The organism is Staphylococcus marylandisciuri (assembly GCF_025519785.1).
Classification (GTDB): Bacteria; Bacillota; Bacilli; order Staphylococcales; family Staphylococcaceae; genus Staphylococcus; species Staphylococcus marylandisciuri.
Window position 1 is genome coordinate 57,672 of sequence record NZ_JAOPKZ010000005.1, and the last position, 57,671, is coordinate 115,342.

47 protein-coding genes and 3 pseudogenes (1 of these 50 only partly in view) are annotated in these 57,671 nt (G+C 37.1%); 34 read left to right on the plus strand and 16 right to left on the minus strand.

Annotation, left to right across the window (positions count from 1 at the left end; translation table 11 throughout):
* Positions 1 to 181 precede the first annotated feature (181 nt).
* From N9R04_RS03795 to N9R04_RS03815, 5 genes are all read left to right on the plus strand, one after another.
* Entirely contained in the window at positions 182 to 1,153 is a 972-nt protein-coding gene (locus tag N9R04_RS03795) for an ABC transporter ATP-binding protein (RefSeq protein ID WP_262855217.1), read from the plus strand.
* Positions 1,150 to 2,664, plus strand: a complete 1,515-nt coding sequence (locus N9R04_RS03800; RefSeq protein ID WP_262855218.1) for an ABC transporter permease/substrate-binding protein — start codon at positions 1,150 to 1,152, stop codon at positions 2,662 to 2,664. The genes N9R04_RS03795 and N9R04_RS03800 overlap by 4 nt, the downstream gene beginning before the upstream one ends.
* A gap of 1,183 nt (positions 2,665 to 3,847) precedes the next feature.
* Positions 3,848 to 4,048, plus strand: a complete 201-nt coding sequence (locus tag N9R04_RS03805; protein WP_262855219.1) for an LSM domain protein — start codon at positions 3,848 to 3,850, stop codon at positions 4,046 to 4,048.
* Between the two features lie 479 nt (positions 4,049 to 4,527).
* Positions 4,528 to 5,589, plus strand: a complete 1,062-nt coding sequence (hisC, locus tag N9R04_RS03810) for a histidinol-phosphate transaminase (RefSeq protein WP_262855220.1) — start codon at positions 4,528 to 4,530, stop codon at positions 5,587 to 5,589.
* Positions 5,590 to 6,587: 998 nt separating this feature from the next.
* Positions 6,588 to 7,142: a 5' nucleotidase, NT5C type gene (locus N9R04_RS03815; protein ID WP_262855221.1), complete on the plus strand. Its 555-nt coding sequence runs from the start codon at positions 6,588 to 6,590 to the stop codon at positions 7,140 to 7,142.
* A gap of 337 nt (positions 7,143 to 7,479) precedes the next feature.
* Here the strand turns inward: N9R04_RS03815 and N9R04_RS03820 are convergent, their stop codons facing one another.
* The 5 genes from N9R04_RS03820 to N9R04_RS03840 form a co-directional block, all read right to left on the minus strand.
* Positions 7,480 to 8,400, minus strand: coding sequence for a diacylglycerol/lipid kinase family protein (locus N9R04_RS03820; RefSeq protein ID WP_262855222.1), 921 nt, complete (start codon positions 8,398 to 8,400; stop codon positions 7,480 to 7,482).
* A gap of 96 nt (positions 8,401 to 8,496) precedes the next feature.
* On the minus strand, positions 8,497 to 10,005 hold the full coding sequence (locus N9R04_RS03825) for a peptide MFS transporter (RefSeq protein ID WP_262855223.1): 1,509 nt from the start codon (positions 10,003 to 10,005) through the stop codon (positions 8,497 to 8,499).
* Between the two features lie 248 nt (positions 10,006 to 10,253).
* On the minus strand, positions 10,254 to 10,472 hold the full coding sequence (locus N9R04_RS03830; protein ID WP_262855224.1) for a hypothetical protein: 219 nt from the start codon (positions 10,470 to 10,472) through the stop codon (positions 10,254 to 10,256).
* 404 nt (positions 10,473 to 10,876) lie between these two features.
* Positions 10,877 to 11,377, minus strand: a complete 501-nt coding sequence (queF, locus tag N9R04_RS03835; protein ID WP_262855225.1) for a preQ(1) synthase — start codon at positions 11,375 to 11,377, stop codon at positions 10,877 to 10,879.
* 35 nt (positions 11,378 to 11,412) lie between these two features.
* Positions 11,413 to 12,282 carry a DMT family transporter gene (locus tag N9R04_RS03840; protein ID WP_262855226.1) on the minus strand — a complete coding sequence of 290 codons (870 nt, stop codon included), beginning with the start codon at positions 12,280 to 12,282 and terminating at the stop codon, positions 11,413 to 11,415.
* Between the two features lie 689 nt (positions 12,283 to 12,971).
* Between N9R04_RS03840 and nrdI the strand changes: the two genes are divergently transcribed.
* The 3 genes from nrdI (at position 12,972) to nrdF (ending at position 16,550) form a co-directional block, all read left to right on the plus strand.
* On the plus strand, positions 12,972 to 13,370 hold the full coding sequence (nrdI, locus tag N9R04_RS03845) for a class Ib ribonucleoside-diphosphate reductase assembly flavoprotein NrdI (protein ID WP_262855227.1): 399 nt from the start codon (positions 12,972 to 12,974) through the stop codon (positions 13,368 to 13,370).
* Entirely contained in the window at positions 13,333 to 15,438 is a 2,106-nt protein-coding gene (nrdE, locus tag N9R04_RS03850; RefSeq protein WP_262855228.1) for a class 1b ribonucleoside-diphosphate reductase subunit alpha, read from the plus strand. Before nrdI ends, nrdE begins: the two co-directional genes overlap by 38 nt.
* A 143-nt stretch (positions 15,439 to 15,581) precedes the next feature.
* A complete protein-coding gene (gene nrdF, locus N9R04_RS03855) occupies positions 15,582 to 16,550 on the plus strand; it encodes a class 1b ribonucleoside-diphosphate reductase subunit beta (protein ID WP_262855229.1) in 969 nt (322 codons plus the stop codon).
* Positions 16,551 to 16,814: 264 nt separating this feature from the next.
* Here the strand turns inward: nrdF and N9R04_RS03860 are convergent, their stop codons facing one another.
* The 3 genes from N9R04_RS03860 to N9R04_RS03870 all read right to left on the minus strand — a co-directional run bounded on the left by N9R04_RS03860 (position 16,815) and on the right by N9R04_RS03870 (position 18,860).
* On the minus strand, positions 16,815 to 17,129 hold the full coding sequence (locus N9R04_RS03860) for a CHY zinc finger protein (RefSeq protein ID WP_262855230.1): 315 nt from the start codon (positions 17,127 to 17,129) through the stop codon (positions 16,815 to 16,817).
* 31 nt (positions 17,130 to 17,160) lie between these two features.
* Entirely contained in the window at positions 17,161 to 18,084 is a 924-nt protein-coding gene (gene murB, locus N9R04_RS03865) for a UDP-N-acetylmuramate dehydrogenase (RefSeq protein ID WP_306439805.1), read from the minus strand.
* Positions 18,085 to 18,323: 239 nt separating this feature from the next.
* The gene (locus tag N9R04_RS03870) at positions 18,324 to 18,860 is read right to left on the minus strand and encodes a GrpB family protein (protein WP_262855231.1); all 537 of its coding nucleotides are present in this window, start codon (positions 18,858 to 18,860) and stop codon (positions 18,324 to 18,326) included.
* Between the two features lie 107 nt (positions 18,861 to 18,967).
* Here N9R04_RS03870 and N9R04_RS03875 point away from each other — a divergent pair, with 107 nt between their 5' ends.
* Together N9R04_RS03875 and ytxJ are read left to right on the plus strand one after the other, a co-directional pair.
* Positions 18,968 to 19,852 carry an EMYY motif lipoprotein gene (locus tag N9R04_RS03875; RefSeq protein ID WP_262855232.1) on the plus strand — a complete coding sequence of 295 codons (885 nt, stop codon included), beginning with the start codon at positions 18,968 to 18,970 and terminating at the stop codon, positions 19,850 to 19,852.
* Between the two features lie 390 nt (positions 19,853 to 20,242).
* Positions 20,243 to 20,563, plus strand: a complete 321-nt coding sequence (gene ytxJ, locus N9R04_RS03880) for a bacillithiol system redox-active protein YtxJ (protein ID WP_262855233.1) — start codon at positions 20,243 to 20,245, stop codon at positions 20,561 to 20,563.
* Position 20,564: 1 nt separating this feature from the next.
* Here the strand turns inward: ytxJ and N9R04_RS03885 are convergent, their stop codons facing one another.
* Positions 20,565 to 20,744, minus strand: coding sequence for a hypothetical protein (locus N9R04_RS03885; RefSeq protein WP_262855234.1), 180 nt, complete (start codon positions 20,742 to 20,744; stop codon positions 20,565 to 20,567).
* Between the two features lie 384 nt (positions 20,745 to 21,128).
* Between N9R04_RS03885 and N9R04_RS03890 the strand changes: the two genes are divergently transcribed.
* The gene (locus N9R04_RS03890; protein ID WP_262855235.1) at positions 21,129 to 22,250 is read left to right on the plus strand and encodes a glycerate kinase; all 1,122 of its coding nucleotides are present in this window, start codon (positions 21,129 to 21,131) and stop codon (positions 22,248 to 22,250) included.
* A 535-nt stretch (positions 22,251 to 22,785) separates the two neighbouring features.
* On the opposite strand, the pseudogene pepT reads toward N9R04_RS03890, so the two are convergent.
* The 4 genes and pseudogenes from pepT to gdpS all read right to left on the minus strand — a co-directional run bounded on the left by pepT (position 22,786) and on the right by gdpS (position 27,338).
* A pseudogene (gene pepT / locus N9R04_RS03895) lies at positions 22,786 to 24,019 on the minus strand (peptidase T).
* A 44-nt stretch (positions 24,020 to 24,063) separates the two neighbouring features.
* Entirely contained in the window at positions 24,064 to 24,558 is a 495-nt protein-coding gene (locus N9R04_RS03900) for a threonine/serine exporter family protein (protein WP_262855328.1), read from the minus strand.
* Positions 24,559 to 24,579: 21 nt separating this feature from the next.
* Complete coding sequence (locus N9R04_RS03905) at positions 24,580 to 25,344, minus strand: threonine/serine exporter family protein (RefSeq protein WP_262855236.1); 765 nt, start codon at positions 25,342 to 25,344, stop codon at positions 24,580 to 24,582.
* Positions 25,345 to 26,267: 923 nt separating this feature from the next.
* On the minus strand, positions 26,268 to 27,338 hold the full coding sequence (gene gdpS, locus N9R04_RS03910; RefSeq protein WP_262855237.1) for a GGDEF domain-containing protein GdpS: 1,071 nt from the start codon (positions 27,336 to 27,338) through the stop codon (positions 26,268 to 26,270).
* A gap of 587 nt (positions 27,339 to 27,925) precedes the next feature.
* Between gdpS and N9R04_RS03915 the strand changes: the two genes are divergently transcribed.
* On the plus strand, positions 27,926 to 28,996 hold the full coding sequence (locus N9R04_RS03915) for a glycosyltransferase family 4 protein (RefSeq protein ID WP_262855238.1): 1,071 nt from the start codon (positions 27,926 to 27,928) through the stop codon (positions 28,994 to 28,996).
* 133 nt (positions 28,997 to 29,129) lie between these two features.
* Here N9R04_RS03915 and N9R04_RS11425 read toward each other — a convergent pair.
* A pseudogene (locus N9R04_RS11425) lies at positions 29,130 to 29,222 on the minus strand (helix-turn-helix domain-containing protein); the annotation flags it as partial.
* Between the two features lie 39 nt (positions 29,223 to 29,261).
* Positions 29,262 to 29,393: pseudogene (locus N9R04_RS03920) on the minus strand (transposase); the annotation flags it as partial.
* A 110-nt stretch (positions 29,394 to 29,503) separates the two neighbouring features.
* On the opposite strand from N9R04_RS03920, the gene N9R04_RS03925 reads away from it, so the two are divergent.
* Positions 29,504 to 30,094 (plus strand): baseplate wedge protein 53, encoded by a 591-nt coding sequence (locus N9R04_RS03925; protein WP_262855239.1) that lies wholly within the window; start codon positions 29,504 to 29,506, stop codon positions 30,092 to 30,094.
* Between the two features lie 336 nt (positions 30,095 to 30,430).
* Here the strand turns inward: N9R04_RS03925 and N9R04_RS03930 are convergent, their stop codons facing one another.
* Positions 30,431 to 31,069, minus strand: a complete 639-nt coding sequence (locus N9R04_RS03930; RefSeq protein WP_262855240.1) for a YigZ family protein — start codon at positions 31,067 to 31,069, stop codon at positions 30,431 to 30,433.
* Positions 31,070 to 31,224: 155 nt separating this feature from the next.
* Between N9R04_RS03930 and fakB1 the strand changes: the two genes are divergently transcribed.
* The 21 genes from fakB1 to N9R04_RS04035 all read left to right on the plus strand — a co-directional run.
* Positions 31,225 to 32,088, plus strand: coding sequence for a fatty acid kinase binding subunit FakB1 (gene fakB1 / locus N9R04_RS03935; RefSeq protein WP_262855241.1), 864 nt, complete (start codon positions 31,225 to 31,227; stop codon positions 32,086 to 32,088).
* Positions 32,089 to 32,253: 165 nt separating this feature from the next.
* Positions 32,254 to 33,522 carry a helicase-related protein gene (locus N9R04_RS03940; RefSeq protein ID WP_262855242.1) on the plus strand — a complete coding sequence of 423 codons (1,269 nt, stop codon included), beginning with the start codon at positions 32,254 to 32,256 and terminating at the stop codon, positions 33,520 to 33,522.
* A 214-nt stretch (positions 33,523 to 33,736) separates the two neighbouring features.
* Positions 33,737 to 34,192, plus strand: a complete 456-nt coding sequence (locus N9R04_RS03945) for a ComF family protein (protein ID WP_306439807.1) — start codon at positions 33,737 to 33,739, stop codon at positions 34,190 to 34,192.
* Between the two features lie 65 nt (positions 34,193 to 34,257).
* Positions 34,258 to 34,839, plus strand: a complete 582-nt coding sequence (gene hpf / locus N9R04_RS03950) for a ribosome hibernation-promoting factor, HPF/YfiA family (RefSeq protein ID WP_262855244.1) — start codon at positions 34,258 to 34,260, stop codon at positions 34,837 to 34,839.
* A gap of 414 nt (positions 34,840 to 35,253) precedes the next feature.
* Positions 35,254 to 35,433 carry a hypothetical protein gene (locus tag N9R04_RS03955; protein WP_262855245.1) on the plus strand — a complete coding sequence of 60 codons (180 nt, stop codon included), beginning with the start codon at positions 35,254 to 35,256 and terminating at the stop codon, positions 35,431 to 35,433.
* Between the two features lie 619 nt (positions 35,434 to 36,052).
* Positions 36,053 to 38,584: a preprotein translocase subunit SecA gene (gene secA / locus N9R04_RS03960; protein WP_262855246.1), complete on the plus strand. Its 2,532-nt coding sequence runs from the start codon at positions 36,053 to 36,055 to the stop codon at positions 38,582 to 38,584.
* A gap of 537 nt (positions 38,585 to 39,121) precedes the next feature.
* A protein-coding gene (prfB, locus tag N9R04_RS03965) for a peptide chain release factor 2 (RefSeq protein ID WP_262855247.1) occupies positions 39,122 to 40,235 on the plus strand; the annotation gives its coding sequence in 2 pieces (ribosomal slippage) (positions 39,122 to 39,193 and positions 39,195 to 40,235; 1,113 coding nt in all).
* Between the two features lie 495 nt (positions 40,236 to 40,730).
* Positions 40,731 to 41,741, plus strand: a complete 1,011-nt coding sequence (locus N9R04_RS03970; RefSeq protein ID WP_262855248.1) for a CHAP domain-containing protein — start codon at positions 40,731 to 40,733, stop codon at positions 41,739 to 41,741.
* 452 nt (positions 41,742 to 42,193) lie between these two features.
* On the plus strand, positions 42,194 to 42,427 hold the full coding sequence (locus N9R04_RS03975; protein WP_262855249.1) for a CsbA family protein: 234 nt from the start codon (positions 42,194 to 42,196) through the stop codon (positions 42,425 to 42,427).
* A gap of 285 nt (positions 42,428 to 42,712) precedes the next feature.
* Positions 42,713 to 44,695 (plus strand): excinuclease ABC subunit UvrB, encoded by a 1,983-nt coding sequence (gene uvrB, locus N9R04_RS03980; RefSeq protein WP_262855250.1) that lies wholly within the window; start codon positions 42,713 to 42,715, stop codon positions 44,693 to 44,695.
* A 5-nt stretch (positions 44,696 to 44,700) separates the two neighbouring features.
* Positions 44,701 to 47,538 (plus strand): excinuclease ABC subunit UvrA, encoded by a 2,838-nt coding sequence (gene uvrA / locus N9R04_RS03985; protein ID WP_262855251.1) that lies wholly within the window; start codon positions 44,701 to 44,703, stop codon positions 47,536 to 47,538.
* Between the two features lie 577 nt (positions 47,539 to 48,115).
* Positions 48,116 to 49,060, plus strand: coding sequence for an HPr(Ser) kinase/phosphatase (hprK, locus tag N9R04_RS03990; protein ID WP_262855252.1), 945 nt, complete (start codon positions 48,116 to 48,118; stop codon positions 49,058 to 49,060).
* A 2-nt stretch (positions 49,061 to 49,062) separates the two neighbouring features.
* The gene (gene lgt / locus N9R04_RS03995) at positions 49,063 to 49,908 is read left to right on the plus strand and encodes a prolipoprotein diacylglyceryl transferase (protein ID WP_262855253.1); all 846 of its coding nucleotides are present in this window, start codon (positions 49,063 to 49,065) and stop codon (positions 49,906 to 49,908) included.
* Positions 49,905 to 50,387 (plus strand): acyltransferase, encoded by a 483-nt coding sequence (locus N9R04_RS04000; RefSeq protein ID WP_262855254.1) that lies wholly within the window; start codon positions 49,905 to 49,907, stop codon positions 50,385 to 50,387. Before lgt ends, N9R04_RS04000 begins: the two co-directional genes overlap by 4 nt.
* An 18-nt stretch (positions 50,388 to 50,405) precedes the next feature.
* The gene (locus N9R04_RS04005) at positions 50,406 to 51,842 is read left to right on the plus strand and encodes a tetratricopeptide repeat protein (protein ID WP_262855255.1); all 1,437 of its coding nucleotides are present in this window, start codon (positions 50,406 to 50,408) and stop codon (positions 51,840 to 51,842) included.
* Positions 51,843 to 51,906: 64 nt separating this feature from the next.
* Positions 51,907 to 52,851, plus strand: a complete 945-nt coding sequence (trxB, locus tag N9R04_RS04010; RefSeq protein ID WP_262855256.1) for a thioredoxin-disulfide reductase — start codon at positions 51,907 to 51,909, stop codon at positions 52,849 to 52,851.
* Positions 52,852 to 53,160: 309 nt separating this feature from the next.
* Positions 53,161 to 54,072 carry an RNase adapter RapZ gene (gene rapZ, locus N9R04_RS04015; RefSeq protein WP_262855257.1) on the plus strand — a complete coding sequence of 304 codons (912 nt, stop codon included), beginning with the start codon at positions 53,161 to 53,163 and terminating at the stop codon, positions 54,070 to 54,072.
* Positions 54,069 to 55,061 carry a gluconeogenesis morphogenetic factor MgfK gene (gene mgfK, locus N9R04_RS04020; RefSeq protein WP_262855258.1) on the plus strand — a complete coding sequence of 331 codons (993 nt, stop codon included), beginning with the start codon at positions 54,069 to 54,071 and terminating at the stop codon, positions 55,059 to 55,061. The genes rapZ and mgfK overlap by 4 nt, the downstream gene beginning before the upstream one ends.
* 33 nt (positions 55,062 to 55,094) lie before the next feature.
* The gene (gene whiA, locus N9R04_RS04025; protein ID WP_262855259.1) at positions 55,095 to 56,039 is read left to right on the plus strand and encodes a DNA-binding protein WhiA; all 945 of its coding nucleotides are present in this window, start codon (positions 55,095 to 55,097) and stop codon (positions 56,037 to 56,039) included.
* Positions 56,040 to 56,104: 65 nt separating this feature from the next.
* Complete coding sequence (locus tag N9R04_RS04030) at positions 56,105 to 56,587, plus strand: MarR family winged helix-turn-helix transcriptional regulator (protein ID WP_262855260.1); 483 nt, start codon at positions 56,105 to 56,107, stop codon at positions 56,585 to 56,587.
* Positions 56,588 to 56,828: 241 nt separating this feature from the next.
* A protein-coding gene (locus tag N9R04_RS04035) for an alpha-keto acid decarboxylase family protein (RefSeq protein ID WP_262855261.1) crosses the window boundary here: on the plus strand, positions 56,829 to 57,671 show its 5' portion. 798 nt of this gene lie beyond the right edge of the window; the window shows 843 of its 1,641 coding nt (coding positions 1–843); the start codon lies at positions 56,829 to 56,831; its stop codon lies beyond the right edge, outside the window.

Genomic DNA, 57,671 nt, shown 5'->3' on the forward strand with positions numbered 1-57,671 from the left:
TGCATTGAAGAGATAATTTTTTAACCTATGTTATTGTTTGAGACTTTCTTTGCAACTATGAGGCTATTAATTAAAATAATTTTTGATATTAACTTTAAATCCTTTTAAAAAGGGAATGGATATACATGAAATTATCAAATTGATTGATCAAGGGTCAATATAGAGAAATAAGGGTGATAAATTGATTGAATTCAAGAATGTGACTAAACGATACGGCGATAAGGTAGCAGTGGATGATGTGAGCTTTAATATTAAAGAAGGGGAGTTCTTTGTATTAATAGGACCATCTGGCTGTGGAAAGACGACGACACTTAAAATGATGAATCGTCTTATTCCGTTGAGTGGAGGCTATATTTATTTTAATAATAAACCGATAAGTGACTATCCTATATACGAAATGCGGTGGGATATCGGTTACGTATTACAGCAAATTGCATTGTTTCCACATATGACTGTAAGGGATAATATAGCGCAAGTCCCGCAGATGAAGAAGTGGAATGAAAGTGATATTGATGAGCGCGTTGATGACTTACTCAGTATGATCAATATGGATCCTGAGCATTTTAAATATAGGAAACCAGATGAATTATCAGGAGGGCAGCGTCAACGTATTGGCGTCATACGTGCCTTAGCAGCAGATCCTCCAGTTATCTTAATGGATGAACCCTTTAGTGCACTCGATCCTATTAGTAGAGAAAAACTACAAGAGGATTTGATTGAATTACAAGCTAAGATTAAGAAAACGATCGTCTTTGTTACACATGATATAACTGAAGCGGTCAAATTAGGGGATCGAATTTGCTTGTTAAATGAAGGGCATATCGAACAAATTGGTCGGCCACAAGAACTGATTCAACATCCAAAAAATGATTTTGTGAAACAATTTATGGGGGACCAGATTGAACAGTATGAGACAGCTAAGTTAAATCATCTAAGTCAGTACGGCAAAGAGATATCGGCCGATGTTATCGAGCAAAGGGGCCTGTCAATATTTGATAGTGAGGACACGGTAGAGCAAGTGTACGCCGCATTAGCGGAAGACGATGCGGTTGCTGTGAAAGATGAGCGTTCACATCAATATTTAGAACTATCTCGCGCAGCTATATTTAATTATCTATCACAAACCCGTGAACGAGTAGGTGAAAAGGTATGAATGAATTGTTGCAGACATTATCAGAGCGTAAAAGTCAATTGCTATCAACCATACTTGAACATATCCAAATTTCATTTATTGCTTTACTCATCGCTGCTCTGATCGGTGTGCCGTTAGGGATATTATTAACGAAGACGAAACGCTTATCTGAGATAGTGATGAATATTGCGGCTGTGTTACAAACAATACCTTCTCTTGCTTTGTTAGGACTAATGATTCCGCTTTTCGGGATCGGTAAAGTACCAGCAATCATCGCGTTAGTGGTGTATGCATTATTGCCTATCTTACGCAATACATATACTGGTATTCAGGAAGTCGATCAATCATTAGTGGAAGCGGCTAAAGGTATCGGTATGAAACCGTGGCGACGTCTTCGCAAAGTTGAATTACCTATCGCTATGCCCGTAATTATGGCAGGGATACGTACAGCAATGGTTCTCATTATTGGAACAGCAACCTTAGCTGCTTTAATTGGTGCAGGCGGGTTAGGAGATATCATTCTCTTAGGTATTGACCGAAATGATTCAGCACTCATATTAATTGGTGCTATTCCTGCAGCGCTGTTAGCTATCATCTTTGATTTGATTTTAAGATTTATGGAGAAATTGTCTTATAAGAAATTAATTATTTCTCTTTCAGCGATTGTACTGGCGCTGCTTATCGCCATTCTCGCGCCGCAGTTTGCAAGTAAAGGAGAACATATTACGATAGCTGGGAAGCTCGGTTCAGAACCATCCATTATTAATAATATGTATAAAATACTGATCGAAGAGGAGACAGACGATACTGTGGAAGTTAAAGATGGCATGGGTAAAACCTCATTTCTATTTAACGCTTTAAAATCAGATAATATCGATGGCTACTTAGAATTTACTGGGACAGTATTAGGAGAGCTTACGAAAGAAGATTTAAAATCCAAGGAAGAACCTAAAGTTTATAATCAAGCGAAACAGAGTTTACAACGAAAATATAAAATGACTATGCTAGAGCCGATGAAATATAATAATACCTATGCTTTAGCAGTCAAAAAAGATTTTGCTAAGAAGTATAATATTCAAACTATAGGAGATTTAGAAAAAGTAAAAGATAAGATTAAACCTGGCTTCACACTTGAGTTTAACGATCGTAGCGATGGTTACCCAGCTGTTAAAAAAGCCTATGATTTACACCTTAATCAAGTGAAAACGATGGAACCTAAATTACGTTACCAAGCACTAGATAAAGGAGATATTAATTTAATTGATGCGTACTCTACCGATGCGGAATTAAAGCAATATCATATGGTAGTTCTAAAAGATGATAAACATGTCTTCCCACCTTATCAAGGTGCGCCGATGTTCAAAGAGAAGTTTATCAAAGAACATCCAGAAATTAAGAAACCTTTAAATAAACTTGGTGGCAAGATTTCGGACGAAGAAATGCAAGAAATGAATTATCAGGTGACAGCTAAGAAGAAAGATCCATATGATGTAGCTAAGCATTATTTAAAGACACATCATCTTATTGACTAAACGTATCTTAAGTTGAAGGTGCTTATCTTATTGTGGCAATGGTTTATAAATTTCAGTATATTTTGCTGTTAGTTAAGAGATTAGAAAAAACTTAAACCTGTTCAGACATCGACAACGATGTAACCTTACAGTATTTGTCTTAAATAGAACTGAGCTACTAAATTCGCTATTAAATTATTTTTTGGGGAACGAGAGGCTGGGACATAAAGGTCTTTGACTAGAGAGAAAGAGGCTGGGACATAATGTAATGTCTCAACCTCTTTCGGCATCTTTGCCGGGGCGGGACTACGAAATCTTTTTATTCCAATTAGATTTCTGTCCCGCTCCCTCTTCCACATCTCGGCAGTAGATGACTGATTTGAAAACGCGCTTGTATCAAGCTTTTTTCAATTCTAGTCATCCTTGCCGGGGCGGGACTACGAAATCTTTTTATTCCAATTAGATTTCTGTCGCGCTCCCATTGGCCTTGCTCTTTTTTTATGCTCATTACGTAGAGAAAGTAGGGGGCGAATGTAATTGATATGCTAGAACCAATCTTTAGTAGTATATTCAATAGGTATACCTCTTTAAACCACATAGACAATGGTATAGCCTTATCAAAGATAAAATTTATGAAACAAAACCAAGAAAATAGTTACTTGGTAAAGTCAATGGTGGTAAAATAAAAGTAAATTTAAACAACGAGAAGTAAAATAAACATTAAAAAGTTCTAATACTCTGTAATTTTAGGTATGAGGTATACGGTTAGCTACTGAATCGTCTAGTGCTTCTTGTTTTAGTACTCTGTAATTTTAGGTATGATGTATACTATGCGGACGATTGCTAGGCTATCTGTCTGTTTTAGTACTCTGTAATTTTAGGTATGAGGTATACCTAATAACATTTTACTTTGAGCGTCGGTTAGTTTTAGTACTCTGTAATTTTAGGTATAAGGTATACTCATTAGGTATTAAAGGTATTAGCGACAGAGTTTTAGTACTCTGTAATTTTAGGTATGAGTTATACAGCAATTCTGTAATCCAAAGATTAAGAAGTGTTTTAGTACTCTGTAATTTTAAGTATGAGGTATACCTTGCCGTGCGCCAGCATTACCGCCTGATTGTTTTAGTACTCTGTAATTTTAGGTATGAGGTATACCAATGGACATGCACTATACCATTGGTTAAGAAAGGGTGATTTAGATATGAGTTTTAAACTATGGGAATTTGAATACAAACAAGTGGAAATGCGTTTAGACAACGGTAAAATATTAAAAGGTACAGCTTTTGACTTTGATGACAAAGAAGATAATGATAGTGGTTATGACTCTATTTCAATTAAAACAGCTGGTGGTACATTTGATATAGATGAGAATAGAATAGTTAGTATTAAAGAAATTAAGTAGTTCACTCACTCAACTTAATGGCGTTAAAAAGATCTATTTTATGACAACATTCTTCGTCGAAAAGGGGCTAAAAAGTAACACCTCATTTTTACTGTATAAATCAGTTGAATGAGGTGCTTTTCATTTGAGTTAGGGATTATGTCCCAGCTCTTTTCAGCATCTTGGCAGTAGATGACTGATTTAAAAATGCGCTTGTATCGAGCTTTTTTCAATTCTAGTCATCCTTGCCGGGGCGGGACTACGAAATCTTTTTATTCCAATTAGATTTCTGTCCCGCTCCCGTTTTTATTTAATATACCAATGTATTAAGACAAGTTAACTTGGTAAGTGTTAAAAATGATGATGACGCTATCGTACTTTTTGATATTTCAGCATTCTAGTAGAGAATTTAAAGTTAGAGTGATTGATTTTAAAATTGGAGTAGGTATATAATGGTAAATGAGTTTTGAAATTTCTGAAATTTAAAGGGGGACCTTCCGATGAAAGAACAAATTAAACAACTTTCTGCTTACCAACCTGGTTTATCACCACAGGAGTTAAAAAAGAAATATGGTATCGAAGGAAAGTTGTATAAATTAGCTTCAAACGAAAATTTATATGGACCTTCACCTGCCGTGAAAGAGGCAATTGTGAATCACTTAGATGAACTTTATTATTATCCAGAGACGGGTTCTCCTACGCTAAGAGAAACGATTAGTGCGGATTTAAATATTGATCCATCGCGTATTTTATTTGGTGCTGGTTTAGATGAAGTCATATTGATGATTTCACGTGCAGTATTAACGCCTGGTGATAAAATTGTTACTAGTGAAATGACTTTTGGGCAGTACAATCACAATGCAATTGTAGAAAGTGCTGAAGTTGTTCAAGTACCTATGAACGAGGGTCACTTTGACTTAGATGGTTTGAAGAATGCTATCGATGAGAAGACTAAATTGATCTGGTTGTGTAATCCTAACAATCCAACTGGGACTTACTTTACTCACACTGAATTACGTGATTTCTTAAATAGTGTACCTACTCAAATTCCAGTCATTATAGATGAAGCTTATTATGAGTTTGTCACTGCATCTGATTTTCCAGATACGTTAACGCTTCAGAAGGAATTCCCTAATGCTTTCTTACTACGTACATTTTCGAAAGCTTACGGTCTAGCAGGTATGCGTGTAGGTTATATCATAGCTGCTGAGGAGGCGATAGAAGCATTCAATATCATAAGACCTCCTTTCAACGTAGGACGTTTATCTGAGTACGCAGCAGTAGCAGCTTATTCGGACAAAGAGTACATTAAACAAATTCGAGAACGAAATGCGATTGAAAGAGAAAAGTTCTATTCTATACCAGAGAAGAAGTATATTTATCCAAGTGAAACTAACTTTGTGTATGTCACTGCTTCACGTCCTCATGATTTATATCAAGAGTTGCTGAAAGTCGGATGTATTACACGTGAATTTCCTAATGGGGTGCGTATTACACTAGGATTCCCTGAACAGAATGATAAGATGATAGAAGTATTACAGCGCTTTAATTTTGAAGAATAATTCATCAAGTGAGTAGAGGGGGTAAAAGTGTTGAGTGTCTGAGCACGGGGCCCCAACAAAGAGAAACTGGTACATAATGTAATGTCTCAGCATCTTTCAGCATTTTGGCAGTAGATGACTGATTTGAAAATGCGCTTGTATCAAGCTTTTTTCAATTCTAGTCATCCTTGCCGGGGCGGGACAACGAAATCTTTTTATTCAAATTAGATTTCTGTCCCGCTCCCAACAAGCACAGCGCGTTGGGGAGGCCCTATAAAAGCGAAGCCGAAGAGGCTGGGACATAAAGGTCTTTGACTAGAGAGAAAAAGAGGCTGGGGCATAATGTAATGTCTCAGCATCTTTCAGCATTTTGGCAGTAGATGACTGATTTGAAAATGCGCTTGTATCAAGCTTTTTTCAATTCTAGTCATCCTTGCCGGGGCGGGACTACGAAATCTTTTTATTCAAATAGATTTCTGTCCCGCTCCCTTCAACATCTCGGCAGTAGATGACTGATTTGAAAACGCGCTTGTATCAAGCTTTTTTCAATTCTAGTCATCTTTGCCGGGGCGGGACTACGAAATCTTTTTTATTTAAATTAGATTTCTGTCCCGCTCCCTCTTTCAGCATCTTGGCAGTAGATGACTGATTTGAAAATGCGCTGTATCAAGCTTTTTTCAATTCTAGTCATCCTTGCCGGGGTGGGACTACGAAATCTTTTTTATTCAAATTTGATTTCTGCCCCGCTCCCTTTAGAGTCAAAATTTTCATCCTATTGATGGTGTTTTCTTTTAACTAGAGTACTTCTTTAAGTGTAAGTTCTCTAAGTGACTATAATATAAGTTGTAACGTTGAATTCTTTAAGTTGATCTAGGAAACATGTGTGTTTTCAAGTGTTTTTTGAAAAGTACTATTATAGGAGTGAGTGAATTCCTGTCTAATCCTTTCAGATTTACTGTTACCTTTTTTATAAGAGGTTTGATATACTGTAGGCAGATTGAGAAAGGAAGACGTGATTTATGACTAGACAATCTATTGCTATTGATATGGATGAAGTACTCGCTGATACACTGGGCGCTATGATGCGTGAGGTGAATGAACGCTATGATCTAGGAATTACATATGGTATGTTGGATGGTCAGAAATTAAAGCATGTCATACCAGAACATGATGGTTTGTTACCAGAAATTTTACGACAACCAGGTTTCTTTAAAAATTTAGATGTCATGCAAGATGCTATAGACGTAGTAGAAGCATTGAATCAACATTATGATATCTATATTGCTACGGCTGCAATGGATGTGCCTACATCGTTCAGTGAAAAATATGATTGGTTACGTACTTATTTTTCATTTTTAGATCCGCAACATTTTGTGTTTTGCGGTCGAAAAAATATCGTTAAGGCGGATTTTTTAATTGACGATAATCCACGTCAGCTCGAAATATTTGAAGGGAAACCAATTATGTTTAGCGCTCCGCATAATGTTCACGAGACGCGCTTTACACGTGTAAGTGGTTGGAAAGATGTAGCGAACTATTTTCTTAAAAGTGAACATAATGTAAGTGAAAGCTAGTAAGTAGAAGCAGGAATATTAGTACTCTCGCCGCTAGGTACTAGGATAAATAGATAAGAACGTATAACTTAATTTCATTTAAAATATTTCAGCCAGCACTTTGTAGTCATACACGCCTGAGTATTAACCTCTAGGCGTCAGACTAAGTGCTGGCTTTTATCAGTGGTCATCACTTCGTTATAGCTTGGTACTTGAATGAACGAGCTAACTAAGTAGTAACTTTCCATTATTTGAATTATGCTAGCTAGGTAAAGCTAAATACCGATATGATAGAATTTCAAATTAGGTCAACCATCTTTATAAAGTCAATGCTATGATGAATTTAGATTTTATCCTTTCACGCTTTATCTTTTAGTGTTAAGATACGTATCGCTTGAGGCAATACTTCAATTTCAAGCGGTGTAGTTAAGGCAATCTCTCCATCAATATCCACGCTTAACTCCTTGTTGGTTTCGATAGATATTTTTTTACCGTGCAGGTGAGTAATTCCATCAGTAACTTTATTCCAGTTCATACTATCACGTTTCTTAAAAATATCTTTAACTACACTCATTTTACTATGCTTAAATATGAACGTATCTAAATAACCATCATTTGGGGATAAGTCAGTAAGAGGAATACGACCGCCCCCAATATGAGGTCCATTAGCGATAATCAACATAGAGGTTTGTCCTGTCAATGTCTCACCGTCACTTGTTAACGTGTAATTAAATTCAATAGGATCAAGAAGTGTTTTCACAGTTGAACCGATATAGCTTAGTCGACCGAACAGATCCTTATTACCCTCTTGGACATTTTCAGCATTCTGAACAATTAACCCCATGCCTACGAAATTCAGTGCATATTCGTCGTTAACTTTGATCACGTCGTAAGGTTCTGGCTCAGCATTGAGTAGTTGTTTACACGCTTTCGTATAATCTCCATCTAAGTTCAATGTTTTAGTAAAGTCATTAAATGTACCGCCTGGAATTACAGCGATAGGGATGTTGAGTTCGTGCTGCATTACTCCGGTAACCAATTCATTAACTGTGCCATCTCCGCCGAGGATAAAAAGGATATCTATGTCATCACTGTACTGCTGATCTTTAATTTGTTCGCAGTATTTGATAATATCTCCCTCATTCTCGCTGAGTTGTATAGATAAGCGTTTACACAATTGTGTCAATTGGTGTGTGACGACGCCTAACCCTTCGTAGATGTCATCGATACCAGAATGTTCGTGATAAAAGAGAACTCCGTGTTGATAATTTTTTGACAATTTATTCACCGCATTTCTATTTTAATCATAATAAACAGTGTAAATCATATGATTATTTTTTGCAGTTAAGATCTATTTGGTTGATGTTCTCAACTTTTATCTTATTCCTCTCATACCTTGTACTATTTTACGAGAAAATAGTAGAGTGATAAGACTGACGAATATAGCTAAGCCCCCGATGAAGATAAAGTAATTGGCATAACCTAAAGGCTTAATTAAACGTACTAAAGAACCATTAAGTGCTTGACCTGTAGCGTTTGTAAGTAACCATAGGCTCATCATTTGAGCGTTGAATGCTTTAGGAGCCAATTTAACAGCTGCACTGTTACCTGTTGGAGATAAGCACAACTCCCCAATAACACAAATAATGTAGGAGAGTATGACCCAATTGACGCTAATGATAGCGTTACCGCCTGTTGCATGGTCTACCACTGCTATTAATATATATGAGAGACCTGCAAAGATTGATCCGATCGCAAATTTAACAGCCATACTCGGTTGCTTAGAGCCCATTTTCATCCATATAGCAGAGACTATACCAGCAAATAATACGATGAAAAGTGGATTTATAGATTGGAAATACGTCTTTCCAAATTCAGTAGTCCAACCAAAGAGATTCAAGTGCATATCTGTATATTTTAAAGCGTACAAGTTTAACACGTTCGAACCTTGTTCTTGGATAGCCCAGAAGATCACACCTAATATGAATAGGGGTATAAAAGCAATGACTCTTGAACGCTCTGTTTCAGTTACATCTTTACTGCGAATCATAGTGGTGAAATAAATGATAGGTAATGCTACACCTAATATGAGTACGAGAGTCGATACAAGTCCGAATGAGAGCGTATGTGTTAAAGCTGTAATAGCTAAGAGTACAATAATCGCTAATATAGCTATACTAAAGATAAGGCTAAATTTTTTACGCTCTTTAGCATTAAGTGGATTAGAAGGTTTTAAACCGATGACTCCTAAATTGTTGCGGTTAAATAATATGTACCATACAAGTGCTAAAGCCATACCAAACGCAGCAATTAAGAACCCGATATGGAAGCGACCGCCCTCGATAAATTGATTTAGAATGAGTGGAGCGATGAGTGCGCCACTATTGATTGACATGTAAAATATTACAAATCCAGAATCAATTCGCTTGTCGTCTTTTGGATAAAGGCGACCGACAATATTTGAAATATTCGGTTTCATGAGACCTGAGCCTATGATGATAAAGAACATAGATAAGAATAACCCATAAATATGTAACGGAAGGCCTAGACAAACATGTCCTATAATAATGAGTACTGCTCCGATTAAAGTAGCAGTACGAGTACCTGTAATCCTATCGGCAACCCAGCCACCAAGTATCGAAGTCATATAGATAAGTGCGCCATAAACGGACATAATAGATTGTGCCGTGCCTTCGTCTAGATTAAGACCGCCATCTTTTATTGAATAATACATATAGAAGATGAGCAGCGCGCGCATGCCATAATAACTGAAACGTTCCCAAAACTCTACAAAGAATAATACACCTAGCCCTTTCGGGTGGCCAAAGAATCCTCGCTGTGGAATAGATTGAATAGCTTGATCATGATTCTTTGTTTCTGTCATAACGTTCCCATCCTTTCTCCCTTTAAAAAAGTATTGTTCAAATTATACGCTCAATTATCAGAAATTTCAACAATATTCATACAATAATAATTCTAAAATAGTTGTAAAATTATAATTGTTTTATTTATTTTAATGATATAAAGATTTGAGAAGTATTAGCGAAGTTAATTAATATTAGGGGAGATTTGGGCAAAAAAGATTTAAATTTATAATCGATAAATTCCTTCGATTACTTTTTAAGTGGAGGTTTAGATATAAAGGAGAGTAGTAGCGAGGCACTGAGCCATAAACACCTCAATACGTCTCACTACGACGTAATGTATAAATAGGAGGGTTTGGGGTCTACCCCAACTTGCATTGCTTGGTGAAACTGATGAATCAGTTTCTCTTTGTTGGGGCCCCACCCCAACTCGCATTGCTGGTGGAAACTGATGAACCAGTTTCTTTGTGTTGGGGCCCCACCCCAACTTGCTGTGCTTGGTGAAACTGGGACTTAATGGTCTTTGACTAGAGAGAAAGAGGCTGGGAGATAAATCCCAGCCTCTTCAACATCTCGGCAGTAGATGACTGATTTGAAAACGCGCTTGTATCAAGCTTTTTTCAATTCTAGTCATCTTTGCCGGGGCGGGACTACGAAATCTTTTTTTTATTCAAATTAGATTTCTGTCCCGCTCCCTCTTTGTTGGGGCCCCACCCCAACTCGCATTGCTGGTGGAAACTGATGAACCAGTTTCTTTGTGTTGGGGCCCCCTGCTCAAATCCTAAATGCTTTTGTCCCGACCTCCTTTAAGGATTTATACCCTAGTATTGTCTCTTGATTTTGCAACACAAAGTTTTTTAGGCATCACATCACTTTAAACATACTAATCATCTACCGGTTATCTATTTGTTCAGGATATAAATCGTGGTTCATTAAGCGATGTTCTGCTATCTTTTCGTATTTAGTATTAGGGCGACCATAGTTCGTGTAAGGGTCAATTGAGATGCCACCTCGAGGTGTGAACTTGCCCCAGACTTCTATATAATGAGGATCCATAAGTTCAATTAAGTCGTTCATAATAATATTCATGCAATCCTCATGAAAGTCTCCATGATTACGAAAACTAAATAAGTAAAGCTTAAGTGATTTTGATTCTACCATTTTTATATTAGGTATATAAGAAATATATATAGTAGCGAAATCGGGTTGACCTGTAATAGGGCAGAGAGATGTGAATTCAGGACAGTTAAATTTCACAAAATAATCTCTACCTTGATGTTTATTATCAAATGTTTCTAATATATCTGGACGATAATCAAAGTCGTACTGATTGCCCTGGTTTCCGAGAAGCGTTATATCATCCAGCTCCTCTTTCTTTCTACCTTCAGTCATATGATAGCCTCCTTGTAATATAAGATGTACTTCGATCAATTTGAGTTCGATTGACGTTTCGAGCGACGGGCTTTTTCAAACATGTAATAGCTCATTCCGATGATTATAATGTAGCCAATCATAGAATAGAAATCTGGTGATTCTCCAAATAGTATAAAGCCGAATAGTGCTGTAAAGATGATAGATGCATAAGTGAAAATCGAGATATCTTTCGCAGGTGCAAAGCTATAAGCTAACGTAATTCCAATTTGTCCTACAGCTGCAGCTAGTCCAGCCCCCAGTAAATAAACTACTTGTAACCATGACATCGATTCAAAAGTGAATATGGTAAATGGTATTAACACGATAATTGAGAAGAAAGAGAAATAGAATACGATAGTATAAGGCGCTTCTTTCGTACTAAGCGCTCTAACACAAGTATAAGCACTTGCCGCAAAAATTCCAGATAACAATCCAACTAAGCTCGGAATCATTGCAGAGGAAAATTCTGGTTTAACTACAAACAACATACCAGCAATTGCGACAATCATTGCGATGAGTTGATATTTGAATATTTTCTCTCGTAAAAAGATTAAACTAAGAAGTATTGTCCAAAATGGGTTTAACTTCATTAAGGTATCTGCATCACTCAATATCATGTGGTCAATGGCGTAAATATTGAATAGCACACCCGTTAAGCCAAGTACTGAACGTAATATAAGTAAAGGTTGGCTGCTTAACTTACCAAATAATGGCTGTTTGTACTTATAAATGAAGAATAATGGTATGAACATAGCTACTAAGTTTCTAGCGAGAGATTTTTGAAAGACAGGCAAGTCTCCTGCTAATCTGAAGAAGACAGACATAAAACTAAATCCGACTGCTGAAATAAGAATCGCTATGATACCTTTAACTTTAGGATTCAAATTATCGCCTCATTCTTAAAAATTTAACGTATTTTATCTTAGCATATAATTTTTAAAATGTAATGAGGGTTGCAAAGATTGAGGAGGTAGTTTATTATAGTACTTACCGAACAAATGTTCTGTTCAAAAGAGTCGTTTTATTTCATTTCAAAGATATAAGTATTAAAAATAATTGTGCATCATTGAAAACGACGATAAAGCTATACTTCAATCAGTACCTAGAGTACAAAGTTTTTATGAAAAAGCAAGTGTTATTGCTCCAAAATTCGAATAAATTCTTTTCTAAAAAAGTTATTCTCTTTGGAAACGGGTGTTGGTGCACGATGTGACTTTCTAACAATGATTTGAGGGTAATTTATTACTTTAATTTGGAGAAACAGTTATGTATAATAAAACACATAATGTAGTACAGAAAATCAAAACCAAACACAACATGTTGTGTTTTGGTGAAAAATCATTGTTTTTAATAATATAACTAGAATAAAGTAATTTAACACAAATTTGATGTGTTAGTACCGATGAATAGGGTAACTTTATTGAGTATCTGTAAAATGAATTTAAAGCTAAATTAACAATTCACCACCATATGTTGTGGTGAATTGCTAACTATAAAACTAAATAGAGTATTTGTTGTTGATCTAATTTAAATTGACATCTACTTAGATACATAATAGAAAGAAGGTGATCCAATGAAAGTAGTATATTTCTCCTTTTCTGGAAATGTAAGGCGTTTCATCAGTCGCACTGGAATTGAAGATACGTTCGAGATTACTCAAGATAATTCCACGACTCATATAGATGAACCTTTTATTTTGGTCACTGGAACAATCGGTTTTGGCGAAGTGCCACAGCCGGTTCAATCTTTTTTAGATGTCAATGGTGAGCGTTTAGAAGCGGTTGCAGCAAGTGGCAATCGAAATTGGGGACAGAACTTTGCGAAAGCAGGTAGAACGATTTCTGAGGACTATCAAGTTCCATTGCTAATGAAATTCGAAGTACAAGGTTCTAATCGAGATGTTGAGGAATTTAAAGTTAAGGTGGGTCAGTACAATGAAGACTATAGACGAGAAAAGATACAATCACATTGAGTTGAACAATGAAGTTACAAAAAGAAAAGACGATGGTTTCTTTGATTTAGAAAAAGACCAAGAAGCGCTAGAAGTATATCTACAAGAAATCGAAGATAAAACAATTTATTTTGATAGCGAAATCGAACGTTTACATTATTTAGTAGACAACGATTTTTATTTTGACGTTTTCCAAAAATATTCTGAATCTCAATTAATTGAGATAACGGAATATGCCCGGCGCATCAACTTCAGATTTGCGAGCTATATGTCAGCGAGCAAATTCTATAAAGACTATGCGATGAAAACGAATGATAAAGAAAATATACTAGAAGATTACAATCAACATGTTACGATTGTAGCGCTATATTTAGCTGATGGGGATATCGCCTTAGCGAAGCGATTTATCTCAGCTATGGTAGAACAACGCTATCAACCTGCAACGCCTACTTTCTTAAATGCTGGACGTGCGCGTCGCGGTGAGCTTGTATCATGCTTCCTGTTAGAAGTTGATGATAGTTTAAATTCTATTAACTTTATTGATTCTACCGCTAAACAACTGAGTAAGATTGGTGGGGGAGTAGCCATCAATCTTTCTAAATTACGTGCGCGTGGTGAGGCTATCAAAGGGATTAAAGGTGTAGCCAAAGGTGTGCTTCCAGTAGCTAAATCTCTTGAGGGTGGCTTTAGTTATGCTGACCAATTAGGTCAACGTCCGGGTGCAGGTGCAGTTTACCTTAATATCTTCCACTACGACGTTGAAGAATTTTTAGATACGAAAAAGGTCAATGCTGATGAGGATTTACGTCTATCCACTATTTCTACAGGCTTAATCGTTCCATCTAAATTCTTTGAACTGGCTAAAGAAGGTAAAGAATTCTATATGTTCGCACCTCATACAGTTTATCAAGAATATGGCGTGACGTTGGACGACCTCAATCTTGATGAGTATTACGATGCCCTTGTGGACAACCCTAATGTGGATAAAAAGAAAAAAGATGCACGTGAGATGCTAAATACGATTGCACAAACGCAACTTCAATCAGGTTACCCATATTTAATGTTTAAGGATAATGCTAATAAAGTCCATCCTAACTCTAATATTGGTCAAATTAAGATGAGTAACCTTTGCACAGAAATCTTCCAACTACAAGAAACTTCAATTATTAATGACTACGGGACTGAAGATGAAATTAAACGTGATATATCTTGTAATCTAGGTTCACTTAACATCGTTAATGTGATGGAATCAGGTAAATTTAGAGACTCTGTTGCTACAGGCATGGATGCGTTAACATTTGTTAGTGATGAAGCGAATATTCAGAATGCACCTGGTGTGAAAAAAGCGAATAGTGAACTTCATTCAGTAGGTCTTGGTGTGATGAATTTACACGGATATCTTGCTAAGAACCAAATTGGTTATGAATCAGAAGAAGCTAAAGACTTTGCTAACACTTTCTTTATGATGCTTAACTATTACTCTATATTAAGATCAATGGAAATAGCTAAGGAACGCCAAACGATCTTTAAAGACTTTGATAAGTCTGATTACGCTAATGGCAAGTACTTCGAGTATTACACTACTCAATCGTTTGAACCGCAATATGAAAAGGTACGTCGTTTGTTTGAGGGGTTAGACATTCCTACTGCTGAAGATTGGAAAGAGCTACAAGCTCAAGTAGAGGAGCACGGTCTTTATCACGCTTATCGCTTAGCTATTGCGCCGACACAAAGTATTTCTTACGTGCAAAACGCTACGCCATCTGTCATGCCAATCGTTGATCAAATTGAGCGTCGTACGTATGGCAACTCTGAAACGTTCTATCCAATGCCATTCTTATCACCGCAAACTATGTGGTATTACAAGTCGGCATTTAATACAGATCAGATGAAATTAATCGACCTCATTTCTACTATTCAGACTCATGTGGATCAAGGCATCTCCACTATTCTGTATGTTAACTCTGAGGTTTCTACACGCGAGCTATCGAGACTATATGTCTATGCACATCATAAAGGCTTAAAATCACTTTACTATACACGTAACAAGTTACTTAGTGTAGACGAATGTACAAGTTGTTCAGTTTAATAATCAATTGAGCTTAAGCATGTCGTTAAGAATTATCTAAAGGGAGGGAAGGATATTGTTATCGATTCTCGCAATCGTAAGACTTTATTCCGCTCCCTCTTTTAATACATAAACTATAACTTAGATTGGAGTAGGTTTATCTAATGAAAGCAGTAAATTGGAATACGCAAGAGGATATGACAAACATGTTTTGGCGTCAAAATATTTCTCAAATGTGGGTTGAAACTGAATTTAAAGTTTCAAAAGATATTGCGAGTTGGAAGACATTAACTGACGAGGAAAAGAATGCCTTTAAGTATGCGCTAGCAGGTCTGACAGGGCTTGATACCCATCAAGCAGATGATGGTATGCCGCTTGTGATGATGCATACAACTGATTTACGTAAAAAAGCAGTCTACTCTTTCATGGCGATGATGGAACAAATCCATGCGAAGAGCTATTCTCACATATTCACAACGCTTCTCCCTTCAAGTGAAACGAATTATCTCTTAGATACATGGGTTATTGAAGAACCTCATCTAAAATACAAAGCAGACGTCATTGTAGGTAATTATCATAAATTATGGGGAAAAGATGCCTCTATTTATGATCAATACTTAGCGAGAGTTTCAAGTGTGTTCTTAGAGACGTTTCTATTCTATTCAGGGTTTTATTATCCGCTATATTTAGCTGGGCAAGGGAAGATGACCACTTCAGGTGAAATCATTCGTAAAATTCTTCTAGATGAATCTATTCATGGTGTATTTACAGGTTTAGATGCTCAAAGCCTACGCAATGAGCTTTCTGAAAGTGAAAAGCAAAAAGCTGACCAGGAAATGTATCGTTTACTTGAAGATTTATATAGAAATGAGGTTTCTTATACCCATAAGCTTTACGATGATATCGGTTTAACTGATGATGTGTTAAACTATGTTCGTTATAACGGTAATAAAGCTTTATCTAATTTAGGTTTCGAACCTTACTTTGAAGAGAAAGAATTCAATCCAATAATTGAAAATGCGTTAGATACCTCTACAAAAAATCACGACTTTTTCTCTGTAAAAGGTGATGGTTATACACTTGCATTGAACGTAGAAGCACTACAAGATGAAGATTTTATATTTGATGATTAATGTGAATTAAGACGACATCACAATAAAGCTAAGCCATGAAGTATGAAGAAAGATGGGAGCGGGGCAGAAATCTTTTTATTCAAATTAGATTTCTGTCCCGCTCCCTTTATTTCGCCACTTATGATCTCCTCTTAATGTTTAGAGTTGTTCAAATATATGATAAAAAATACCAGATGGGAGTTCTAAGGATTTAGAGTTAAGAATATGAGGAATGAAATCCCGATCTAACATCACATTAACTCCCTTTACACCCGTTCACTCGTTCTAAATCTCAAAATAGTGATGATAATGATACAGACAACGTGTATTAAAGTGAGACGCACAATTAGGGCACGCTTCACTCATCATGTACTCGCTGATTTTCATTTCGTACTGACATACGCCACATAGCACTACACGTTGATCAAATTCAGATTCCGACCATCTTTTAGTCATGTGTTTTTCATTCTCTTCATGGCATTTATAACACGGATAGTACTTATTGCAGCATTTAAACTTTATAGCTATGATATCCACCATAGAGTGATAGTGGGTACATCTCGCTTCATTATCTACTGTGTTTCCATAAATTTCTACCATAAATGACAACCTCAAACCTTTTAACTATAATTTATCTACTTTGTGGATGTTCCCCTATAATACGTACTTCAGGATTCAAGTCGACATCGAATTTTTCTTTTACTACTGTTTGAACGTGATGAATTAAGTCTTCATAGTCTGTGGCAGAACCACCATCAATGTTTACCATAAACCCGGCATGTTTTTTAGAAACCTCTACGCCACCAATACGGTAGCCTTGTAAATTTGAATCTTGAATAAGTTTTCCTGCAAAATGACCTGGTGGACGTTGGAAGACGCTTCCACAAGAAGGATATTCTAATGGTTGCTTAGATTCACGTCGTTCTGTAAGGTCGTCCATCTTAGCTTGAATATCGTCCAAATCACCAGGAGCAAGGGTGAAAGCCGCCTCAACCACAACAAGGTGATCTTGTTGGACGATACTATTGCGATAATCTAATTGCAATTCTTTATTCGTATAGGTTAGCAGCTCACCTTGTTCATTAATACATAGTGCGTAATCGATACAATCTTTTACTTCGCCTCCATAAGCCCCTGCATTCATAAATACTGCGCCGCCAATCGAACCAGGTATACCGCAAGCGAATTCTAATCCAGTTAGCACGTGGTCTCGAGCTGTTCTTGAGACATCAATTATAGCTGCACCGCTTCCCGCGATGATAGAAGAGTCTGAAACGTCAATGTAATCTAAAGATAGAAGGCTTAGCACGATGCCCCTAATTCCACCTTCACGTATAATAATGTTAGAACCGTTACCTAAGTATGTGATGGGAATATCATTTTGATAAGCAAAGCCCACAATTTTCTGTACTTCTTCTGAAGTTGTAGGCGAGAGATAGAAATCTGCTTCTCCACCAGTTTCAGTATATGTATAGCGCTTTAAAGGTTCGTCCACTTTAATAATGTCGTCAGGAACGAGCGATTTCAATTCTGCTAAGATGTCATTTTTATCCAATATAAAACATCCTTTCCTCTTCTCATTAACTAAATTTATTATATCAACTCTCTTGTGAATTTGCGATGAGAGGCGGTTTTAAGAGTGATATGGAGAAATGATTTTATTCAGTAAACATAAAGACTCAGTGCTGGATGGATAGCTCGTTGGAGTGAAAGTACGTTTCTCATTGACTTGTCACTGCTATTTAAGTTTAACCATAACTTATCATAAAACATAACCAAAGATAAGCCGTACGCTTATAGATGAGTTATATCTTCTGCGTATTGACGATACATTTTATTCAACGCTTGCTGTTTCGCTCTTTCATACTGGCTGATGTGTGTAACGTTGTGAAGAATTTTCTCTTTTTTATCGGCAAAAGCTTTCGCGATGGCTGGATTTGAACTTAACGCTTTATCCATTTGCTCATATTGCGAAAAAAGTGGTGTGTCTAATTGTATAATATGCAAGCGCGCGACCTGTTTTAAATCGATTAAATTGTTAAATTGAGCCATAACGACCTTTTTCTTATAAGGATGGTGTAAACGATAGAATCCTGCGTAATTAAGTCTCTTTTCATCTAGAGAGGTAATATCATGCAAGTTATCAACACCTACGAGTATATCTAAAATAGGTTCAGTGGGATAATTAAAGTGCTTTGTACCTCCGATATGCTGAGTCGTTTTGACTGGAGAATCTAATAAATTAAATAACAATTTCCGTAATTCTTCATATTGTTTAGCGAACTGGTGGTTTGTATCATGCGAGATAAAGTTTTGCACTTTTGAATACATCGTTTTAACCTCTTTAATCTTATAGTTAAATCAAGATTGAAATTACCACACTATGATTTTCTTTGCAATAAGGTTTATGTATAATACGGTATGTTAGGGGGATAATAATGAGAAGGTATACTATATTAATAACTTTAATAATCTTAGTATTAATCATAGCTGGATGTAAAAATAATGAACCTAAAGATCTCTCTAAATTTGAAAAACACCTAGATGATACACAACAAAAAGAAGAGAAGGTAAAAGATACATTAGATAAGCTAGATCTAGAACAAGTACATAAATTGAAAGGTCAAGAAATGACTGATGACAATAAAAAAGAATTTAATGAACTTCAAACTCAAATTAATAAAAAATTAGTACCTCAAATGGAAGCATATGAGAAATCAGCTAAGACATTGCCTGCTAAATCAAAAAAAGTAAAAAAGTTGAAGAAAACCTATTTAAAAGGGGTAAAAGAGAAGAAGAAGCGAGTTACTGATCTTCAAGAATTTGTGGATTTATGTAATCAATCTATTAAAGCTAATGAGGATATCTTAGATTATACTCGATTATTTGAGAAGAAACGTTCCTTGATGGAAGATGATGTAGAAAAGGCTAAGAAAAACGGCAGTAAAGAAGATGTAGAAAGTTTCACGAGAAAAGTTGAAAATAATAATAAAGAATTAAAAGATACAGCTCAAAAGCATGTGGAAAGTAAATCAGCAGAAGAAGGTCGTAAAGCAATAAAAACGCATATCATGCCACTTATTGATAAACAAATTAAAGATTTAAATCAGACTACGATTACAGCTTCAAGTGTTAATGAAGCGCGGAAAAATGCGATTGAAATGTATTATAGTTTGCAAAATTACTATGAAACGCGTCAAGAAACGATGAATATTAGTGACAAGCTTGCGGGCATTAATCATAAATCTCTACTTACAAAAGGTAAAGATCTTGAACGATATGATCGACATTTTGAAGCAGAGCTGAAAAAATTAAAGTCATAAGAGATGAATAGATAGAGAGCTAATTATGTTCATTCACGCGCATCCTTCACGCTGACTAGAATTTTAAAAAAGTTACTGACTAGTATGCTTAGAGTACAGACTACTTCTGTCTAATGACTGTATTAGAAACGTGATAGTAGATTGTTGTATCCATGTTTATGCCTCTTAGTTAAATTAGAATTAACGGTTAACATAGAAGGGGTAATTGTGTATAATTGGAAACATTGACATAGGAAAATATTGTAGATAACTAAGAGTGGACGAGTAGTGGGGGGCTACTAACAGCTATAGAAATACGATTCATGATATAATATCCATGGTCGTTAAGACAGATTACTTATACCTTCTAACGAAACTCTCGCTCGTTAAATCTTTTTAGAGGTGAATAGAATGGCTATAAAGCTGAGTTCGATTGACCAGTTTGAACAAGTGATAGGGGAAAATAAATATGTCTATGTGTTTAAGCACAGTGAGACATGTCCAATTTCAGTAAATGCTTATGATCAGTTCAACAAATTTTTATATGAAAGAGATATGGACGGTTATTATTTAATAGTTCAACAAGAAAGAAAACTATCTGACTACATTGAAGAACAAACTCAAGTTAAACACGAATCTCCACAAGCATTCTACTTTGTAGATGGAGAAGTAAAATGGCACGCGAGTCACGATGATATTAACGTGGCAACTTTAGCTAAAGCTGAAGAGTAAATTAAATATTAAAGTATAGCGCTTGTTGGCTTTTCATTTCGCAGTCAGCAAGCGCTTTTTTTGTGGTTCTATTTAAAGAAAAGGCACTAGTAGATTTAAGAGATTGAAACATAAAGTTTCGGTGCTCTTGGAAACCGATGAACGGCGTTCCACGAGCAATATTGTCGATAGAAACGCGCATGATTCGGGAGCGGGACAGAAATCTAATTTGAATAAAAAGATTTCGTAGTCCCGCTCCCATGTCCCGACCGTACTGGAGTGGTCGATGTGGTTATAGCGTGCTGATCAAAGACAGCAGCAATTAACAAATATCTCTTTAAGGTAAGCGGTTGGATGCGAGCAAACGCTTCTATAGCACTTCTTAGTACTAATGTAACAGTTAATGCTCGTTTGTTATTTATAGCGCTTGGAAGTACATCTAACTTATTTCATGAAATAAATTTCTTCTACATGTATAATAGAGTACTGAATTCGTTATAATTTTACTAACTATTAGACTTACAATGTGAAAAGGTAAGTATATCAATATAATGAGAGAAATGAGAATATTTAACGAGGTGACAGGATGAAAGTATTAGTAGCTATGGATGAGTTTAATGGAATTATCTCGAGCTACCAAGCAAATCGCTATGTCGAAGAAGCAGTAGCAAGTCAAATTGAGTCAGCAGATATAGTACAAGTACCTTTATTTAATGGCCGACACGAGCTCACAGACTCTGTCTTCCTCTGGCAATCAGGTACAAAGTATCGGATTAAGGTGCATGACGCTGATATGAAAGAGGATGAAGCTTTATATGGGATTACTGAACAGGGTATGGCTGTTATCGAAGGAAATTTATTTCTTAAAGGAAAGAACGCAATAGACTGTAGAACAAGTTATGGCATGGGTGAAATGGTAGAGGATGCTTTGAATCGCGATGCTAAGCATATAGTCATTTCTCTTGGTGGAATAGATAGTTTTGATGGCGGGGCAGGTATGTTACAAGCTTTAGGTGCTCGTTTCTATGACGATGAAGGTCAATTCGTCGATGCGAGTCAAGGCGCTCGCGTATTAAAGCATATACGTAAGGTTGATTTACATCAATTAAATCCTAAGCTTAAAGATGTGCGCTTACAGGTCATGTCTGACTTTGACAGCAAACTTTATGGTCGTCATAGTGAAATTATGCAAATATATCAAACACAAGGGCTAACACGTGAAAAAGCGGCAGAGATTGATAATTTAGTTTGGTACTTTAGTGAAATATTAAAAAATGAAGAAAAAATTCAGCTCGGACCCGTAGTACGTGGCGGTGCAGGGGGCGGTATAGCAGCGTTACTAAACGCGCTTTATGGCGCTGAAATTATGACAAGTCATGAATTAGTTGATCAATTAACTCATTTAGAGTCACTTATTAAAGAAGCTGATTTAATTATTTTTGGAGAGGGAGTAAATGAGGAAGACTATGTGCTTGAAACAACTACACAACGTATAGCTGAACTAGCAACTCATTACGATACGCCATCTATTGCCATCTGTGCGACGCCAGATAAATTTGAACGTTTCGAATCTTTAGGGGTAACAGCGATGTTTAATACCTTCATTGAAATGCCTCGTACGTATACTGATTTTAAAATGGGTATTCAAATTCGCCATTATACAGTTCAAGCGATAAAATTATTAAAGATGAGCTTGAATGATGAATAAAAAATGTCAGTAATATAGGGGGATAAGTTCGGCACAAGAACGGAGCTTTCCATTTTGGTAGTGATATTAAGTCTTATTATAGCATTTGTACGTAAGGCACCTCGGTATTTAGTTGTTGGAATTAATTAAATGATACGAGTTGATTTTAGTTTTTTAAAGTATTGTATTGTCAAATGTCATGTTAATGCAAAGTATGGAATAAGAAGAGGGAGCGGGACAGAAATCTAATTTGAATAAAAAGATTTCTGTCCCGCTCCCTCTTCCTTCTTTGGAATATATGTTCTAACTCTTAAAAGAGGTGGGACAAAAGCGTTTGTGTCGACAACCCAGTTGTTGGCACGCCCTTCATCGGTTTCCCAGAGCATAGAAACCTTATGTTCCCACTTCTTATAGATTAAACCCCTAGTCTTAAATTAAGAGGTTTTAACATTCAAAATAACTTCCGGTTCTTATTTAAGTCATTACCGACATAACGTTAAGTTTAGCACAGCTTAGTAGTTTCAAGTAGGCGGCTGAGTTTCATTCACATTGTAGTTTAATAATCTTCATATTGCGCTACTTCTTCTGCGATGCCGATGATAACTTTTACGGCTTGTTCCATTATATCAATAGACGCATATTCAAACGGACCATGGAAATTAGCACACCCTGTAAAAATGTTTGGAGTAGGTAAACCTTTAAAGGATAGTTGACTGCCGTCTGTACCGCCACGTATAGGGTCAGTATTAGGTTCAATGCCTAACTTACTAAACACACGTTTAGGGATGTCAACAACATAGGGCACAGCATTTATTCTCTCACCCATATTATAATATTGATCTTCTACGGTTACTTCTACAGGATTGTTATCATATCTTTGGTTTATATCTTCTCGTATACTCAGTAATTTATTTTTACGTGCTTCAAAAGCAGTTCGGTCGTGATCGCGAATGATGTATTCTAACGTTGCTTTTTCTACATCTCCTTGTAATTGCATTAAATGGTAAAATCCTTCGTAGTCTTCAGTATGCTGTGGCACTTCATCAGGAGGTAATTGGTTGTTAAATTCTTGTGCTAACAAGAGCGCATTGACCATAGTATTCTTAGCAGATCCAGGATGTACATTCACTCCATGTGTAACCACTGTAGCACTAGCTGCGTTGAAACTTTCGTATTGCAATTCGCCGTATTCGCTTCCATCTATAGTATATGCAAAGTCAGCATCAAAGCGCTGTACATCAAATTTATGAGGACCTCGTCCAATTTCTTCATCAGGTGTGAATCCTACGCGTATCTTTCCATGTTTGATCTCAGGATGGGTTTGCATGTAACTTAGAGCTTCGATAATTTCTACTACGCCTGCTTTATCGTCTGCGCCAAGAAGAGAAGTCCCATCAGTTACCATCAAGGTATGGCCCTCCAAGTTCTTTAAACCTGGAAATAGTTCTTGATTCAATTCGCGTTGTTGTCTGTCCTAACTGAATGGGTTGACCATCATAGGAGTCTATAATTCTCGGTTTAACATGAGTGGCGTTGAAGTCAGGTGAGGTATCTACATGTGCTAGGAAACCGACTGTAGGGACTTCATAGTCTATGTTACTTTCTAGGGTGGCAAAGAGATAACCGTTTTCATCCATATCGGTAGTTAAGCCTAATTCTTTTAGCGTTGATTCAAGTAAGTTAAGTAAATTCCATTGTTTAGCAGTAGAAGGTGTCTCTGTACTATAAGGGTTAGATTGCGTATCAATTTCGACATATTGTTTGAGTCTATTAATTAACTGTTGTTTCATCACTATCCCATCCTTTTATTTAACTTTATTTTTAATATTAATCTCTAAACTCGGTTATTCATATTATATGTCTTACGATAAGTCTTCCCTTTAATTCTACCAAAGTACTGTTTAATTCGAGTATAGAGATAATAGAAGATTTCTGCACATAAAATACCGAATGCAATGGCGCCAGAAATAAGCGTTACTTCCAAGAAAGTATTGACCGCATGAGTATATGAATTTGACACGAGATAACGTGTAGCTTCATAAGCTAAACCTCCAGGGACGAGGGGAATAATACCAGGAACGATAAATATAATAACTGGTCTCTTGTAATGACGACTCATGATATGACTCATCAAGGCTAAAATGAAACTGCCTAAGAAAGCGGCCATGACTTTCCCCAGATCCGCATCTAGCGTGAGTTTGTAGAGAATCCAGCCCATAGCTCCCACAAATCCACAAGCAGCCAGCAATCGACGTGGAGCGTTAAAGAGTATTGAAAAGAGCACAGTAGCTAAGAAACTAATTGTGAAATGAAATAAATATATTAAAATACTCATCGTAGCTCTCCTTTCTTAATAAAAAATAAGCAATACTATTGCTACCCCAGCACCGATTGCAAAAGAAGTGAGGGCGGCCTCCACACCGCGTGACATTCCAGCAATTAATTCTCCTGCCATTAAATCACGAATAGCATTAGTAATGAGAATACCTGGAACTAGTGGCATAACACCTGCGATGGTTATTGTGTTTTGATTATAAGCTAAACCTAAGTGAGTAGCGGTTGCAGCTATAAGTATAACTACGGCAGAGCTTATAAATTCTGAGAAGAATTTAATTTGTGTAAATCTTTGTATTAGATTAAATGTGAGAAATGCCCCTGCCCCAGCAATAACTGCATAGATAAAGTCATGGGCAACACCGCCGAACATGAATAAGAAGAAACCACAGGCGATAGCTACTGCAAAGAACTTTAAAATCGTAGTGAATTGCAAGGAAGTATGGTGTAAGTGAATGAGCTTTGTCTTAGCTTCATCAATAGTTAATTTGTGATCAGCGATTTGACGCGAAATATTATTGGTTAACGCAATCTTTTCTAAATCTGTGGTACGCTCGCGAATGCGAATTAAACGAGTGTTCGTCCGATTGTTAAGAGAAAAAATGATTGCTGTTGATGTTACAAAACTATATGTATCTTTTAGACCATAGCTTGCAGCCATCCTGTTCATCGTATCTTCAATTCGATAGGTTTCTGCTCCGCTTTCAAGCAGTATTCGACCGGCAATAAGCACTAAATCTATTACCTTATCCTCATCGATAATGGTGATAGGTTCAGACATGAAGACACCCCCTGTATACCTAATATAGATATAGAAAGTTTACAGTTTCAACAGTCTACTTTCAATACTTTCATTAAAGTTGTTACAATAATTTCTTAATTTAAGTTCAAAACGTTTTAAATTGTAAGTGTAATAGACATTTTAGACACTAACTGACGTATTTATTTCTAAAATTTAGTAACGCTATTTCAAAAATGATAAATTTTGTATGCGGAAAGCTAGAGCAAATACATTTTAAATAAACTACGAGAAGAATAGGGCTGAGGCTTGATATCTTACTTTTTCAATACGACGGTTATAAAAGATAAAATCTTAAATATTTAAACTAGCACGTCAATTCATACTTATCCTAGAGGGTTTTCTAAAAAAGTTGAGAGAAAAACAGACCTCTCTATAGTAAGATAGGGTTCATAATATTATTCTGACAAACGTAGAAAGACAGGGGGCTGGGACATAATGGTCTTTGACTAGAGAGAAAGAGACTGGGAGATAAATCCACGCCTCTTCAACATCTCGGCAGTAGATGACTGATTTGAAAACGCGCTTGTATCAAGCTTTTTTCAATTCTAGTCATCCTTGCCGGGGCGGGACGACGAAATCTTTTTATTCTAATTAGATTTCTGTCCCGCTCCCCTTTGTATAGGGTGATAGATGAAAGATGTTAAATCGCTCGTCGTTCTAAATACTTTAGACGTAGTCAAACGATTGACCTGTATTTCCAAATGAATTGCGATATGTTGATTATTAAAACCGTGTAAGAAAAAGTCTGAGCGAATTTACAGTGAAAATTCCTTTGCTTTAAGTAGAATGAAGTAGCTATATTTCTAATGCGACATTTTACATCGCTTGTGCTTCTATGATTGAACATAGAATGAAATTGCTATTACATTTTTATAATTTTTAACGTAGAGAAATTGAATAGGCTAGACTTTAACTATAGGATTAAACATAACTTGGTTACGACCTTCACGTTTAGCCACGTGTAACATATCATCAGCATCTTTGAAGACTTTCCTTTGAGATTTATAGTCTTCAGAAGTTAAATAACCTACTCCGATTGAAACGGATAATTTAATAACTTCTTTGTTTGGTAAATGGAATGAGGATTGTTCTACCCCTTTGCGAATGCTTTCGCCTAGTTTCACACAGTGATCTAGTGAGTAATTTCGTAGCACAATAGAGAACTCTTCGCCGCCATTTCTAAAGATGCTGACTTGATCTGGTACATAATTAACAAGTAACTGTGCCATTTGTCTTAGCACCGCATCTCCAGCTTGATGGGTGTAAGTATCATTCACATCTTTGAACCCATCTATATCAATGAGAAGCAATCCTAATCCTTCTCTATTACTTTCAGCTAACTTAGAAGTTTCATTAAGATGTCGATCAAACTCTTTAACATTACCTAAACCTGTTAAATAATCAAATTTGTCTTCATTTTCATAACGATTTACTAGTGAAAAGAAATGCCATATATCTAAAAATGTTAATGAAGCAGTAATCGTTAAGACGAATGAGATAGGCGTTAAGAATGCCAGTTGAGTTAATTCGTAATATGAGCTTATCAACGATAGTATAAACAGTACGATAAGACTGACTAAATTGAGTAGTTGAATAGATGCGAAGTCACTTTGTTTTAAGAAAGGTCCTATAGCACTTACTATGCCTGCAATCACTATTAACGTAACGCTTCCGACGTAATCATAATGGAAGACGAGTAAACTTACTATTGAAACGATTACAGCTGACGAAATAGTGAAAATGAAATTTGTATAACGACCTAAAAAAAGTAACGGGACAAACGTTAAGTAGAGTTCATACCGATCCATTAGTGGTATGGGATTGACTGCGAGTAAAAGGGCTATAATGGTCATTAGTATAGTAAAGTAAATTTGAGAAAAGACCATATTTTTATTCTCCGAGTATTGTAAACGATGGAATAAATATATACCAGCTACTGTCACAGCCACATTATAAATTATAGCTTCAAACATAAGTATTTCGCTCCTTTTGAACTTCCTTTGTTATTGTAAGTGAAAATAGTTCATTTGTCATTTCTGTCTCTACTTATTTGCGACTATCAAATAGATATGGATTGTATTAATTAAAGTATTTACGTTATTATATCTTCAAGTGACTTATTGTAGGGTGGTAAAGTACAATAAGATTAAACGTAGGAGAAGTTGAGACATAACGTTTTTTGCTCTGGGAAACCGGTGAACGGCGTCCCAACAGCAGGGTTGTAGACAGAAACGCTCACGAGTAGGGAGTGGGACAGAAATCTAATTTGAACAAAAAGATTTCGTAGTCCCGGCCCGGCAAGGATGACTAGAATTGAAAAAAGCTTGATACAAGCGCATTTTCAAATCAGTCATCTACTGCCAAGATGCTGAAAGAGGTTGAGACATTACATTATCTCCCAGGCTCTTTCTCTCTAGTTAAAGACCATTATGTCCCGGTTCTGTTTAAATCCTATACGCTTTGGTCCCGACCTCGAGCAGATATCATTATTAGTTTTAGTAACTATGTGTTCTAAAACGTTAACTTCAGTGAAGTTTATCAAAATTTTGAAGGTGAACTGATGTATACATTATTACTTGTTATTTTTACCATGATAGTCAGTTTAATAATTACTCCTATAATCATAAAGATTTCTTATAAATTAGGTATAGTAGACAGACCTAACTATAGAAAGATCCATAAGAAACCTATCTCAGTGTTAGGCGGTACAGTTATCTTATTCTCATTCCTAATAGGTATATGGTTAGGCCATCCTATTGAAACTGAAGTCAAACCACTCATCATAGGGGCTATCGTTATCTATCTCGTCGGTTTAATAGATGATATCTACGATTTGAAACCTATCATTAAGTTGTGTGGGCAAATCGCCGCAGCGTTAATAGTGGTGTGTTACGGTGTAACTATAGACTTTATTTCTTTACCGATTGGTCCGACGATTCATTTTGGTATTTTTAGTGTACCTATTACAGTGATTTGGATTATAGCGATAACGAATGCCATTAATTTAATAGATGGATTAGATGGGCTGGCTTCAGGAGTTTCAGCTATCGCGTTACTAACGATTGGATTTATAGCTATTTTGCAAGGGAATATCTTCATCATTATGATTTGCAGTGTGTTGTTTGGCACGCTGTTAGGCTTTTTAGTATTTAATTTCCACCCAGCTAAGATATTTCTTGGCGATAGTGGTGCGTTACTTATAGGATTTATCATAGGGTTCTTGTCTTTACTAGGCTTTAAGAATATTACGTTTGTATCGTTGTTCTTCCCGATTGTTATTCTTGCAGTGCCTTTCATAGATACATTGTTTGCCATGATTCGTAGGGTTAAGAAAGGACAACATATCATGCAAGCAGACAAGTCACATTTGCATCATAAGCTCTTACAATTAGGTTATTCGCATAGACAAACTGTCATGTTAATTTATTCAATAGCATTGATGTTTAGCTTATCGAGTATCATCTTGTACTTATCCCAACCTTGGGGCGTGCTTATGATGTTTATTCTCATCGTAGTTACTATTGAACTCATCGTAGAGTTTACAGGGCTGATTGATGATGACTATCGTCCATTATTAAAATTGATTGAACATCGAGAGAGAAAAAATAAAAGCAAAGATGTAGGGGAGTGAACTACTCACCACTTAGCACAACCTAACGATTCTTACCGCTTAAAGTGGGAGCTTCTTGAGGATAGTGCGTACTTATAAGTGATTTCTTTCTTCACAGCGGTTGCTCTCATTGACCAAGCTATTCCCATAGTTTCTATGGTTCTTGATTCTCTTTATGTTGAGTACGGGCACAACCAGAAGACTTAGCGAAGAACGTTTCTTGTTCTTTAGTTGGATGGATTCTAAATTGATATGCTTAGCGTTGTTCCGTAAGCTAGTCACTTTATTATTTATGATTATGACCTTGATTCTGAATATATTTTTTTAACGTCAATGGGGCACCACCTGTTGTTAAAAGACAGAAACTGTTAGACCAAAATATTTCTTTACATAGGAACTGCTTTACTCTAGGCCAGTTGAGGTCGGGACATAAGGCTGAGACATTACATTATGTTCCAGCCTCATAGATGTATCTGAAATGGTGGATTTATTAAAAGAAAACCCCGAAATAATTGTGAGAATTAATAAATGAGGAGAATAACGAGTAAATATATGACAAATAATGATAGCATGCAACTTATAACAGATTTATCAGATTTAGAAGAACGTATTCCGAAAAATGATGTAGTACGTATAGTGAAACTTATTGTTGATAGTGTACCAGAAACAAAGTTTGATGTTTGTGAAGAACGATTTGGTATGAGTGTCTACTACTCTAAAATAATGCTCAAAATTATTTTGTATGCCTATACACAATCTAAATACTCGGGTGAAGAAATTGAGTTAGCACTAAGGGACAGCACTAGAATGATGTGGTTAGCTCAAATGCATGTACCAACATTTGATTTTATCAATCACTTTCGTAGTATCGATAAGATAAATAATTTAGTGCAAACTTTATATATTAATTTGAGGTCGAATTTAATTAAACAACAATTAATTGACACCAAAAGTGAATACGTGGATATCGTGAAAGAAAATGCCTTAATTGATAAACAATTATTTGTTTGGAATGAAAAATTTGAAGAAAACAATAATTACAATCAAGAATCAAAAGAAGTATATCAAGAATTGTTGAATACTAAAATTTTGCCATCAATCAAATACGAAACAGAATAGTAATAAGAAAACCAGTAGTATCTAAACACAAATAATGAAAACTTAATAAACAATATTTTCTGAGGCTGGGACATAAATCCCAGCCTCTTCAACATCTTGGCAGTAAATGACTGATTTGAAAATGCGCTTGTATCAAGCTTTTTCAATTCTAGTCATCCTTGCCGGAGCGGGACTACGAAATCTTTTTATTCAAATTAGATTTCTGTCCCGCTCCCAATTTATTATGAAGAAAGACTGACGATCAGTTTGTGTGTGCTCAGTTTGACCTAGTGATTGAGAGCCAACAATTTGAAGTGAAAGCAGGTAAGAATGAAATTTAAGACTATGAGTAATCGATTATTTAGTGTCGATATCAAAAGGCAAACGCATCGGTTCGTCCTTAGTCAGCTCATAATTACCAGATGTAATACGATTGAGGAAGTCGATGAATTGATCGTAATCTTCTTCCACCACATCGATATGGTAGCTCACCCTGTCAGTATAAGAGGTGTCACGGTGTATAAAAGGGGTAGAATCTAACTCATATTCGAGCTTTCCGGTTAAATCGTAGCCAATAGTGACCGTTGTGGGTATCGCGCTACGCAATTCAACACGTCCGACATCATAGATGACATCTCTAACTGCTCCACTATAGGCGCGAATCAAACCGCCACCACCAAGCTTAATACCACCAAAATAACGCGTTACTACCACGCAGGCGTTATGTATGTTGAGTTTCTTCAAGATTTCTAACATAGGAACGCCGGCAGTTCCACTCGGTTCTCCATCGTCATTTGCTTTTTGAATATTCATTTGGTCGCCTATGGTATAGGCAGAACAGTTATGTGTTGCTTCATGATGCGCCTTTTTAACTTCGGCTATAAAGGCTTTAGCTTCTTCTTCGGACTCTGTAGGTTTAATATGAGCAATAAAACGTGATTTATTGATGACGTTCTCTATCTTATGCGCCTCTTTAATTGTGATGATTGGTTCCACTCTATTCTCTCCCTTTAAGCATCTGAAGACAGATTTAAATTGTTAGTATCCCTATTATACACTGAAGTAATACGAGGTTGAAATGTAAAAAAAGCAATTTTATTTTACCTTAAAATACGGTATGATTATGCTAAGTATAATTTAGGAGGATTATGATGAAGATTGCTGTACTGTCAGACTCAACCAGCTATCTCCCACAAGAAATAATTAATAAATATCAGATAGAAATCGCACCGTTAAGCGTGACATTCGAAAACGGAGAAAATTATATAGAAAATGAGACATTGTTCGCTCCAGAATTCTATCAAAGAATGCATGCGGAGAAAACGATTCCAACAACGAGTCAGCCAGCAATTGGAGAGTTTATTAAACGCTATGAGAAGTTAAGAGAAGAGGGTTATACAGATGTCATTGCTATCTTCATCTCATCAGGTATAAGCGGTTGTTATCAAACAGCTACTCAAGCGGCAGAAATGGTTGATGGTATTAATGTATATGCCTTTGATACGAAACTCGCCGCTATGGTGGAAGGCGGTTATATTCTGAGAGCCATAGAAATGATTGAAGGTGGGTACCGACCAGCTGAAATCATAGATGAACTTTGTGCTATGCGTGAGGATACAGGGGCTTTTCTAATGGTTGATGATTTGAAGAATTTACAAAAAAGCGGACGAATTACTGGTGCCCAGGCATGGCTAGGTACGTTATTGAGAATGAAGCCTGTGCTCAAATTCGAAGATGGTTTAATAGTGCCGGAGGAGAAAGTTAGGACTAAGAAGCGCGCTTTAAAAACTGTAGTGAAAAAGGTCTTAGATCGAGTAAAAGACTACGAAGAATTGACGTTATTTGTGATTAGTGGAGATGTAGAAGAAGATGGTAAATGGATTTATAAACAAGCTAAAAAAGAGCGTCCAGATGCGCATATCATCTATTCTAATTTCGGGCCTGTCATTGCCGCACACCTCGGTTCTGGTGGTATAGGTTTCGGTTACACTGCACGTAAGATTAAAGACAATTAAATAGAGACTAAAAGGTTGAAACGGAAGTGTTATTAAGAGTAGTACCCGCTTTAAAGTAGAGAGTGTTAATTATTGGTACTAAAAGGCGAATTACTACTTAATTAAACAGTCGTTTCAATCTTTTTTGTTAAGGAGGAATTATTCATTAAATATTATGGTAGATTAATGACCGACAAAACCCTGTTGACTACGGAGGCGATTGCACGTGAATCTACAGGAGTAGTTGTAGAAGGACACAGGCATAAGTGCATCCAATGTGGTAACAAGCACGAAGCGTGGTTTCATCACTATTACTCTACGACGCATCAAAGGGAAATAACGTATTGTAGAAAGTGTCTGCAGCTCGGTCGAATGGACAACTTCAACACTGTGATCATAGTAAAGACACATCAAGAAAGCAGTCTGGCCCCTTACTCGCTTCCTTTTAATCTGTCAAAGCAACAATTATATGCCTCTCAAAAGGTGGTTGAGGCAATAAAGAAGCGGGAGGATCTATTGCTTTACGCTGTCACTGGAGCAGGTAAGACTGAAATGATCTTTGAAGCAATTCAACTCGCTCGACAAAGAGGCGATAATGTAGCTGTAGTCTCTCCGCGTGTAGATGTAGTCATCGAGTTGAGCTATCGCATTGTGGAAGCATTTGAGTTAGAAACTATAGATGTCTTGTACCAAGGTATGACACAAAAAGGAAATGGGCATTTTGTTATAGCTACCACTCATCAATTACTCCGATTTAAATCACATTTTGATACTATTTTTGTCGATGAAGTAGATGCATTCCCGCTCTCACAGGACCCTAGTTTATGGCATGCGATAAACGAAGCAAGCAAATCAATTCATAGCCATATCTATATGAGCGCTACTCCAAATAAAAGCTTATTAGCACAATTCACTTCAAACCAAATCGTGAAGCTACCAGCTCGGTTTCACAGATACCCCTTACCTTTACCAAAGTTTAAACTCTTTAAACTCAATCCTTCCAAAAAGCAATTACACTTTTACCAACTACTCGTTAAACAAATAGAAAAGGGTCGTTATACTTTAGTCTTTTTTAACCATATTGAAACAATGCAGCAAACTTACGACATTTATAAGAAGCATATTGAAAGTTTGATTTGTGTTCATAGCGAAGATGCGCTGCGTCATGAAAAAGTTGAGGGATTACGCAGGGGGAAACATCGCGTCGTATTTACTACCACCATTCTAGAACGCGGCTTCACTATGGCAAAGTTGGACGTAGTAGTGATTAATAGTCATACTTTCAGTAAAGATGCGCTAGTTCAAATAGCAGGACGAGTCGGTCGGAAAAAGGAGTGTCCGACAGGAGATTTTTGGTTCTACCACGAAGGTCTAACAATGAAGATGATACAAGCTAGAAATGAAATTAAGAAGATGAATAAGTTAGGCCGTGCGAGAGGGTGGTTACGTGAATAGATGTGCGCAATGTTTGGAACACTTTGAGGAACCTATAACGATATTGAACTTCTATATGAAAGCAGAAATATTGTGTCAGCGTTGTAGAAGAAAGTGGAAGGAAATGAAGATCAATTTCTCAAATCTCCAACGCTGTCCTAGATGTTTAAAGCGCTTATCTTTAGATGAGGAGCATTGTTTAGATTGTCAATTTTTAACTCGCAAATTTCACTTAATGGATAAGCTTTATTGTGATAATAATTATGAAGGTATAGTGAAAGAGACGATACATCAATATAAGTTCTTGGGCGATGTAGCACTGGCTGACGTCTTAGCTGCTCAGATTCGATTACCTAACGAAACATTTGATTTCATAGTACCTATACCCTCACCATTTGAAAGAGACTACCAACGTACATTTAATCCGGTTAGAGAAGTCTTAAGAGCTAAAAAGGTGAATTATACTGAAATGCTGAGTACTATAGTAAGACCTAAGCAATCAAGTTTGAGTAAAATGGTACGAGCACAAGCTCAAAATCCTTTTAAGTGTACCACGAGTTTAAATATTGCAGGTAAATCAGTTCTCTTAGTCGACGACATCTATACTACGGGGTTAACTGTTCATCATGCAGCAAGCCTTTTATATATTAGAAAAGTCAGAAAATTAGGAGTGTTAACGTTTGCACGGTAGGTAGAAAGTGGTATTATAAATGTAAGGAACAATAATTAAAAGAGGTTTTAAAGGAGTCGATGATAATGATTAGATTTGAAATTCACGGAGAGAACCTCACTATTACTGATGCGATTCGTAACTATATTGAAGAGAAAGTAGGTAAGTTAGAACGCTATTTTAATAACGTTCCTAATGCTACAGCACATGTTAAAGTTAAAACGTATCAAAATTCAGCTACGAAGATTGAAGTTACTATACCTTTGAAGAATGTAACTTTAAGAGCTGAAGAAAGACATGATGATTTATATGCTGGCATTGATTTAATTAACAGTAAATTGGAGCGTCAAGTTAGAAAGTATAAGACACGTGTGAATAGAAAGAATCGTGATCATGACATTCAAGATGTCTTTGCTGCGTTACCAGATGATCAAGAAATTAAGAACACTTATAATACTGAAGAAGAACATAAAGATGAAGATGATATCGAAATCGTCCGTTCTAAACAGTTTAGTTTAAAACCGATGGATTCTGAAGAAGCAGTCTTACAGATGAATTTGCTAGGACATGATTTCTTCGTCTTTAATGATAGACATACAGATGGTACAAGCATAGTGTATAAACGTAAAGATGGTAAATATGGATTAATTGAAACGACTGAAGAATAATTAGCGACTCTGTTAAAACCTATAGATGAGCTATCAAAGTGATTACAGTACTTTGTTTAATTAAGACGAAACGCTTCTATTAGCCTAGGTTTAGTAATTAAACTCAACATTTTAGTAGTGTCACCATCCGCAAGTGACTAATCACTATAACTTATACACGCATGTAAGAACAGTGAACAATTTCAATAACGTATTTAAGAGAGAGGTCAGGACAAAAATGCTTAGGATGTGAGCCGGGGCCCCAACACAAAGAAACTGGTTCATCAGTTTCCACCAGCAATGCGAGTTGGGGCGGGGCCCCAACAAAGAGAAACTGGGACATAATGTAATGTCTCAACCTCTTTCAGCATTTTGGCAGTAGATGACTGATTTGAAAATGCGCTTGTATCAAGCTTTTTTCAATTCTAGTCATCCTTGCCGGGGCGGGACTACGAAATCATTTTATTCAAATTAGATTTCTGTCCCGCTCCCAACAAGCACAGCAAGTTGGGGTGGGGCCCCAACAAAGAGAAACTGATAATTCAGTTTCTACAAGCACTGCGAGTTGGGGTGGCCCCAACACAGAGAGGCTCGGACATAAAGGTCTTTGACTAGAGTGAAAGAGGCTGGGACATAAATCCCAGCCTCTTTCGGCATCTTGGCAGTAGATGACTGATTTGAAAATGCGCTTGTATCAAGCTTTTTTCAATTCTAGTCATCCTTGCCGGGGCGGGACTACGAAATCTTTTTTATTCAAATTAGATTTCTGTCCCGCTCCCTTCAGCATCTTGGCAGTAGATGACTGATTTGAAAACGCGCTTGTATCAAGCTTTTTTCAATTCTAGTCATCCTTGCCGGGGCGGGACTACGAAATCCTTTTATTCAAATTAGATTTCTGTCCCGCTCCAGAATCGTAAGCGTTTCTGTTGATAATCTTGCTTATGGGGCTGTTAATCGGTTTCCCAGAGCGCAGAAGCTTTATGTCCTAACCTCTTTTCTTTTTTTTATTTATAAGTTTGAGCGATATATATAATAGAGCTAATCTAAATAAATGTTAACTGCAAGGGGTTACACCTCTAATGGACTTTTAAAAGTAAATATGAAATTTGGAGGTACTTCTGTAAAAATTTAGAAATAATTATACTAGTGTACTACAGTACAATTTTAGTGTTATAAATGATATGATTAATTGTTGTAAAGCTTATATGTTATTAAAGCTAAAGGAGCGAACGTAATGGGTTTTTTATCAAAACTAGCTGATGGCAATAAGAAAGAAGTGAAACGTTTAGGCAAATTGGCTGACAAAGTTCTTGCACTTGAAGAGGACGTCGCCATTTTAACTGACGAAGAAATAAGAGAGAAAACTAGAGAATTTCAGGAAAAATTACATGCTGAAGAAGATGTGAAGAAACAAAATAAAATGTTAGATGACATTTTACCGGAAGCATATGCCCTCGTACGCGAAGGGGCGAAACGAGTATTTAATATGTCGCCTTATAGAGTTCAAGTAATGGGTGGTATAGCTATACACAAAGGTGACATAGCTGAAATGAGAACAGGGGAAGGTAAGACGCTCACTGCCACGATGCCTACTTATTTAAATGCGCTTGCTGGACGTGGCGTACACGTTATTACAGTAAACGAATACCTTTCAAGCGTTCAAAGCGAAGAAATGGCTGAATTGTATAATTATCTAGGATTAAGCGTGGGACTCAATTTAAATAGTAAAACGACTGCAGAAAAACGCGAAGCCTATGCTTCAGATATTACTTATAGTACAAATAATGAACTCGGTTTCGACTATCTTAGAGATAACATGGTTAATTACGCTGAGGAACGCGTTATGCGACCACTGCATTTTGCAATTATTGATGAGGTAGACTCTATCCTGATTGATGAAGCACGTACACCACTTATTATTTCAGGTGAAGCAGAGAAATCAACTTCGCTCTATACTCAAGCTAATGTGTTCGCTAAGATGTTGAAGAATGAAGAAGATTATAATTATGATAAAAAGACGAAATCAGTTCAGTTAACAGAACAAGGAATCGATAAAGCTGAGCGTATGTTCAAGATAGATAACCTTTATGATGTGAAAAATGTTGAAATTATTAGCCATATCAACACAGCTTTAAGAGCGCATGTAACGTTGCAACGTGACGTCGATTATATGGTCAACGATGGCGAAGTATTGATTGTTGACCAATTCACAGGACGTACGATGCCAGGTCGTCGTTTCTCAGAAGGCCTTCACCAAGCGATTGAGGCTAAAGAAGGCGTACAAATTCAAAACGAATCTAAGACTATGGCCTCTATTACTTTCCAAAACTACTTCAGAATGTATAACAAGCTGTCTGGTATGACCGGTACAGCTAAAACTGAAGAAGAAGAGTTTAGAAATATTTATAATATGACAGTTACTCAAATTCCTACAAATAGACCTGTCCAACGTGTAGATAAACCAGATTTAATTTATATTAGTCAAAAAGGTAAATTCGACGCTGTAGTGGAAGATGTCATAGAAAAACACAAACAAGGTCAACCTATTCTACTAGGTACAGTAGCGGTAGAAACAAGTGAGTATATTTCTAATCTACTTAAAAAACGTGGTATTCGCCATGATGTACTCAACGCGAAAAATCACGAACGTGAAGCTGATATCATTTCTAAAGCTGGACAAAAAGGCGCAGTTACAATAGCTACCAATATGGCTGGACGTGGAACAGATATTAAGTTAGGTGAAGGTGTTGAAGACATCGGTGGCTTAGCTGTTATAGGTACTGAGCGCCATGAGTCGCGTCGTATAGATGATCAGTTACGGGGACGTTCTGGTCGTCAAGGCGATAAAGGTGACAGCCGTTTCTATTTATCTCTTCAAGACGAACTCATGGTGCGTTTCGGTTCAGATCGCTTGCAAAAAATGATGAATCGTCTTGGCATGGACGACTCTACACCAATCGAGTCAAGAATGGTATCACGTGCAGTTGAGTCAGCTCAGAAACGTGTAGAAGGTAATAACTTCGATGCTCGAAAACGTATTCTGGAATACGATGATGTGTTACGTAAACAACGTGAAATTATTTATAGTGAACGCAATGATATCATCGATAGTGAATCGAGTGACGAGCTCGTCCAAGGAATGCTGCGTTCAACGCTTGAAACAGCTATACGTTATTATGTCAATGAAGATGAGGACGAGCCAGATTATGATCCATTTATTAATTATGTTGATGATGTGTTCTTAAGTGAAGGCGATTTAAAGGTTGAGGAAATCAGAGGTAAAGATAGTGAAGATATCTTTGATGTAGTTTGGGGCAAAATTGAAAAAGTCCTAGACGGTCAACGCGAGAAAATCGGTGATCAATTCAATGAATTTGAACGCATGATCTTACTTCGTTCTATCGATACACACTGGACTGATCATATTGATACGATGGATCAGTTGCGTCAAGGTATTCATTTACGGTCATATGGTCAACAAAATCCACTTCGTGACTATCAAAATGAAGGACATCAATTATTTGATAATATGATGCAAGCTATCGAAGAAGATGTAAGTAAATACATTCTTAAATCTGTCATCACGGTTGAAGATGATGTGGAACGTGAGAAGACGAAAGACTTAGGTAAAGCAGAACACGTTAACGCAGAAGATGGTAAAGAAAAAGTTAAACCGCAACCTTATGTAAAAGGGGAAGAAGTAGGCAGAAACGATCCTTGTCCTTGCGGTAGCGGTAAAAAGTACAAGAACTGTCATGGAGCATAACTTTTAACTTAAGACCACTTTGATATACTGTCCTCAATTAATTTGGATTGCTTGACCATAAGGCAAGCGAGCTAGCAACGTACTCAGCGACTATTCTAATTGCGTTGTTGAGTGCGTTGCTTATATTCACTGCTAAACACCAGCAAAACAATAAGAAGATAGACTATCATCATGAGTGAAATCTCTATAAGTTTTAAATACCTAGTTAAATCTTTAACTCTAGTTATTCATGCTAGCTATAACACAGGAAGTAAGTTACAGCTAACGCTCAGTGCGCTCAATAAATGCTAAATAGTTAGCTAGAGTCTGGATGCCACGTATTAAACCATTAGAGGCGTCTTCGTCCTTTGACATGTTAACTGCAGGTGTAAATAATCTCTATTCACAAGGTACTTCGTTAATTTAGTTATGGCTAATTAAGTTATACGAAAGTGCCTTACTTTTTTAAAAAATCATAACGCAATTTATGTAGGATTTATACCCGAGATTCATGTTACACTAGTAAACGAATACTGTGAACATATAGGAGAGATGGAAATGGAACTATCTGAAATCAAACGTCATATCGAGGCATATGCTGTAAAATTAGATCAAATTAGGGGGTCTCTTTGACTTAGAAGAGAAAGAGACAAATATTCAAGAATATGAAGAAATGATGGCTGATCCTTCTTTTTGGGATGACCAATCGAAGGCTCAAGAAATTATCGATAAAAATAATGCCTTAAAAGCTGTCGTAAATGGCTTTAAGTCTCTTGAAGAACAGAATAATGATATGGACGCTACAAGAGAATTGCTCGAAGAAGACTACGATTCAGAGATGAAAGAGGAGTTAGAAGAGGATGTCGTCCAGTTTGAAAGTAAACTTGACGCTTTCGAGCTTCAACTTTTACTAGATGGGCCTTACGATGCAAATAATGCTATTCTCGAGCTCCATCCTGGGGCAGGGGGAACCGAATCTCAAGATTGGACGAGCATGTTGTTACGTATGTATCAACGTTATGCAGAACAGAAAGGTTTTAAAGTAGAGGTTGCCGATTACCTACCTGGTGACGAAGCAGGGGTGAAGAGTGTGACCCTTATCATTAAGGGCCATAACGCATATGGATACTTTAAAGCTGAAAAAGGAGTTCATCGCTTAGTTAGAATTTCTCCATTTGACTCTGGAGGGCGTCGTCACACGTCATTCGCATCGTGTGACGTTATTCCTGAATTTAATAACGATGAAATTGAAATAGAAGTCAATTCAGATGATATTACTGTTGATACGTTCCGAGCATCAGGTGCTGGAGGTCAACATATTAATAAGACAGAATCAGCAATTCGTATTACACATCACCCTACAGGCATTGTAGTTAACAACCAGAATGAGCGTTCGCAAATCAAGAACCGTGAAGCTGCAATGAAAATGTTGAAAGCTAAATTGTATCAACTTAAATTGGAAGAACAAGAGAGAGAGATGGCAGAAATACGTGGCGAACAAAAAGAAATAGGCTGGGGTAGCCAAATACGTTCTTACGTCTTTCACCCGTACTCAATGGTTAAAGACCATCGTACAAATACTGAAACGGCTAAAGTTGATTCGGTCATGGACGGTGACATCAATCAGTTCATTGAGGCTTATTTACGTAGTCATATCGATCAAGAAAGTTAATATTAGTTTAGAGGCTGGGACATAATGTAATGTCTCAGCCTTATTCAGCATCTTGGCAGTAGATGACTGATTTGAAAATACGCTTGTATCAAGCTTTTTTCAATTTTAGTCATCCTTGCGGGGCGGGACTACGAAATCTTTTTATTCAAATTAGATTTCTGTCCCGCTCCTTTTCAATTCTCTGCTTAACATAGTTCGGCTCTACTCTAATCTTAAACGCTTTTGTCTCAACCTCTCGCTGAAAACTCACACACGTGTTTAAATAGTATTTGATGTGAGTAAATAGTCGGTTATAGAAACTTAATAGATTTATAAAGAGTAATGAGCAGGACTCAATCAACCACAACGATTTAACGTCGTTACATCAAACGTATGAAGGCATTGAAACGCAGTAGTTTATCATCTAGTTTACAAGGTGATGACGCAGACTATAAGACGAGCAGATTGTGCTATAGTTAATCTATATTCACATTACATCGAAGGATTGAACTACTTATGAAGAAAGCACTATTTACATCTATGTTATCTATCGCCTTCTTGATTATGAATAATCATTACACAGACGCTAGCCAGTTCTATACTACTAACGAAGATACTCCTCTTTCTGAACTTGCACGTACCTTTGCAACTACTACGCATGATATCAGAGCGCTAAATAAGATTGCTCCTCGTACTGACTCAGTTAGAGCACATACTCGGATAGTAGTCCCGGATCGAGATATTATCGAAGTGCAAGCAGGTGACAACCTCCACACTATTGCACGTAAACACCATCTCACTCTAACTAGAATACATCAATGGAATCCTTTTCTAGAAACACAAACGCAGCCACATGATTTCATAGCTATTTCTTCAAAAGGTTCAGCACACCTATTAAATATGTTACAAGAAAATTATTTATCTACGTTATATAAATCTTCACACCCTAATCTGTCTGATATGTCCTACCAATCTACTGCTTCAGTGATTAAATTCCCTAACTATACGAACGACCTATACGAGCAAACTTCGACAGACAATTTAAAGGGCAATAATTTTCCACGATCTAATAAGAAAGGCTTAAGAAATAATATAGATAGAAACAGTAAAGCGATAGCGGATTATAGCACTGCAGGTGTTAATAATAAATTATCGGAACGTTACCTAGATAAACGACCGAGTGAGCGTCCCCGTTTATCATCAACTTCGAATGGTTATATTTGGGGATACTGTACCTATTATGCTTTTGAACGTCGCGAACAACTGGGGAAAGCGATTGGTAAATTTTGGGGTAATGCTAATAATTGGGCTAGGGCGGCTCGCCACCAAGGCTTCAATGTTAACCGCCGACCACAAGTTGGAGCGGTCTTCCAGACTTCTAAAGGAGAGTACGGCCATGTCGGTGTGGTTGAAAAAATAAATAAAGATCATAGTATCGTAGTGTCGGAAATGAATTGGAATGGTCTTTTTGGAAAGGTATCGTACAGAATTGTAGCTAATCCTAATCAATATCATTATATACATTAAAGAGAGAGTAAGAGATGAGGTTGGAAATAATTTCTGCGTATTATGACGTAAACACATGTCAGTGCATGTATGAAGTGCACTACTGAAGCTTTAAGAAGATTATCGTTTGATGATTGAGCGCGTAACTGCTGCAACCCACTTCATTATTGCACAGTAAATAATTATCCAGTTCATAGCTGAATGGGAGCGGGATAGAAATCTAATTTGAATAAAAAGATTTCTGTCCCGCTCCCTCAGTGTAATTTTTTTTAGATTGGTAGTCATCTATATGAAACTGAGAAATCCATAAGGTTTCTGTCCTACTACCTGATGTAATGATCACTACAATTAGGAAGAGTAATTGATATATAATACTTTGAAAAATTAAGTTAAAACTTGCATAATTAAGTTAACCTTAGTATTAAATATAATTAACGTATTGATCGACGAGGAAGAGAAATGGGTGAAACATATTGATCTGGTATTTCTTGGCTGCTTTTTTCCCTTGTGTACTACTAGTGCTATTCAGTGTTCTGACTAGAAGTAAATGGGTAGGAACTTTATTAACATTAGTACTCATTGGCGTGTCAGTGTGGAAAGGTTTTTTTCATAATGAGTGGATAATATTTATTGATGTCGTTTCACTTGCTGCTGGTTATTTAATTATAGATCAGCTTGAGCTACATAAACATCAAGATGACGATTAGCTCAAGTATTAGCTTGTCTATTAGAGCAGAAAGAAAAATAAAAGCGTAAAAGGTTCACCAGTAAGGTATTAGACATGTAAATCGTCGCTGTTCAAGTTTAAAATAATGGAAAAAGGCAAACATAGTTAAGTGACTATGTTTGTTTTTTTACGGAAAAGCAAGTGATAACGAACAAACGTTTGTACTACTCAGATACTTTCTGTTAAAATATAAAGTGATAATAGAACTAACTAAACGGTTATCTTGTGTGATTTTATCGAAACTATGTATAGGAGTGTATGTGGTATGGAGCATCATCCATTTAAACTGTCTTCAGAGTTTGAACCCCAAGGGGACCAGCCAGAAGCAATAAGAAAGATAGCAGATGGTGTTAAAGCTGGTAAGCGACATCAAACTTTACTCGGCGCTACAGGCACTGGTAAGACCTTTACCATGAGTAATGTGATAAAGGAAGTGGGTAAACCTACTTTAATTATTGCTCACAATAAGACGTTAGCAGGTCAACTCTATAGTGAGTTCAAAGAGTTCTTTCCCGAAAATAGAGTAGAGTACTTTGTGAGTTATTATGATTTTTATCAGCCAGAAGCCTACGTTCCTTCTACAGATACCTTCATTGAAAAGGACGCTTCAATCAATGATGAAATAGACCAATTACGACATTCAGCTACGAGCGCTCTCTTTGAGAGAGACGACGTCATTATCATTGCTAGTGTAAGTTGTATTTATGGTTTAGGTAATCCTAAAGAATATCGTGATTTGGTAGTAAGCATCCGCGTAGGTATGGAAATGGATAGAAGTGAATTATTACGCAAGCTCGTGGATGTGCAGTATACGCGTAACGATATTGACTTTAGACGCGGTACATTTCGAGTTAGAGGCGATGTGGTAGAGATCTTCCCTGCTTCTAGAGAAGAAATGTGTATACGAGTAGAATTCTTCGGTGATGAAATAGATCGTATACGTGAAGTGAACTATCTTACTGGAGAAGTCATACGAGATAGAGAACACTTTGCGCTATTCCCGGCATCCCACTTCGTCACACGCGATGAGAAGATGAAAGTTGCTATCGAGCGAATTGAGAAGGAATTAGAGGAGCGCTTAGAAGAATTACGTTCTGAAAATAAAATTCTGGAAGCACAACGCTTAGAGCAACGAACAAACTATGACCTTGAAATGATGCGAGAAATGGGCTTCTGTTCAGGCATTGAGAACTATTCTGTGCACCTCACGTTAAGACCTCTAGGCTCTACACCGTATACACTCTTAGATTATTTTGGCGATGATTGGTTAGTGATGGTTGATGAATCTCACGTAACGTTGCCTCAAATACGCGGTATGTACAATGGTGACCGTGCTCGAAAGCAAGTTTTAGTTGATCACGGATTTAGATTGCCAAGTGCTATGGACAACCGTCCTCTCAAGTTTGAAGAATTTGAAGACAAGACTCAGCAACTGGTTTATGTATCAGCTACACCAGGCCCATATGAACTTGAGCATACCGATGAAATGGTTGAACAAATTATACGTCCTACTGGTCTACTTGATCCTAAAATTGACGTGCGTCCTACTGAGAACCAAATCGATGATCTACTCAGTGAGATACAGACGCGTATAGAGCGAAATGAACGCGTGTTAGTCACAACGTTAACGAAGAAAATGAGTGAAGATTTAACAACCTATATGAAAGAGGCAGGTATTAAAGTAAATTACTTACACTCAGAGATTAAAACTTTAGAACGTATAGAAACTATTCGTGATTTAAGAATGGGTACTTATGATGTGATTGTAGGAATAAATCTATTGAGAGAAGGCCTAGATATACCTGAGGTTTCATTAGTGGTTATCTTAGATGCTGATAAGGAAGGTTTCCTACGGTCAGAGCGTTCACTCGTTCAAACGATCGGACGTGCTGCACGTAATAGCAAAGGTGAAGTCATCATGTATGGTGATAAAGTCACAGATTCTATGCAACATGCCATAGATGAAACTGCACGACGTCGTGAAATTCAAATTCAGTTTAATAAAGACCATAATATTACGCCGAAAACGATAAATAAAAAGATTCACGATGTTATTAGTGCGACGGTTGAAAGTGACGATACTAATGAGAAGAAACAAAAAGAAGTACCGAAGAAAATGACGAAAAAAGAGCGTGAAAAAACGATAGACAATATTGAAAAAGAAATGAAGCAAGCAGCTAAAGATCTTGATTTCGAACGCGCTACTGAATTAAGAGATATGTTATTTGAATTAAAAGCAGAAGGGTGACATAAATGAAACAACCATCCATAGTTATTAAAGGAGCACGAGCAAATAATTTAAAGAGTATAGATATAGAAATCCCAAAAAACAAACTCGTAGTGATGACAGGGTTGTCCGGTTCGGGTAAGTCTTCATTGGCTTTCGATACGATTTATGCCGAAGGTCAACGCCGTTATGTTGAATCATTAAGCGCGTACGCGCGACAGTTCTTAGGACAAATGGATAAGCCAGATGTAGATAGTATTGAAGGGTTATCTCCGGCTATATCAATCGATCAGAAGACCACAAGTAAGAACCCTCGCTCCACAGTAGCAACGGTAACAGAAATATATGATTATATACGCCTGCTCTATGCCCGTGTAGGGAAACCGTATTGCCCTAATCACGGAATAGAGATAGAATCTCAAACAGTTCAACAGATGGCAGACCGCATACTGCAACTTGAGGAGCGCAGTAAGATTCAATTGTTAGCACCTGTAGTTTCTCACCGTAAAGGTTCGCATGAGAAATTGATAGACGACATCAGTAAAAAAGGATACGTGCGTGTCAGAGTGGATGGTGAGATTACAGATGTAAATGAAGTTCCCGACCTAGATAAGAACAAGAATCATACCATTGAAGTCGTTGTTGATCGATTGGTTGTTAAGTCGGGGATAGAAGCGAGGCTAGCTGATTCGATTGAGACTGCTCTATCGCTATCCGAAGGTAACCTTATTGTTGATGTTATAGGGGAAGAGGAACTTAAATTCTCTGAGAATCACGCTTGTCCAATTTGCGGTTTTTCAATAGGTGAACTTGAGCCACGTATGTTTAGTTTCAATAGTCCTTTTGGTGCCTGCCCAACATGTGATGGTCTTGGTAAGATACTACAAGTTGATCTCGATTTAGTAGTACCTGATAAAGATAAGACACTTAACGAAGGAGCTATATTACCTTGGGAACCAACAAGTTCTGATTTCTATCCTACATTACTCAATCGCGTGTGCGAAGTTTATAAGATAAACATGGATAAACCATACAAAAAATTAACAGATCGCCAAAAAGATATTTTGATGTACGGTTCAAAAGGTAAACAAATTGAGTTTACTTTTAAACAAAGAAACGGTCGGACACGCAAGCGAACAATGGTGTTCGAAGGTGTAGTGAATAATGTTAATCGCCGTTATCATGAATCGCCTTCAGAGTATACGCGTGAGATGATGAGTAAATACATGACCCAACTAACTTGTGAAACATGCCATGGTCAACGCTTGAGCAGGGAAGCACTGTCTGTATATGTAGCTGGCAAGAATATAGGTGAAGTTGTGGCCTATTCGATTGCTGAAGCGTTAGAGTATTACGATAATATCGAACTCTCTCGTCAGGACCGGACAATTGCAGACATGATATTGAAAGAAATTTATTCACGGCTTAAGTTTCTTTACAATGTCGGGCTTGACTACTTAACACTTGATCGCTCAGCTGGAACGCTATCTGGTGGTGAAGCTCAACGAATTCGCTTGGCTACGCAGATTGGTTCACGTCTCTCAGGCGTGCTTTATGTTCTTGATGAGCCTTCTATCGGTTTACACCAGCGTGATAATGATCGATTAATCAACACTTTAAAAGAAATGCGCGATTTAGGAAATACCTTGATTGTAGTTGAACACGACGATGATACGATGCGAGCAGCAGACTATTTAGTCGATGTAGGACCAGGCGCCGGTGAACATGGTGGGGAAATCGTAGCAAGTGGCACACCGAACCAAGTGATGAAGAAGAAATCCTCACTTACTGGTCAGTACTTGAGCGGAAGAAAGCGCGTAGAGGTTCCTGAGTATCGACGTGAAGTTACGGATAGAAAGCTGCATGTCAAAGGAGCTCGTAGTAATAATTTGAAAGATATACACGTTGACTTCCCTCTATCAACCATGACGGTAGTTACTGGCGTCTCAGGCTCAGGTAAAAGTTCACTAGTAAACGAAGTGTTATATAAAACACTTACTAAGACTATAAATAAGTCACAAGTTAAACCCGGAGATAATGATGGTATAGACGGTATTGATCAACTAGATAAAGTTATTGATATTGACCAGTCACCAATCGGTCGCACCCCGCGCTCTAATCCCGCCACATACACTGGAGTATTTGACAATATACGCGATATATTTGCACAAACCAATGAAGCTAAGATTAGAGGGTATTCTAAAGGTCGTTTCAGCTTCAATGTTAAAGGTGGGCGTTGTGAGGCATGTAAAGGTGACGGTATAATCAAAATAGAGATGCACTTTTTACCAGATGTGTACGTACCGTGTGAAGTCTGTGATGGCAAGCGTTATAACCGCGAAACTTTAGAAGTCACTTATAAAGGTAAGAATATCGCTGACGTTTTAGCTATGACGGCAGAAGAAGCTACGCATTTCTTTGAAAATGTGCCCAAGATATACCGTAAACTTAAAACTTTAGTCGATGTTGGATTAGGTTATGTCAAATTAGGACAGCCAGCTACTACCTTATCTGGCGGCGAGGCTCAACGCGTTAAACTCGCTTCTGAGTTACACAAACGCTCCACTGGCCGTTCAATTTATATACTTGATGAACCCACAACTGGTCTACATGTCGATGATATACGTCGTTTATTAAATGTACTTAACCGTTTAGTTGAAAATGGTGATACTGTTGTCATCATTGAACATAATTTGGATGTTATTAAAACGGCAGATTATCTCATCGACTTAGGACCTGAAGGCGGAGATGGTGGGGGTACAATCGTCGCTACAGGCACGCCTGAAGAAGTAGCTGAAGTTAAAGAAAGTTACACAGGACAATATTTAAGACCAGTTCTTGAGAGAGATACGCGAAAAGATTAGTTTAGAAAGCTCTTAAAGTCGAGGCATATGACTGATTATAGTTATGGCTAGAATAGTCATACTATGGTTTGAAATGCCCAGACTTTAAGAGTTTTTCTTTTTTATATCATAGTTAAGAGTAACGTCTTTCGTACATCTATGGTAGAATACGAGTTGTTTGATGTAATAGAGGTTAGGACAAAAGCGTTTAGGGGGCCCCAACAAAGAGAAACTGGTAAATAATGTAATGTCCCGCTCCCTTCAACATCTTGGCAGTAGATGACTGAATTGAAAATGCGCTTGTATCAAGCTTTTTTCAATTCTAGTCATCCTTGCCGGGGCAGGACTACGAAATCTTTTTATTCAAATTAGATTTCTGTCCCGCTCCCGAATCGTGAGCGTTTCTGTCAACACTCTTGCTTTGGGACGCTGTTCATCGCTTTCCCAGAGCACAAAAGCTTTATGTCCCTAACCCTACATTTACATGATATTAAGTGATTAACTATGAGAGTTAATAAATGATAAAATAGTGATATTAAGTTTAGGAATAAGTCATAAGGACGCGATTTTAGAGGACTAAGAACAATAGAGGTGTACGATGCTAACCACTAAAAGTATAATTGAGCGTTTTGGATTAAAAATTGTCGCAGGCAAAAAAGGTTTAAATAAAAATATTAAAAATACGGATATCTCACGCCCAGGTCTAGAAATGGCAGGTTATTTCTCGCACTATTCATCTGACAGAATCCAATTGTTGGGTACAACTGAGCTTTCATTCTACAATTTGCTTCCTGATGAAGATCGACAAGGACGTATGCGTAAGCTATGCCGACCTGAAACACCAGCTATTATAGTGACTCGTGATTTGGAGCCTCCAGAAGAACTCTATGAAGCTGCCGAAGAATTGGACACCCCGCTTATTCTGTCATCTATAGCGACTACGCAACTGATGAGTCGCTTAACAACATTTCTTGAGCACGAGCTCGCAAAGACCACTTCAATACACGGTGTCTTGGTAGATGTGTATGGCGTGGGAGTGTTAATTACAGGTGATTCAGGCATAGGTAAGAGCGAGACTGCGTTGGAGTTAGTCAAAAGGGGGCATCGATTGGTAGCAGATGATAATGTCGAAATTCGTGAGATAACTAAAGATGAATTAGTAGGTAAGCCTCCTAAGTTAATTGAACATTTACTAGAAATTAGAGGTCTTGGTATTATTAATGTAATGACACTATTCGGAGCAGGATCTATTCTAACTGAGAAAAGAATTCGTTTAAATGCACACCTTGAGAATTGGCACGAAGATAAATTATATGATCGTGTGGGTTTAAATGAAGAGACCTTACGTATATTAGATACTGAAGTGACTAAAAAGACCATTCCTGTTCGGCCAGGTAGAAACGTCGCAGTAATCATAGAAGTAGCAGCTATGAATTATAGACTCAACGTGATGGGAATAAATACTGCGGAAGAATTTAACGACCGGCTTAATTCGGAAATAATGCGCAATAGTAAAAAAGATCAACGAAATAAGGAGAAGTAAGCATGAACCTCACACTGAATTATATCGATCCAATAGCCCTTCCTCTTGGACCTCTAAATGTTCGCTGGTATGGTATCATTATCGCTTGTGGTATCTTGATAGGATATTTTATTGCCCAAACTGCATTGAAAAATGCGGGGTTTGATAAAGATGCCTTAGTCGATATCTTATTTTGGAGCGCGATAGTTGGCTTTATCAGTGCACGCATTTATTTCGTCATCTTTCAATTTCCGTTCTATGCTCAACATCCACTAGAAATTCCAAAGATATGGCATGGAGGTATTGCTATTCATGGAGGGATTATAGGTGGATTTATTACAGGATTAATCATTTGTAAAAAGAAGAATTTAAATCCTTTTCACATTGGTGATATTATTGCCCCTAGTATGATACTCGCTCAAGGTATAGGCCGTTGGGGGAACTTTATGAACCACGAAGCACACGGTGGTCCTGTCTCTAGAACATTTCTTGAGAACTTACATATACCGCAGTTTATCATTGATAACATGTACATTAATGGTGTATATTACCATCCTACGTTTCTTTATGAATCCGTTTGGGACGTTCTAGGATTTATCTTTCTACTCACGCTGCGCAAACATCTACGCGTAGGAGATACCTTAGCGCTTTATCTCATTTGGTACTCAATAGGGCGCTTCTTTGTCGAAGGATTACGAACAGATAGTTTAATGTTAACGAGTCATATTCGTGTCGCTCAACTTATGTCAATCATTCTGATAATCGCGGGGATCATTATGATTGTCCTCAGACATACTAAGTATCGTGCTCCTCGTTATAAAGAGGCCCAAGCTTTACCGTGGCCCACGTCAAAGGGGCATAAGTCATGAAGCGTAGGTTGAGACAACAACAAGTTAAAAGTGCTAATCCTTTGTGGAAGATATTTGATTTCATTAATTTCTTTAGACTTTTTAAGAATACAGTGATTATTGAAATTGCACGCTATATACCCAGTATGAAATTGAAGCGCTGGGTATATATTCATTTATTAAAAATGAAAGTAGGCAACCACACCGCTTTTGCATTTAAAGTCGTCCCAGATTTATTACATCCTGAATACATCACCGTGGGATGTAATTGTGTGATAGGTTATCATACAACGATATTAACTCATGAGATCACAGTAGATAGCTATAGAGAAGGATTTGTAGAAATAGGGGATCACACGCTAATCGGTGCTAATGTTACAATACTACCTGGTGTGAAAATAGGGTCCCACGTACGAGTGAGCGCTGGCACGGTTGTCACTCAAGATATACCTGACTATGCGATCGTTTATGGAAACCCTATGAATATTGATAAGAAGTAATTAAGGAGGTGACGAGTATTGGCTCAACATAATAATGTCATACCAATGACTATGGACGAAGGTTTTTATCGTAAGTTAGCAAACCAAAAGTATCTGCAACAGGATTATAAAAAAGCAGTTGAATATTATCGAAAGGTGCTTGAAGCGTCACCTCAAGACTTTGAAATACTTAATAAATTAGCGAATTCTTTAACTAAACTTGGCTTAGGTAACAAAGCAGAAGAATTATATTTTGAAACGATAGCTAGGGACGAATTTAAGGAAGAAAGCTTTTATGAATTAAGCCAACTCAATATTTCACTGAATGAAGCCAACAAAGCTTTTCTTTTTGGGATTAACTATTATATTGTGTCTGGAGATACAGATTACAAAGAAGAGTTAGAGTCGATGTTTGAAATCACTTATCACGCTCCTCAAAACATTGAGACGGAGGCTGAGCTCTTTTCTACTCAATTGATCTTCCAATATTTATTTTCACAGGGTAGGATCGATGATGCTCGTAAATTTATTCAACAACAAAGTGAGGATTTGCAAGAGCACAGGATAGTTCGTAACTTATTGGCGATGTGCTATCTATATATGAATGAATATGAAATTGCTCGTGAAATGTTCGAAGATTTACTTGCTGAAGACAATACGGATGTGCATGCACTTTGTCACTATACATTGCTATTGTATAACATGAATGAATCTGAAAAATACGAGCGGTATTTACAAATACTACGTAAAGTGGTTCCTATGAATGATGACGAATCGTTTAAACTGGGGATTGTATTAAGCTACTTGAAACAGTACGAAGCTTCAGATCAGTTACTATTACCTTTATACAAGAAAGGCAAATATTTATCGATACAAATGTATCATGCCTTAAGCTACAACCACTATTTTCAAGGAGATAGTGAAAAAAGCGAGTTCTATTGGAATAAACTACGTGAAGTTTCGAAAGTAGAGCCCGGTTACCCACCTTGGATGATAGAAGAAAGCAAGAGTCAATTTAACGAAGACATCTTGCCATTGCTTTTAAGTGATGATAATCATCATCGCATATACGGTATCTTCTTGCTCAATCAACTGAAGGGGCGAGAAATTCTGTTAACTGAAGAGATATGGAAGATACTTGAGAATATGAACGATTACGAAAAGCTATATTTGACTTATCTCATTCAAGACCTAAAGCTAACGAAATTAGATTTTATTCATCGTGGATTAGGTGCTCTGTATGAACATGAGGAGTTAAGAGACAAAGAAGAGTTATTTATATCGTGGATTTCACGAGCAGAATCGATTATCGATACTTACGAAACTTTACCGGATTGTGAACCCTTTGTAGCAGCAACGGTCTATCTATTTTATAAAAGTGAAGGATATAAGATCACGAAACGAGAACTTATCGAAAGCTTTGAAATAACGCGCTATAAACTAGATAAAGCGCTTGAAACACTGTTGAGCATATAATTTTTAGAAATATAGGGCGTGTTATATAATGCGTTTGATGATAAATAACTAGGAGGCAATTCAAATGACTGAACAAGTGGATTTTGACGTTGCAATTGTTGGGGCAGGTCCAGCAGGTATGACAGCAGCAGTATATGCTTCTCGTGCAGATTTAAGCACTGTAATGATTGAGAGAGGTATGCCTGGAGGTCAAATGGCAAATACCGAGGAAGTAGAGAACTTCCCTGGGTTTGATTTCGTTACCGGCCCAGATCTTTCTACTAAAATGTTTGAACATGCTAAGAAATTTGGTGCTCAATATCAATACGGTGATATTAAATCAATTGAAGATAAAGGTGATTACAAAGTAATTGATTTAGGTAATAAAGAAATTACAGCCTATGCTGTCATTATTTCCACTGGTGCAGAATATAAAAAAATCGGTGTTCCTGGTGAACAAGAACTTGGTGGCAGAGGCGTTAGCTATTGTGCTGTTTGTGATGGTGCCTTCTTTAAAGGTAAGAAACTCTACGTGATAGGGGGCGGCGATTCTGCAGTAGAAGAAGGTACGTTCCTTACTAAATTCGCAGATAGCGTCACTATTGTTCATCGCCGTGATGAATTAAGAGCGCAGAAAATCTTACAAGACAGAGCGTTCAAAAATGAAAAAGTTGACTTTATTTGGAGTCATACTTTGAAAACTATAAACGAAAAAGACGGGAAAGTCGGTTCATTAACTTTAGAATCAACTAAAGATGGAACAGAGCAAACTGTAGATGCTGACGGCGTGTTTATTTACATTGGAATGAAACCTCTTACTGCACCGTTTGAAAGCTTAGGCATTACAAATGATGTGGGTTATATCTTAACTAATGATGATATGAGTACTTCGGTTCCTGGTATTTACGCAGCTGGTGATGTGCGAGAAAAAGGCTTACGTCAAATCGTAACTGCGACAGGAGACGGTAGTATCGCAGCTCAAAGCGCTAATGCTTACATCGAACAAATCAAGGAAAAGTTAGAAGCTTAGACAACGTCATGTGTGTTTAAAACGTGAAGTGACAATTTCTGTCAAATTGATAGAGGTTGTCACTTCTCTTTTTAGCTATTCTGTAATTTTAGCTAGCTTTAGAGAGATGCAAACGACAGGCATATGAGATAGCCATGTTGCGTTAAACTGTAACGACTTACGTTTTTCATGTAGAATGTAGAGTGATAGTATAATATGAGAGCCATAGTAATTAGATTAAGAAATAGTAGATAAATAAGTTAAAGTTCAATGACATAGTTAAAATTTCTTACATAACGATAGAATTTACAACGGATGGTGTGATGACGAATGCAACGAGATGAAAAGGATATTGTTAAAAGTGAGCTACTCATCGTAACCGGTTTATCCGGGGCGGGTAAATCGTTAGTGATTCAAACACTAGAAGATATCGGATACTTTTGTGTGGACAATTTACCGCCTATTCTTCTACCTAAATTTGTAGAGTTAATGGAGCAGGGTAATCCCTCACTTCAAAAAGTAGCTATAGCAATTGATTTACGTGGTAAAGAGTTGTTTAAATCACTAATTAAAGAAATTGATCAAATTAAGAGTCGTAATGATTTAATACTTGATCTCATGTTTCTCGAGGCTTCAAATGAGAAATTAATCTCACGTTATAAAGAATCTCGCCGTGCGCATCCTCTCAACGATCAAGGTCAACGTTCACTCGTTGAGGCTATAGATGAAGAGCGCAAGCTGTTATCAGAGATAAAGAGTTTAGCCAATTACACAATCAACACCACCCACCTTTCTACTAAAGAATTAAAGAAACGTTTGCAGGATTATTTTACAGCTAGCAATTACGAACCTTTCAGTATTAATGTGACAAGTTTTGGCTTCAAACACGGTATACAAATCGACGCAGATCTGGTGTTTGACGTACGGTTTCTACCCAATCCTTACTACATTGAATCTCTCAGACCGCTGACAGGTGAAGACGATAGCGTGTATCAATACGTGATGAAATGGAAAGAGACAGAAATCTTTTATAATAAACTAATTGAATTATTAAAGTTTATGATTCCTGGTTATAAGAAAGAAGGAAAATCTCAGCTTGTCATTTCTATAGGTTGTACTGGAGGTCAGCATCGCTCTGTTGCGCTAGCTAAAAGGATTGGATCTGAATTAAAAGAAAGCTTTGATTATCATATTTATGTGCAACATCGTGATGCACATATTGAAAGTGGCGATTCGAAATGAAACGACTTAAACTCGTCCTCATAGGAGGCGGAACTGGACTTTCCGTTCTCGCTCGTGGACTGAAGCAATTTCCTATAGATATTACAACGATTGTGACCGTTGCTGACGACGGGGGAAGCACTGGCAAGATACGTAACGAAATGGATATCCCTGCGCCTGGAGATATCAGGAATGTTATTTCTGCGCTGAGTGAGACTGAACCTGTGCTTAAGCAATTATTTCAGTATCGTTTTAAAGAAGATCAAGTCGAAGGACATTCGCTAGGCAATTTATTGATTGCAGCTATGACCAACATAACAGATGATTTTGGTCATGCAGTGAAAGAGCTAAGTAAAATTTTAAGTATTAAAGGTCAAGTTATACCTTCCACTAATTCTAGCGTGAGTTTAAAAGCGGAAATGGAAGATGGGGAACTAGTTTATGGTGAATCCAATATTCCTAAGCGCAATAAACGCATTAAGCGCGTGTTTTTGGAACCAGAAGATGTCGAACCAATGGAAGAAGCTATCCAAGCAATAGAAGAAGCAGACTTAATCGTCTTAGGCCCCGGTTCTCTCTATACAAGTGTAATTTCGAATTTATGTGTGAAAGGGATATCGGAAGCACTCGTCCGTTCTTCAGCACCTAAACTATATGTTACGAATGTGATGACGCAGTCAGGTGAGACCAATCACTATACTGCAAGCGATCATTTACGCGCGCTTTATGAACATGTGGGAGAACCATTTATCGATTACGTCATTTGCGGAACACAAACTTATAATGAGGATGTCTTAGAACGCTATCGTAGAGAGAACGCTGAGCCGGTTATTTGTGAAATTGAAGAATTAGAGAAGTCAGGTATCGAGGTTTTTACTAGCCAGGATTTAGTTGAAATATCCTCTGAGCACTATGTGCGACATAACACCCAAGTGCTGTCGAAAATGATCTATGAAATTGCCTTGCGAGATACAAGTACAATTGAATTTAAACGAAAAAAGGATAGTTAAATAATTTTGAAGTTAGAAAGGTTGGAGTGAGTTATGAGTTTTGCATCAGATATGAAGAATGAATTGACAAGAATTGAAGTAGATGAAGCAAATGCTCGAGCAGAACTCAGTGCATTAATTCGTATGAATGGTGCACTTAGCCTTTCTAATCAGCAATTTATTATAGATGTTCAAACTGAGAATGCGACTACTGCTAGACGTATTTATTCATTAATAAAAAAAGTGTTTAGCGTAGAAGTTGAGATCTTAGTTCGTAAAAAGATGAAATTGAAAAAGAATAATATCTATATATGTCGTATCAAAATGTTAGCGAAGAAAATTCTCGATGACTTGTGCATTTTAAAAGATGGTATGTTCATGCACGAAATAGATAGCGCTATGACGAAAGACGATGAGATGTGTCGGAGCTATCTTCGAGGTGCTTTCTTAGCAGGTGGTTCTGTGAACAATCCAGAAACATCGTCATATCATCTTGAAATATTCTCTCAATATGAAAATCACTCAGAAGGGTTAACTAAGCTCATGAATCACTATGCTCTAAATGCCAAATACCTAGAGAGAAAAAAGGGGAGCATCGTGTATTTGAAAGAAGCAGAAAAGATTTCAGACTTTCTAAGCCTTATCGGGGGCTACCAAGCCTTATTGAAGTTTGAAGATGTCCGCATTGTTAGAGATATGCGCAATTCAGTCAATCGTTTAGTCAACTGTGAAACTGCTAATCTTAATAAGACTGTGAGCGCTGCGATGAAACAAGTGGAAAGCATCCAGTTAATTGATCAAGAAATAGGATTAGATAATTTGCCAGATCGTTTGAGCGAGGTAGCAAAGCTTCGTGTGAAACACCAAGAAATCTCCTTAAAGGAATTAGGTGAAATGGTTTCCACAGGAAAGATTTCTAAGTCAGGTGTCAATCATCGTTTACGTAAGTTGAACGACTTAGCAGACAAAATCCGTAATGGAGAAACGATTGAGTTGTAAGGCGCGAAATAAAGAGCACTTAAAGTATCAGCTAAAGTATTACAAGTAGGAAGGAAAGCCATAAGATGTCCTCAAATAATGATTATGAAAATCTACTATTTTATTTTGCTTATAAGACGTTCGTTAATACTGCAGACGAAATTATCGAATCGTACGGCTTGAGTCGGCAACATCATCGTTTTTTATTCTTCATAGAAAAGGTACCAGGTATCACTGTTAAAAACTTACTTAATAGTATGGAAATATCTAAGCAAGGAAGCCATGCCACGTTAAAAAAGTTAAAAGATAAGCGACTTATTGAAGAAAAGCAAGCTAAGCATGATCGGCGGGTGAAACAGTTATATCCTACAGAGGAAGGTACCAACTTAGTCAGAGAATTAAATAAAGCACAAAACGATTTAATAAAAAAAGTAAAAGAGAAAGTTGGTTCGGATTGGTATGCGATGATGGAAGAATTTGCGGCTTATAGATCAGGATTTGAAGAAGTCAAACACTTGAAGCGAGAGCAAATGTCAGAGAACGATGAGCACCCCCCGAATAATAAATAACAGTTATGTAGTTTCGAAAATTTAATCTACATTAAATAATAATTTGAAGAGTGAAGTTAGTATCAGAATTTTAACAAAATTTCGGAATATACTTCACTCTTTGTTTTTGTTTCTAGACTGGGTAAATACAAATAGGGAAATGATAATTAATAGATCTTCTCTTTATAGGTCAACATTATTGACCTATAATTAGATAATAGCTAAACTAGAATTAGATATTAAACACAAAGGAGAATGAATAATGAAGAGACGCGTAGGTCAATATTTAATGGATTGTATTAGCGAACTAGGCATAGATAGAGTATTTGGAGTTCCTGGAGACTTTAACTTAACTTTCTTAGACGATATTACAGAGAGAGACGACATGAAGTGGGTTGGCAATACGAATGAACTTAATGCGAGTTACGCTGCAGATGGTTACGCTCGAATACACGGAGTTAGTGCACTCGTTACTACGTTTGGTGTCGGAGAATTGAGTGCAATCAACGGCGTTGCTGGTTCATATGCAGAACACGTCCCGGTGATACAAATTACCGGAGCACCTACTACAGTGGCTGAAGAAAAAGGTGCTTATTTACACCATTCTTTAGGTGAAGGTAGCTTCGATAATTACCGCAAGATGTATCAAAAAATTACAACTACTCAAGCTTATATTACTGCTGACAATGCTCAAACAGAAATTCCTCGCGTACTTAACGAAGTTATAAATGAGAAAAGACCTGTGCACATTCATCTGCCGATAGATGTAGCAGCTACAGAAATTGAAGTAGAGAATGAATTTAGTGCGCCTGAACATGAATCTTCAGATGTTAAACAGTATATTAAAGCTATCGAAACTCAATTATCTCATGCTAAACAACCTGTTATACTCACTGGTCATGAAATTAATAGTTTCGACTTACATGAGGAATTAGAAGATGTAGTCAACCGCACGCAAATTCCTGTAGCGCAACTCTCATTTGGTAAAAGTGCTTTCAATGAAGAGAACCCTTACTATATCGGCATATACGATGGAGAGGTAGCTGAAGACGATATTAAATCATATGTCGATCAAAGTGATTGCATTTTACTTGTTGGAAGTAAG

What these genes read in the sequence shown, in the direction of transcription:
- N9R04_RS03800 (WP_262855218.1), top strand. Translation starts at nt 1,150, where the DNA reads ATGAATGAATTGTTGCAGACATTATCAGAGCGTAAAAGTCAATTGCTA.
- N9R04_RS03805 (WP_262855219.1), top strand. Translation starts at nt 3,848, where the DNA reads ATGAGTTTTAAACTATGGGAATTTGAATACAAACAAGTGGAAATGCGT.
- hisC (WP_262855220.1), top strand. Translation starts at nt 4,528, where the DNA reads ATGAAAGAACAAATTAAACAACTTTCTGCTTACCAACCTGGTTTATCA.
- N9R04_RS03815 (WP_262855221.1), top strand. Translation starts at nt 6,588, where the DNA reads ATGACTAGACAATCTATTGCTATTGATATGGATGAAGTACTCGCTGAT.
- N9R04_RS03825 (WP_262855223.1), bottom strand. Translation starts at nt 10,005, where the DNA reads ATGACAGAAACAAAGAATCATGATCAAGCTATTCAATCTATTCCACAG.
- queF (WP_262855225.1), bottom strand. Translation starts at nt 11,377, where the DNA reads ATGACTGAAGGTAGAAAGAAAGAGGAGCTGGATGATATAACGCTTCTC.
- nrdI (WP_262855227.1), top strand. Translation starts at nt 12,972, where the DNA reads ATGAAAGTAGTATATTTCTCCTTTTCTGGAAATGTAAGGCGTTTCATC.
- nrdE (WP_262855228.1), top strand. Translation starts at nt 13,333, where the DNA reads ATGAAGACTATAGACGAGAAAAGATACAATCACATTGAGTTGAACAAT.
- nrdF (WP_262855229.1), top strand. Translation starts at nt 15,582, where the DNA reads ATGAAAGCAGTAAATTGGAATACGCAAGAGGATATGACAAACATGTTT.
- N9R04_RS03860 (WP_262855230.1), bottom strand. Translation starts at nt 17,129, where the DNA reads ATGGTAGAAATTTATGGAAACACAGTAGATAATGAAGCGAGATGTACC.
- N9R04_RS03870 (WP_262855231.1), bottom strand. Translation starts at nt 18,860, where the DNA reads ATGTATTCAAAAGTGCAAAACTTTATCTCGCATGATACAAACCACCAG.
- N9R04_RS03875 (WP_262855232.1), top strand. Translation starts at nt 18,968, where the DNA reads ATGAGAAGGTATACTATATTAATAACTTTAATAATCTTAGTATTAATC.
- ytxJ (WP_262855233.1), top strand. Translation starts at nt 20,243, where the DNA reads ATGGCTATAAAGCTGAGTTCGATTGACCAGTTTGAACAAGTGATAGGG.
- N9R04_RS03885 (WP_262855234.1), bottom strand. Translation starts at nt 20,744, where the DNA reads ATGCGCGTTTCTATCGACAATATTGCTCGTGGAACGCCGTTCATCGGT.
- N9R04_RS03890 (WP_262855235.1), top strand. Translation starts at nt 21,129, where the DNA reads ATGAAAGTATTAGTAGCTATGGATGAGTTTAATGGAATTATCTCGAGC.
- N9R04_RS03905 (WP_262855236.1), bottom strand. Translation starts at nt 25,344, where the DNA reads ATGTCTGAACCTATCACCATTATCGATGAGGATAAGGTAATAGATTTA.
- gdpS (WP_262855237.1), bottom strand. Translation starts at nt 27,338, where the DNA reads ATGTTTGAAGCTATAATTTATAATGTGGCTGTGACAGTAGCTGGTATA.
- N9R04_RS03915 (WP_262855238.1), top strand. Translation starts at nt 27,926, where the DNA reads ATGTATACATTATTACTTGTTATTTTTACCATGATAGTCAGTTTAATA.
- N9R04_RS03925 (WP_262855239.1), top strand. Translation starts at nt 29,504, where the DNA reads ATGAGGAGAATAACGAGTAAATATATGACAAATAATGATAGCATGCAA.
- fakB1 (WP_262855241.1), top strand. Translation starts at nt 31,225, where the DNA reads ATGAAGATTGCTGTACTGTCAGACTCAACCAGCTATCTCCCACAAGAA.
- N9R04_RS03940 (WP_262855242.1), top strand. Translation starts at nt 32,254, where the DNA reads ATGACCGACAAAACCCTGTTGACTACGGAGGCGATTGCACGTGAATCT.
- N9R04_RS03945 (WP_306439807.1), top strand. Translation starts at nt 33,737, where the DNA reads ATGGATAAGCTTTATTGTGATAATAATTATGAAGGTATAGTGAAAGAG.
- hpf (WP_262855244.1), top strand. Translation starts at nt 34,258, where the DNA reads ATGATTAGATTTGAAATTCACGGAGAGAACCTCACTATTACTGATGCG.
- secA (WP_262855246.1), top strand. Translation starts at nt 36,053, where the DNA reads ATGGGTTTTTTATCAAAACTAGCTGATGGCAATAAGAAAGAAGTGAAA.
- N9R04_RS03970 (WP_262855248.1), top strand. Translation starts at nt 40,731, where the DNA reads ATGAAGAAAGCACTATTTACATCTATGTTATCTATCGCCTTCTTGATT.
- uvrB (WP_262855250.1), top strand. Translation starts at nt 42,713, where the DNA reads ATGGAGCATCATCCATTTAAACTGTCTTCAGAGTTTGAACCCCAAGGG.
- uvrA (WP_262855251.1), top strand. Translation starts at nt 44,701, where the DNA reads ATGAAACAACCATCCATAGTTATTAAAGGAGCACGAGCAAATAATTTA.
- hprK (WP_262855252.1), top strand. Translation starts at nt 48,116, where the DNA reads ATGCTAACCACTAAAAGTATAATTGAGCGTTTTGGATTAAAAATTGTC.
- lgt (WP_262855253.1), top strand. Translation starts at nt 49,063, where the DNA reads ATGAACCTCACACTGAATTATATCGATCCAATAGCCCTTCCTCTTGGA.
- N9R04_RS04000 (WP_262855254.1), top strand. Translation starts at nt 49,905, where the DNA reads ATGAAGCGTAGGTTGAGACAACAACAAGTTAAAAGTGCTAATCCTTTG.
- trxB (WP_262855256.1), top strand. Translation starts at nt 51,907, where the DNA reads ATGACTGAACAAGTGGATTTTGACGTTGCAATTGTTGGGGCAGGTCCA.
- rapZ (WP_262855257.1), top strand. Translation starts at nt 53,161, where the DNA reads ATGCAACGAGATGAAAAGGATATTGTTAAAAGTGAGCTACTCATCGTA.
- mgfK (WP_262855258.1), top strand. Translation starts at nt 54,069, where the DNA reads ATGAAACGACTTAAACTCGTCCTCATAGGAGGCGGAACTGGACTTTCC.
- whiA (WP_262855259.1), top strand. Translation starts at nt 55,095, where the DNA reads ATGAGTTTTGCATCAGATATGAAGAATGAATTGACAAGAATTGAAGTA.
- N9R04_RS04030 (WP_262855260.1), top strand. Translation starts at nt 56,105, where the DNA reads ATGTCCTCAAATAATGATTATGAAAATCTACTATTTTATTTTGCTTAT.